Annotated in this window: 49 protein-coding genes, 4 tRNA genes and 1 riboswitch; of the genes, 44 read left to right on the forward strand and 9 right to left on the reverse strand. The window is 46.1% G+C overall.

Annotated elements, in window-relative coordinates; all coding sequences use genetic code 11:
• A partial coding sequence (locus C0033_RS27325; RefSeq protein WP_207656880.1) for a hypothetical protein occupies nt 1-412 on the forward strand: 412 nt, incomplete at its 5' end.
• A 330-nt stretch (nt 413-742) separates the two neighbouring features.
• On the opposite strand, the gene C0033_RS18210 is transcribed toward C0033_RS27325, so the two are convergent.
• Complete coding sequence (locus tag C0033_RS18210; protein WP_180994808.1) at nt 743-1,645, reverse strand: LysR family transcriptional regulator; 903 nt, start codon at nt 1,643-1,645, stop codon at nt 743-745.
• A 187-nt stretch (nt 1,646-1,832) separates the two neighbouring features.
• Between C0033_RS18210 and C0033_RS18215 the strand changes: the two genes are divergently transcribed.
• The 6 genes from C0033_RS18215 (at nt 1,833) to C0033_RS18240 (ending at nt 9,857) form a co-directional block, all read left to right on the forward strand.
• Complete coding sequence (locus C0033_RS18215; RefSeq protein WP_103229335.1) at nt 1,833-2,777, forward strand: ABC transporter permease; 945 nt, start codon at nt 1,833-1,835, stop codon at nt 2,775-2,777.
• Nucleotides 2,778-2,819: 42 nt separating this feature from the next.
• Nucleotides 2,820-3,680 carry an ABC transporter permease gene (locus C0033_RS18220; RefSeq protein ID WP_103229336.1) on the forward strand — a complete coding sequence of 287 codons (861 nt, stop codon included), beginning with the start codon at nt 2,820-2,822 and terminating at the stop codon, nt 3,678-3,680.
• Between the two features lie 49 nt (nt 3,681-3,729).
• A complete protein-coding gene (locus tag C0033_RS27675; protein WP_103229337.1) occupies nt 3,730-5,751 on the forward strand; it encodes an ABC transporter ATP-binding protein in 2,022 nt (673 codons plus the stop codon).
• Between the two features lie 92 nt (nt 5,752-5,843).
• On the forward strand, nt 5,844-7,463 hold the full coding sequence (locus tag C0033_RS18230) for an ABC transporter substrate-binding protein (RefSeq protein WP_103229338.1): 1,620 nt from the start codon (nt 5,844-5,846) through the stop codon (nt 7,461-7,463).
• Between the two features lie 11 nt (nt 7,464-7,474).
• Nucleotides 7,475-8,458: a mannonate dehydratase gene (locus tag C0033_RS18235; RefSeq protein WP_103229339.1), complete on the forward strand. Its 984-nt coding sequence runs from the start codon at nt 7,475-7,477 to the stop codon at nt 8,456-8,458.
• 43 nt (nt 8,459-8,501) lie between these two features.
• Nucleotides 8,502-9,857 (forward strand): FAD-dependent oxidoreductase, encoded by a 1,356-nt coding sequence (locus C0033_RS18240; protein WP_103229340.1) that lies wholly within the window; start codon nt 8,502-8,504, stop codon nt 9,855-9,857.
• A gap of 132 nt (nt 9,858-9,989) precedes the next feature.
• Here the strand turns inward: C0033_RS18240 and C0033_RS18245 are convergent, their stop codons facing one another.
• Entirely contained in the window at nt 9,990-10,916 is a 927-nt protein-coding gene (locus C0033_RS18245) for a LysR family transcriptional regulator (protein ID WP_103229341.1), read from the reverse strand.
• A 295-nt stretch (nt 10,917-11,211) separates the two neighbouring features.
• On the opposite strand from C0033_RS18245, the gene C0033_RS18250 reads away from it, so the two are divergent.
• The 6 genes from C0033_RS18250 (at nt 11,212) to C0033_RS18275 (ending at nt 20,008) form a co-directional block, all read left to right on the forward strand.
• On the forward strand, nt 11,212-12,156 hold the full coding sequence (locus C0033_RS18250) for an ABC transporter permease (RefSeq protein ID WP_103229342.1): 945 nt from the start codon (nt 11,212-11,214) through the stop codon (nt 12,154-12,156).
• Nucleotides 12,157-12,177: 21 nt separating this feature from the next.
• Entirely contained in the window at nt 12,178-13,029 is an 852-nt protein-coding gene (locus tag C0033_RS18255) for an ABC transporter permease (protein WP_103228279.1), read from the forward strand.
• Nucleotides 13,030-13,044: 15 nt separating this feature from the next.
• On the forward strand, nt 13,045-15,072 hold the full coding sequence (locus C0033_RS18260) for an ABC transporter ATP-binding protein (RefSeq protein ID WP_103229343.1): 2,028 nt from the start codon (nt 13,045-13,047) through the stop codon (nt 15,070-15,072).
• A 63-nt stretch (nt 15,073-15,135) separates the two neighbouring features.
• Nucleotides 15,136-16,773, forward strand: a complete 1,638-nt coding sequence (locus tag C0033_RS18265) for an ABC transporter substrate-binding protein (RefSeq protein WP_103229344.1) — start codon at nt 15,136-15,138, stop codon at nt 16,771-16,773.
• A gap of 28 nt (nt 16,774-16,801) precedes the next feature.
• On the forward strand, nt 16,802-17,782 hold the full coding sequence (locus C0033_RS18270; RefSeq protein ID WP_103229345.1) for a mannonate dehydratase: 981 nt from the start codon (nt 16,802-16,804) through the stop codon (nt 17,780-17,782).
• 990 nt (nt 17,783-18,772) lie between these two features.
• On the forward strand, nt 18,773-20,008 hold the full coding sequence (locus C0033_RS18275; RefSeq protein ID WP_103229346.1) for an IS110 family transposase: 1,236 nt from the start codon (nt 18,773-18,775) through the stop codon (nt 20,006-20,008).
• Nucleotides 20,009-20,176: 168 nt separating this feature from the next.
• Here the strand turns inward: C0033_RS18275 and C0033_RS27155 are convergent, their stop codons facing one another.
• Together C0033_RS27155 and C0033_RS18280 are read right to left on the reverse strand one after the other, a co-directional pair.
• Complete coding sequence (locus C0033_RS27155) at nt 20,177-20,317, reverse strand: hypothetical protein (RefSeq protein WP_180994809.1); 141 nt, start codon at nt 20,315-20,317, stop codon at nt 20,177-20,179.
• A 2-nt stretch (nt 20,318-20,319) separates the two neighbouring features.
• Entirely contained in the window at nt 20,320-22,452 is a 2,133-nt protein-coding gene (locus C0033_RS18280) for a DUF3298 domain-containing protein (protein WP_103229347.1), read from the reverse strand.
• 175 nt (nt 22,453-22,627) lie between these two features.
• Here C0033_RS18280 and C0033_RS18285 point away from each other — a divergent pair.
• The 3 genes from C0033_RS18285 (at nt 22,628) to C0033_RS18295 (ending at nt 22,927) form a co-directional block, all read left to right on the forward strand.
• Nucleotides 22,628-22,700, forward strand: a tRNA-Phe gene (locus C0033_RS18285).
• A 42-nt stretch (nt 22,701-22,742) separates the two neighbouring features.
• Nucleotides 22,743-22,813 (forward strand) — tRNA-Gly (locus tag C0033_RS18290).
• Between the two features lie 41 nt (nt 22,814-22,854).
• A tRNA-Gly gene (locus C0033_RS18295) sits at nt 22,855-22,927 on the forward strand.
• Nucleotides 22,928-22,944: 17 nt separating this feature from the next.
• On the opposite strand, the gene C0033_RS18300 is transcribed toward C0033_RS18295, so the two are convergent.
• A complete protein-coding gene (locus C0033_RS18300) occupies nt 22,945-23,241 on the reverse strand; it encodes a tyrosine-type recombinase/integrase (protein WP_242984544.1) in 297 nt (98 codons plus the stop codon).
• 588 nt (nt 23,242-23,829) lie between these two features.
• Between C0033_RS18300 and C0033_RS18310 the strand changes: the two genes are divergently transcribed.
• On the forward strand, nt 23,830-24,666 hold the full coding sequence (locus C0033_RS18310; protein WP_103229349.1) for a peptidoglycan recognition family protein: 837 nt from the start codon (nt 23,830-23,832) through the stop codon (nt 24,664-24,666).
• 138 nt (nt 24,667-24,804) lie between these two features.
• On the opposite strand, the gene C0033_RS26750 is transcribed toward C0033_RS18310, so the two are convergent.
• Nucleotides 24,805-25,719, reverse strand: coding sequence for a hypothetical protein (locus tag C0033_RS26750; protein WP_146043789.1), 915 nt, complete (start codon nt 25,717-25,719; stop codon nt 24,805-24,807).
• 565 nt (nt 25,720-26,284) lie between these two features.
• On the opposite strand from C0033_RS26750, the gene C0033_RS18320 reads away from it, so the two are divergent.
• Complete coding sequence (locus C0033_RS18320) at nt 26,285-26,902, forward strand: Rpn family recombination-promoting nuclease/putative transposase (protein ID WP_103229350.1); 618 nt, start codon at nt 26,285-26,287, stop codon at nt 26,900-26,902.
• Nucleotides 26,903-27,052: 150 nt separating this feature from the next.
• Here C0033_RS18320 and C0033_RS18325 read toward each other — a convergent pair.
• Nucleotides 27,053-27,126: transfer RNA gene (locus C0033_RS18325), tRNA-Val, on the reverse strand.
• A gap of 126 nt (nt 27,127-27,252) precedes the next feature.
• Between C0033_RS18325 and C0033_RS18330 the strand changes: the two genes are divergently transcribed.
• The 8 genes from C0033_RS18330 to C0033_RS27160 all read left to right on the forward strand — a co-directional run bounded on the left by C0033_RS18330 (nt 27,253) and on the right by C0033_RS27160 (nt 35,849).
• Nucleotides 27,253-28,065 carry a hypothetical protein gene (locus C0033_RS18330; protein ID WP_103229351.1) on the forward strand — a complete coding sequence of 271 codons (813 nt, stop codon included), beginning with the start codon at nt 27,253-27,255 and terminating at the stop codon, nt 28,063-28,065.
• Between the two features lie 13 nt (nt 28,066-28,078).
• Nucleotides 28,079-29,113 carry a LacI family DNA-binding transcriptional regulator gene (locus C0033_RS18335; RefSeq protein WP_103229352.1) on the forward strand — a complete coding sequence of 345 codons (1,035 nt, stop codon included), beginning with the start codon at nt 28,079-28,081 and terminating at the stop codon, nt 29,111-29,113.
• A gap of 20 nt (nt 29,114-29,133) precedes the next feature.
• On the forward strand, nt 29,134-30,558 hold the full coding sequence (locus C0033_RS18340; protein ID WP_103229353.1) for a sulfatase-like hydrolase/transferase: 1,425 nt from the start codon (nt 29,134-29,136) through the stop codon (nt 30,556-30,558).
• A 56-nt stretch (nt 30,559-30,614) separates the two neighbouring features.
• Nucleotides 30,615-32,012, forward strand: a complete 1,398-nt coding sequence (locus C0033_RS18345; RefSeq protein WP_146043790.1) for a sulfatase — start codon at nt 30,615-30,617, stop codon at nt 32,010-32,012.
• A gap of 56 nt (nt 32,013-32,068) precedes the next feature.
• Nucleotides 32,069-32,989, forward strand: coding sequence for a LysR family transcriptional regulator (locus C0033_RS18350; protein ID WP_103229355.1), 921 nt, complete (start codon nt 32,069-32,071; stop codon nt 32,987-32,989).
• Between the two features lie 112 nt (nt 32,990-33,101).
• Complete coding sequence (locus tag C0033_RS18355) at nt 33,102-34,502, forward strand: Na+/H+ antiporter NhaC family protein (protein ID WP_242984545.1); 1,401 nt, start codon at nt 33,102-33,104, stop codon at nt 34,500-34,502.
• Between the two features lie 29 nt (nt 34,503-34,531).
• On the forward strand, nt 34,532-35,701 hold the full coding sequence (locus C0033_RS18360; RefSeq protein WP_103229356.1) for a M20 family metallopeptidase: 1,170 nt from the start codon (nt 34,532-34,534) through the stop codon (nt 35,699-35,701).
• Nucleotide 35,702: 1 nt separating this feature from the next.
• Nucleotides 35,703-35,849, forward strand: a complete 147-nt coding sequence (locus C0033_RS27160) for a hypothetical protein (RefSeq protein ID WP_180994810.1) — start codon at nt 35,703-35,705, stop codon at nt 35,847-35,849.
• Between the two features lie 822 nt (nt 35,850-36,671).
• Here the strand turns inward: C0033_RS27160 and C0033_RS18365 are convergent.
• Nucleotides 36,672-37,352 (reverse strand): response regulator transcription factor, encoded by a 681-nt coding sequence (locus C0033_RS18365; protein ID WP_103229357.1) that lies wholly within the window; start codon nt 37,350-37,352, stop codon nt 36,672-36,674.
• Between the two features lie 436 nt (nt 37,353-37,788).
• On the opposite strand from C0033_RS18365, the gene C0033_RS18370 reads away from it, so the two are divergent.
• Nucleotides 37,789-40,026, forward strand: a complete 2,238-nt coding sequence (locus tag C0033_RS18370; protein WP_103229358.1) for an ATP-binding protein — start codon at nt 37,789-37,791, stop codon at nt 40,024-40,026.
• Between the two features lie 97 nt (nt 40,027-40,123).
• Nucleotides 40,124-41,461: a citrate:proton symporter gene (locus C0033_RS18375; protein WP_103229359.1), complete on the forward strand. Its 1,338-nt coding sequence runs from the start codon at nt 40,124-40,126 to the stop codon at nt 41,459-41,461.
• 181 nt (nt 41,462-41,642) lie between these two features.
• Here C0033_RS18375 and C0033_RS18385 read toward each other — a convergent pair whose 3' ends face one another.
• Entirely contained in the window at nt 41,643-43,445 is a 1,803-nt protein-coding gene (locus C0033_RS18385) for a sigma-54-dependent transcriptional regulator (RefSeq protein WP_103229361.1), read from the reverse strand.
• A gap of 174 nt (nt 43,446-43,619) precedes the next feature.
• On the opposite strand from C0033_RS18385, the gene C0033_RS18390 reads away from it, so the two are divergent.
• The 16 genes from C0033_RS18390 (at nt 43,620) to C0033_RS18465 (ending at nt 57,568) form a co-directional block, all read left to right on the forward strand.
• Complete coding sequence (locus tag C0033_RS18390) at nt 43,620-44,888, forward strand: four-carbon acid sugar kinase family protein (RefSeq protein ID WP_103229362.1); 1,269 nt, start codon at nt 43,620-43,622, stop codon at nt 44,886-44,888.
• 32 nt (nt 44,889-44,920) lie between these two features.
• On the forward strand, nt 44,921-45,982 hold the full coding sequence (gene pdxA, locus C0033_RS18395; RefSeq protein WP_347501199.1) for a 4-hydroxythreonine-4-phosphate dehydrogenase PdxA: 1,062 nt from the start codon (nt 44,921-44,923) through the stop codon (nt 45,980-45,982).
• 245 nt (nt 45,983-46,227) lie between these two features.
• Nucleotides 46,228-46,584, forward strand: a complete 357-nt coding sequence (locus tag C0033_RS18400) for an AtpZ/AtpI family protein (RefSeq protein ID WP_103229363.1) — start codon at nt 46,228-46,230, stop codon at nt 46,582-46,584.
• The gene (locus C0033_RS18405; protein WP_103229364.1) at nt 46,568-46,966 is read left to right on the forward strand and encodes an ATP synthase subunit I; all 399 of its coding nucleotides are present in this window, start codon (nt 46,568-46,570) and stop codon (nt 46,964-46,966) included. Before C0033_RS18400 ends, C0033_RS18405 begins: the two co-directional genes overlap by 17 nt.
• Before the next feature lie 30 nt (nt 46,967-46,996).
• Entirely contained in the window at nt 46,997-47,698 is a 702-nt protein-coding gene (gene atpB, locus C0033_RS18410) for a F0F1 ATP synthase subunit A (protein WP_103229365.1), read from the forward strand.
• Between the two features lie 59 nt (nt 47,699-47,757).
• On the forward strand, nt 47,758-48,018 hold the full coding sequence (gene atpE, locus C0033_RS18415; RefSeq protein WP_103229366.1) for an ATP synthase F0 subunit C: 261 nt from the start codon (nt 47,758-47,760) through the stop codon (nt 48,016-48,018).
• A 37-nt stretch (nt 48,019-48,055) separates the two neighbouring features.
• Complete coding sequence (gene atpF / locus C0033_RS18420; RefSeq protein WP_103229367.1) at nt 48,056-48,571, forward strand: F0F1 ATP synthase subunit B; 516 nt, start codon at nt 48,056-48,058, stop codon at nt 48,569-48,571.
• Nucleotides 48,559-49,107, forward strand: coding sequence for an ATP synthase F1 subunit delta (gene atpH, locus C0033_RS18425; protein ID WP_103229368.1), 549 nt, complete (start codon nt 48,559-48,561; stop codon nt 49,105-49,107). Before atpF ends, atpH begins: the two co-directional genes overlap by 13 nt.
• A 30-nt stretch (nt 49,108-49,137) precedes the next feature.
• Entirely contained in the window at nt 49,138-50,640 is a 1,503-nt protein-coding gene (gene atpA / locus C0033_RS18430) for a F0F1 ATP synthase subunit alpha (RefSeq protein ID WP_103229369.1), read from the forward strand.
• Nucleotides 50,641-50,665: 25 nt separating this feature from the next.
• Nucleotides 50,666-51,523, forward strand: a complete 858-nt coding sequence (gene atpG / locus C0033_RS18435; RefSeq protein ID WP_103229370.1) for an ATP synthase F1 subunit gamma — start codon at nt 50,666-50,668, stop codon at nt 51,521-51,523.
• A gap of 35 nt (nt 51,524-51,558) precedes the next feature.
• Nucleotides 51,559-52,950, forward strand: a complete 1,392-nt coding sequence (gene atpD, locus C0033_RS18440) for a F0F1 ATP synthase subunit beta (RefSeq protein WP_103229371.1) — start codon at nt 51,559-51,561, stop codon at nt 52,948-52,950.
• A gap of 11 nt (nt 52,951-52,961) precedes the next feature.
• On the forward strand, nt 52,962-53,360 hold the full coding sequence (gene atpC / locus C0033_RS18445; RefSeq protein ID WP_103229372.1) for an ATP synthase F1 subunit epsilon: 399 nt from the start codon (nt 52,962-52,964) through the stop codon (nt 53,358-53,360).
• Nucleotides 53,361-53,536: 176 nt separating this feature from the next.
• The gene (locus C0033_RS18450) at nt 53,537-54,670 is read left to right on the forward strand and encodes a M20/M25/M40 family metallo-hydrolase (RefSeq protein ID WP_103229373.1); all 1,134 of its coding nucleotides are present in this window, start codon (nt 53,537-53,539) and stop codon (nt 54,668-54,670) included.
• Between the two features lie 501 nt (nt 54,671-55,171).
• Complete coding sequence (locus C0033_RS18455) at nt 55,172-55,987, forward strand: response regulator (RefSeq protein ID WP_103229451.1); 816 nt, start codon at nt 55,172-55,174, stop codon at nt 55,985-55,987.
• 97 nt (nt 55,988-56,084) lie between these two features.
• Nucleotides 56,085-56,170: riboswitch (cyclic di-GMP riboswitch) on the forward strand.
• Nucleotides 56,171-56,313: 143 nt separating this feature from the next.
• Nucleotides 56,314-56,916, forward strand: a complete 603-nt coding sequence (locus C0033_RS18460; protein ID WP_103229374.1) for a signal peptidase I — start codon at nt 56,314-56,316, stop codon at nt 56,914-56,916.
• A 52-nt stretch (nt 56,917-56,968) separates the two neighbouring features.
• Nucleotides 56,969-57,568 carry a hypothetical protein gene (locus C0033_RS18465; protein ID WP_103229375.1) on the forward strand — a complete coding sequence of 200 codons (600 nt, stop codon included), beginning with the start codon at nt 56,969-56,971 and terminating at the stop codon, nt 57,566-57,568.
• Nucleotides 57,569-57,671: the final 103 nt, after the last annotated feature.

The following is a 57,671-nucleotide window of genomic DNA, read 5'->3' on the forward strand; positions in this document are numbered from 1 at the left end:
GGGGCGCTTAGAAACTGATTCGGAATTCAGTTTCTACCTGTCTCTTTCTGTACTTGCGTGTCTAAGAATCACTAAAGGGGTTCCATACGATCCCAATTGTCCTTTTTTCATTCTCCCCCACCCGGGTTCCCGTAAAGACCGCCTCTCCCTTCCTCGCATCTCGATTCCGGGCTGGTTTTCGCTGGCCTGGTTAAAAACAATATTGGTGCGTAGGTATTTATGTAGAATTACATTTACATGGATCATGAAGGGATTTTCTGAAATGCCTTCAGGTTTTACTTTAAACGTCAAGGCATTTCACAAAAAGACCTCACCCTTTACATTAAATCATGAAGGCATTTCTGAAAAAGACTTCACGGTTGATGTAAAAACTTACTCACTACTCCACCAAATCTTTTTTATCCTCAGCTAGCCAAGCAACAGCCGGAAAGAAGGGGAAGCCCAGGCGGGCGGCGAAAGTAATCGGCGAAATGGGATCGTATGGAACCCCTTAGAAGTACTTAGATTCGCAAGGATAAAAAGAGACAGGTAGAAACTGAATTCCGAATCAGGTTCTAAGCGCCCCTTGAGCAGTGAAGTCATAAGGAGTTCACTGCGAATGGGCGCGGTCCTGTCTCTTTTTGTCCTTGCGGGTCTTAGTACATCTTAGGGGCGAATCCCGAATCCCATTTCGCCGATTACTTTCGCCGCCCGCCTGGGCTTCCCCTTCTTTCCGGCGTACCTTAGTCCACTAAATAAAGATTTACGATCGGAACAAGGGATAATTACGGGCCATCTCAATTAGCCTTATCTCCGGTTTGCTGAGCGGCCTGTCATCCCGGTAGATCACTGCGCTCAGCCTGTGGATTCTGGGCGAAAGCGAAAAATAAGTGATGGGCAGTTCCGGCCTCATGCAGGTGCTGGGAATAAATGCCACGCCAACTTGGTTTGCCACCATATTGGTTACTGTGGTCATGTGATTGACCGAGCAGATAGCATCCGTATTAATATTGCATTCTTTTAAAAAGCCGCTGGTCGCATTGCTGACCGTAGAGTTTTTTCGGGGCAGAATAAAATTCTCGCCGGAAAAAGCTTCGGACAGCATGGATGATGTCAGGGCTTTTTTCTTGTTTTCTTCCGTGCAGAAGGGGTGGGAGGAGGGAACTGCGAATAAGATCTCCTCCTGTCCCAGAATTTCGCTGCAGTTTTCAAATTTCTTGACTGAAGTGGTGGCCACAAAAGCGATATCGATGCTTTTTTCTTCCAGCAGCTTTTCCGTGGGAGTCAGGTTTCCTTCAAATAATTCCAGACTCACTTCAGGAAATTCCTTTTTCAGAATAGGAATCAGTTCGGACACCATCTTGAGGGACCAGATGGATGTGGTGGCAACATTGATATGGCCGGAATTGGTGATTTCCGCAATGCTGCGGTACAGTTCGTTTTTCATATCCACCATTTTCTGTGCGCAGTCCACGTACATGTTCCCTGCTTTTGTGGGGATCAGTTCTCCTTTTACACGGGTGAACAGAGGAGTGCCCAATTCCTGCTCCAGTTTGGCCAGGTACTGACTGAGAGAGGGCTGGGATACATAGAGCTTTTCAGCGGCCTTGCGCATGTTTTTTTCATTTGCAATTTCTATGATATAGGATAGATATCGGGTGTCCAATTTAGGAGTCCTTTCTTTCGATGTTTAATAGGCGTGGATTATTAAAACGATAATAATTGCCAATTGGTGAATTTCACGTCGCTATAGTATAATGAGCCTATGAAAGTTGTGCATCTTGTATATAGGTAATTTATATTATATCAATCTGCATAAAAAAAGCAATAGCATAGAAACGGGAGGAGTTAAAATGGGGCATTACATAGTCAAACGCGTGGGCCAGATGGCAGTGATTTTATTGCTGATTTCAATCTTTGTTTTTCTGCTCATGTCATTTATACCAGGAGATCCGGTTTATGCGATGATGGGGGAAGAAGTTTCCCAGGAAGAATACGACCGGGTTTATCATGAACTGGAATTGGACAAACCGGTGATGGTGCGGTACGTCAGCTGGCTGACAAAGGCATTTCGCGGAAATCTGGGCCAGTCCACCCAGTTTCATAAGCCGACGGTGGACGTGCTTTCAGAGCGGGTTCCCGTCACTTTATATCTGTCGTTTATTGCATTCATTATCAGCGTTCCTCTTGGAATCCTGTTTGGGGTTATCAGCGCGGTATTCCGCGGAAAGGCGGCGGATAACGTGGTGACGCTTTTGGCAAATATCACGGCCTGTCTGCCTCAGTTCTGGATCGGAGTGCTGGTGATGTATGTATTTTCCTTAAAGCTGGGCTGGCTTCCTTCCTATGGATTTACATTTCCGTGGGACGATTTTTCGGCCAGCATGCGCCAGACGGCCATGCCGCTGTTCTGCCTGGCATTGGGAGGAATTGCTACCACCACGAGACAGACAAGATCCAGCATGTTGGAAGTGATCCGGCAGGATTATGTGAGAACGGCCAGGTCAAAAGGTCTGACGGAAAAGAAAGTCATCTTCGTTCACGCGCTGAAAAATGGACTGATTCCTGTTATCACCATTCTCGGCATGAGATTGGGCGCTATGCTGGGCGGCTCCATGTTTGTGGAATCCGTATTCTCCATTCCGGGCATGGGCTCTCTGTTCGTAAAAGCCATTACGTCCAGGGATATGCCGGTGGTTCAGGCCTGTGTGCTGATTACCGCGGTAGTTGCCTGTGCGGTGAACCTTTTAACAGACATTTTATATGCGGTGGTAGACCCGCGTATCCGGGTGGAATAGATTGGTGAGGAAAGCCGTGGTGCGGCGGAATGAGAGGAAAAGATGGGCAAAAGCAGATATGATAAACTATTAAAATTTACCAGAACACTTTTTTCCAGAAAAATAGTGTCGTTCAGCGGATTTTTTATCCTGCTGTTCCTTGTGATAGCGGTGTTCGCACCGGTTGTTGCGCCTTATGATCCTGACTTTGCGGATTTTGCGGCTTATCTTCAGGGGCCGTCCAGCCTGCATTTTCTGGGAACGGATTCCTATGGGCGGGATGTTTTAAGCAGAATAATTTACGGAACCAGGGTCAGCCTGATTATCGGCGTGCTGGCGGTTGTGGTCGCCTGTGCGGTAGGCACCTTTTTCGGCATGGTGGCCGGATATTTCGGCGGTCTGGTGGATGATGTGATCAACCGTCTTACCGAGGCCATCCGCGCGATTCCTCAAGTAGTGCTGGCCATGGCGTTAACAGCAGTTTTCGGAGGCGGAATCAGAAACTTGGCATTGATTCTTGGAATTTCATCCATGGCAGGATATGTGAGAATGATGAGGGGACAGGTACTTTCCATAAGAGAGTCCGACTACATTATGGCGGCGAAATTGCAGGGAAATAAGAACTTTCAGCTGATGTTTAAACACATTCTGCCCAACAGCATTTCCCCGATCATTGTAATGATGACCCAGCAGGTAGGCAATACTATCCTGTCTGAGGCGGGCCTTAGCTTTTTAGGACTTGGAATCAGCGCGCCTACCGCATCCTGGGGCAGCATGGTCAGCGAGGGGCGCATGTTCCTTCTCCAGAATCCTGTATTTGCGCTGACTCCCGGCATCTGCGTGGCGGTTTTGGTTATCAGCCTGAATATGTTCGGCGACGGCATAAGAGATGCGCTGGACCCGAGGCTTCGCGGGGAGATTTAAACAGCAGTTTTGGATGAAAAAGCTGCTTATGCGGCAGTAAGGAGTAGAGATGAAACATTTATTAGAGATAAAGGACATCCGCACGTGCTTTCGGACTGATGGGAAGGATGTCCATGCGGTAGACGGTGTTTCCATGTATCTGGATCCGGGGGAGATTATCGGAATCGTAGGAGAGTCGGGCAGCGGCAAATCGGTGACGATGATGAGCATGCTGCAGCTGATTTCTTCTCCGGGCAGGATAACCGGAGGAGAAGTTTACTTAGAGGGCAGCGGCAAAAATATGCTGGACTATGGTGCCAACAGCGAAGAAATGCGCCAGATGCGGGGCGGAAAAGTCAGCATGATCTTTCAGGAGCCGATGACGTCCTTAAATCCGGTTCTGACCATCGGATACCAGATTCAGGAAAATATTATGCTTCATTTAAAAGTATCGAAAGAAGAGGCAAAAGAACGGACGATTAAGATGCTGAAAATGGTCAACATTCCGGATGCAGAGCAGCGGTTTAACTATTATCCGCAGCAGTTTTCCGGCGGCATGCGGCAGAGAATCATGATCGCTATGGCCATGTCGTCGGAACCTACCATATTGGTGGCCGACGAAGCGACCACTGCACTGGATGTTACAACCCAGGCGCAGCTTTTGGAAATGATCCGCGACATTGCGAAAAAGACCAATACGGCTGTCATTATCGTAACTCATAACCTGGGGATTGTGGCCCGGTTTGCGGAAAGAATCTATGTCATGTATTCGGGAAGCGTGGTTGAAACCACCAATACAAAGGAGCTGTTTGCAGAACCGGAACATCCGTATACCAGAGCATTGCTCCGGGCGATTCCAAGGCTGGACGATCCGAAAGACAGAATCCTGATCCCCATCGACGGTCTTCCGCCAAACCCGGCCACCAGGCCGGACTACTGCCCGTTTTACGACAGATGTGAATACCGGGAAGACCGGTGCAAATGCACCTCTAAGCCTCAGCTGACAGAACTTTCAAAAGGTCATTATGCGGCCTGTCTTCTGACTGAGGAAGAAAAATGGCATAAAGCGGCGGAAATAGCGGCAAAAGAGATCAAAAAGGCGCCTCAGAGCGTATGTAAAGATGAAAATTGTCTGGAAGTCAGCGATGTGAAAAAGTATTTTCCGGTATACAAAGGATTGATGAGGAAAAAGGTGGGAGAAGTAAAGGCCATTGAGGACATCACTTTTTCCGTTAAAAAGGGCGAGACGCTGGGAATTGTAGGGGAAAGCGGCTGCGGAAAGACAACTCTGGCCCGGTGTCTGATGAGGGTTTATGAGCCGGAAGACGGTAAGATACTTTTTAATGGTACCGATGTGGCAAAATTGAAGGACAAGGAACTGCAGCCTTTCCGGCCAAAGATATCCATGATCTTTCAGGACCCATTTTCGTCCTTAGATCCGAGGCAGACGGCGGAATCCATTGTGGGAGAGTCATTGAAACTTCACAAGCTGGTGAAGAACAAAGAAGAGTACGATGCCAGGATTGACGAATTATTCCGTATCGTAGGGCTTGATCCGGCGTTAAAATACCGGGTGCCCCATGAGTTTTCCGGCGGACAGAGGCAGAGGATCGGCATCGCCAGGGCATTGTCTTCCAATCCGGATGTGATCATCTGTGATGAGCCGATTTCCGCGCTGGATGTTTCCATTCAGGCGCAGATCATTAACCTGTTGGAAGAACTGCAGGCGAAGCTGGGGCTGACCTATCTGTTTATCGCCCATGATCTTGCCGTGGTAAAACATATTAGTGACCGGATATTAGTGATGTATTTGGGACGGGTGGTGGAAATTGCGGACTGCGGCGAATTGTATGAAAATACGCTTCATCCCTATACGAAAGCCCTTCTTGCGGCGGTGCCGGTGGCTGATCCGGTCATTGAGGAGAGCAGAGAGCGGGTTCCGATCCGGGGCGAGGTGCCAAGTCTTACAAACCGGCCTAAGGGATGTCCGTTCCACGACCGCTGCGATAAGGCGGCGGACCGGTGCCGGCAGGAGGTTCCACAGCTAAAGGATGTGGGAGGGAACCACCAGGTCGCTTGCTTCTATATATAAGTAATAAATGATAACTGTTCAGCGGGTCTGCGCATTTACTGCGTTGACCGTAATAAAACTTAGAACAAATTTAAATAAAGAGGAGGATTATCATGAGAAAGTTAGCAGCAATGGTATTGGCAGGAACAATGCTTTTAGGAAGCATTACAGGGTGTGGAGGTTCGTCGGGCGGCAGCACAGGAAGTACGGCGGCGCCTCAGACGGAACAGGCTCAGACTCAGGCGGAATCAAAGGCAGGGGACAGCCAGGAAACGACGGCAGCGCCGGCGGCAGAGCAGAAAGGCGTTAAGATATCCACCATTGAAGGACCGATCACATTATTTCTTCCCCAGTCATCTTCAACCGGCGACCGCTGGTTTGCTTCACCGGCTGTGGAATCCTTGGGAAGGCTGGCAGAGGACGGAACCACACAGCCGTGGCTGGCAGAAGAATTTATCACCGATCCGGATGCTCTGACATTTACAATTAAGCTGAGAGACGGCATTAAATTCCATGACGGAAGCGTATGCGATGCGGAGGCGGTTGCATGGAACATTGAGCAGTACATAAAAAACGGTAAGAGCGCTGAAATCGACAATCCGAAAGAAGTTACCGTGGATGACAATCTGACGGTAACCGTTCATTATGACGAGTGGGCGAATAACTGGGATACCGTATTGGGCGAGATCTATATTCTCTCCAAAGACGCTTATGAGAAAAATGGAGAAGAGTGGTGCAAAATCAACTGCGTGGGAACCGGACCATTTGTTTTTGACAACTATGTAGCCGGAAGCTCGCTGAAATTTGTCAAGAACCCGGAATACCGGATTGAAGGACAGCCCTATGTGGATTCCGTTGAATTTGTTGTGATTCCGGATACCAACACACAGGTTTCCGCTTTCTTAAACGGTGAAGTCGATATCCTTAATACCATCGACGGTACGGTTATTCAGACGGTTATGGCAGCAGGATTTGAAAATGTAGGCCGTGAGTCGGCTAATATGGCAAACTTAAAATACGTGTTATTTAACAGCAAAAACCCGGAACATCCTACCGGAGATCTGAAAGTGAGACAGGCGATCATGCACTGCATCGACTGGGAAAATGTGGCGAAAGCATTGTCCGGCGGTTTAGGAGAAGCTTCCAACCAGTTTGCAACAAAAGATTCCTGGGCATACAGTCCGGATGCAAAATTCTATGAATACGACGTGGAACTGGCAAAACAGATGCTTACAGAAGCAGGATATCCGGATGGATTTGAAACAAAGATCTATACAATTGCCAGGGACAACGACACCGCAGTTGCACTTCAGGCAGCTTTGGCACAGATCAACATCAAAGCCAGTGTGGAAACTGTGGACAACTCAGTTATGGCCGGAATGCAGAAGGAAGACGATATTGACGGTATTGTAATCGGAAAAGGCGCAGGCCAGATGGATTTCACCAATAACTATATCCGCCTGTATTCTTCCCAGGGAATCAAAAATCACGGCATCATGCTCCGCCCAAAAGAATATGAAGACGCTTTATTCGGAGCAAGAGCGGCTAAAACACTGGAAGAAAAGAAAGAACTGCTTCAGCAGGCGTCCAAAATGCTGGTGGAAGATTATGTGATGCTGTTCCCGATGAGCGTATTATACAACTATTCATTCAGCCAGCACGGCCTTGTGGATACAGGCATGTATTATGTCAGCCTGACACAGTGGACGCCGGAAACAATGCACTGGCAGTAAGGAGAAGAAAAATGCTTGGAAATAAAATTCGCGTACAGCATAAAGTGGAATCAGACTATACGGATGAACAGCTGCTGTTTTTAAAACAGATGGGAATCCAGTACGTTTATGCCATGTTTAAAGATGAACACACGGACTATGATTCTGTGATGTTCTTCATGGACCGCCTCCGCAAATTCGGTTTAACGGCCACAGACGGAGGAAACACCAATATCTATAAAAGCCCCGAAATCCACCTGGGGCTTCCAGGGCGGGATGAGGCCATCGAACGGTATAACAATTTCAACCGCATTCTGGGAAAGGCCGGAATCCCGGTGGTATACATGACTTGGGAACCGAACCAGGTTTTGACCACCTGCTTTGGGGTGGGAGATCACACCAGAGAGGCCATCGGCCGGATTGTGGACATTGAGGAACTGAAAACCCACCCATACAGCCATGGCAGGCTTTATACGAAGGAAGAAATGTGGGAGAACTTCAAATACTGGCTGGACCGGGTTCTGCCGGTATGCGAGGAAGCCAATGTGAAAATTGCCCTCCATCCCAATGATCCGCCGGTAGACTGTCTGTGGGGAATTTCCAATCTGATCACTTCCTCAGAAGACTATAAACACGCGTTTGAACTGGCAGGAAACAGCCCTTATCTGGGAATGAAGATGTGTATGGGCTGCTGGCTGGAAGGCGGAGAGCATTTTGGCAATCTGCTGGAGGATATTGACTATTTTGCAAAAGAAAAGAAGATCCTGATCGTTCATTTCAGAAATGTGAGCGCAACGGTTCCATATTTTGAAGAAACGCTTTTGGAAGACGGCTATATGAATATGTATCATGCGATGAAACAGCTGGTCAAAAATGATTATGACGGAACCATCCATGTTGACCATGTGCCGGTTTATGTGGAATCCTGCGGCGGCGTTTCCTCCTCATTTGCATATTCCAACGGATATATGAAAGCGCTTTTAAACTGTGCCGTTGAAGAGGTAAATAAAGCTTAAAATCATGTTAGGCTGCAGCAGCTTTTGCAGATTGTGAGGAAAGATGAACAAATTATATGATATTGTAGTGGCTGGCGGAGGGCTTGCGGGCACCTTTGCCGCCGTTGCGGCCGCAAGAGAAGGAAAGACGGTGCTTTTGATCGAGCAGAACGGCTATCTCGGAGGCAGTCTGACCGCCTGCGGAGTGGGGCCGATGATGACTGCCCATGCCGGAGAAAAGCAGGTAATTAAAGGCCTGTTTGAAGAAATGGTGGTACGGATGATGCGGGACGGTTATAGCTGCGGCCATATTAAAGATACGACTCAATACGTCAGCTATATCACCCCATTTTCTTCTGAGGGGATGAAGCTTGTGCTGGATGAGATGACTGCGGAAGCGGACTGCCACGTTCTGTTTCATACCTTCGTCGCCCAGGCAGACTGCCGGGACGGAAAGATTACGTCTCTGACAATCTGCAGCAAAGACGGGCTGTCAAAGATCAAAGCAGTGGTTTACATCGATGCTACCGGTGACGGGGATCTGGCCTATATGGCAGGCGCTCCCATGCAGAAAGGCCGCCCCGGAGACGGCCTTTCCCAGCCAATGACAATGAACATGAAGTACGGCAATGTAAACCGGGAAGAGTTGAAAACCTATCTTTTGAACCATTTGGATCAGTTCCCAAGGCTGAAAGAGAACCGCAAACTGATAGAGGAATCAAGCCATTTGGCAGTGGCCGGATTTGCAGACCAGCTTCAAAAAGCAATAAAAGACAAAGAGGTGGGATTTCCAAGAGAAGAGCTTCTCTTTTTCGAAACGGACCGTCCGGGGGAATTTATCGTTAATACGACCAGAATAATAGGAAATGACGGAACCGACGCCCAAAGCCTGAGCGAAAGCGAACGGGAAGGCAGGAAACAATGCGCCCAGCTGGACCGTTTTTTAAGAAGAGAAGTTCCGGGATTTGCCGATGCATATCTGGAATTAACAGGGCCTTCTGTGGGCGTGAGGGGGTCCAGACAGCTGAAGGGAAGATATGAATTACAGACCTCCGATATCCTGTCAGGCACCATGTTCGATACCAGAATAGCCCTGGCTGCCTATCCCGTGGACGTCCATAATCCGGACGGATCAGGCACCTCCAGCTGCTTTGAAATGGGAGAAAAAGGCTGTTACAGCATTCCGTATGAAATCATGTTTTGTGATGAGATCGCCAACCTTTTGGTGACCGGAAGATGCGTATCGGCCAGCTTCGAAGCCCAGGCCGCGATCCGCACAACGCCTACTACAGCAGCTATGGGGCAGGCCGCCGGTCTGGCGGCGGCGTTATCTTTAGAAAGCGGAATCCCGCTGGCGGAAATTGACAGGAAAAAGCTTCAGAAGAAGCTTATGGAACAAAATGTGGTTTTATTGGTATAAGGAAGTTCGAAAGAGGGGACAAAAAAAGAAGACACAGCCATTTTCCGGGCTCGTCTTCCTTTTTTGTCCCATTTTTAAAGATTTTTTCTAAGAATTGGGTTAAAATATTACAATTTATTTTTCCCGAAGCCACTAACTATTCTTCTTTTTGAAAAGCGGATATTCCCTGACTAAATTCATAAAATCCACCTCGGCGTCGCTGAAAGCCAGCGTTTTACTGTGAATCATGGCATTAATCCGCTCTAACCTTGGAGTTATGGAATAGTAGCAGATGTCTAACCCCAGCGTGGCGTCGGCGCAGGAGGACGGGATAAATGCAACGCCCAGATTATGTGATACCATATTTCTGACCGTATTCATGTTGCTGATCTCACAGATAATGCTGGGGGTGAAATTGCAGGCGGCCAGATTCCGGTCGATCATTCCGCGGAAGCTGGAAGTCTGTTTCGTTAATATAAAATTCTCTTTTTCAAACTGCCGCACGAGATCGATCAAATCCATATGTCCAACCCCATCCGGCTTTGGGTGAGTGTCAAAATATGTATTTTGGCCTGATATGGCAAAAAGCAGTTCTTCATATCTTAATATCTCACCATATCCCTGCAGTGCGTCAATGGAATCTGTGGTTATGATGGCAATATCAATTTCTCCGTCTGTGACCAGCTTTTTTAAAACCCGGTGGTTTTCCTCGAAAATCTCAATTGTGATTTCAGGATGTTTGACCCGAAATTGTGTGGTGAGAACCGTCATCATGGTGTTTCCCCAAATGGAGTTAATCCCCACCTTTATGTGAGTTGGGCTGGATAGGCTGGCAATGTCCCGGATCAGCTCATTTTTTAAAGCAATTATTTTTTGAGCACATTCTAAGTACAGCTGTCCGGCCGGAGTCAGCGTCATGTTTCCCTTTTGCCGGTAGAACAAAGGGGTTCCCATCTCGTCTTCTAACCGTGACAGGTATTGGCTTAAAGAGGACTGGGACACGAACAGCTGCTCTGCCGCTTTATTCATATTTCTCTGTTTTGCTATTTCTATAAAATAAGTGAGTTGTTTCGTATTCATCGTATTTTCCCTTTTAATAAGTTTTTTTAAGTATGGTACATAAGAAAAAGTGATCAAAACATCAATTTTAAGTATTTGTATAAAAGATATATAAGAACTATAATGAGTATATGATATTTGTGCAAAACGACATGGATGTATTAAGGAGGAGTGAAAAAAGCTATAAAAATTTATAATGATATGCGGTTTATATACAAATATTTATTCTGATTATTATAGCAGAAGTTGAAAGCGTTGAGAAGCATTATTAAGGAAGAAAGAAGAAAAACGCGGACAGAAGAGAGGAGAAAAGTTTATGGGATCTTATATTGCGAAACGAACGGGACAGATGATCTTAATCATTTTCCTGATATCCATTTTTATCTTTATGCTGGTTTCCCTGATCCCCGGCGACCCGGTATATGCGATGCTGGGTGAGGAGGTTTCACCGGAGGAATACCAGAGAGTGTATCTGGAACTTGGGTTAGATAAGCCGGTTATCGTAAGATATTTCAGCTGGCTGTTCAATGCCCTTCAGGGAAATTTAGGAATGTCCACACAGTTCCATAAAAACACGATCGATGTGCTGGCGGAAAGAATTCCGATCACTTTATTCTTATCCTTTGCAGCATTTTTAATCAGCATTCCGCTGGGAGTATTTTTCGGAGTTGTCAGTGCGGTAAAACGCGGTAAGACAGCGGACGTGGTTGTTACCTTATTAGCCAACATCACCGCCTGCCTTCCTCAGTTCTGGATCGGCCTTTTGGTGATGTACCTGTTTTCCATGAAGCTTGGCTGGCTCCCGTCTTACGGCTTCACATGGCCCTGGGAGGATTTTTCCACCAGTATGAAGCAACTGGTTATGCCGCTGTTCTGCCTGGCTCTTGGCGGTATCGCAACGGTAACAAGGCAGACCCGTTCCAGTATGCTGGAAGTCATCCGACAGGATTATGTTAGAACCGCCCGTTCCAAAGGTCTGACCGAGAAAAAAGTAATCTTTATCCATGCGTTGAAAAATGGCCTGATCCCGGTTATCACCATCCTGGGCATGAGGCTGGGCGCCATGCTTGGCGGTTCCATGTTTGTGGAGTCGGTGTTCTCCATTCCGGGTATGGGTTCCCTGTTTGTAAAAGCCATTACCTCCCGTGATATCCCGGTTGTACAGGCCTGCGTGCTGGTGACTGCGCTGGTTGCATGTACGGTCAATCTGATCACCGATATCCTTTATGCAGTGGTTGACCCGCGGATTCGTTTGGAATAAGGGGCAGAATAGGAGGAAACGATGATGAATACAAAACTCAGGAAGTTTTTTGGAGCCATGTTCTCCAGAAAGATAGTTATTTTCGCATTTGTGGTGGTGGTGTTGTTTATCTTCACCGCACTGTTTGCCCCGTTAATCGCCCCTTATGATCCCAATTTTGCGGACTTTGCAGCATATCTTGCAAAGCCGTCGGGGGCTCATCTGCTGGGTACGGATTCTTACGGGCGTGATGTAATGAGCCGGATTATCTTCGGCGCCCGCGTCAGTCTGATTATCGGCGTGCTGGCGGTTATCATCGCCTGCGCCATCGGAACCTTTCTCGGAATGGTGGCCGGATACTTCGGCGGAATCGTGGATGACGTGATTAACCGTATGACCGAGGCAATCCGTGCGATTCCTCAGGTAGTGCTTGCTATGGCTCTGACGGCAGTGTTCGGAAGCGGAATCAAAAACCTGGCCATTATCCTGGGAGTATCGTCCATGGCCGGTTATGTGCGTATGATGAGGGGGCAGGTGCTTTCCATCAAACAGTCGGACTATATCATGGCCGGAAAGCTGCAGGGAAACAGCAACTTCCAGCTGATGTTTAAACATATCCTGCCCAACAGCATTTCCCCGATCATCGTAATGATGACCCAGCAGGTAGGAACGACGATCCTGTCGGAAGCGGGCCTGAGCTTTTTAGGGCTTGGAATCAGCGCGCCGACGGCATCCTGGGGAAGCATGGTGAGCGAGGGACGTCTGTTCCTGCTCCAGAGCCCGGCCTTTGCGCTGGCGCCCGGAATCTGCGTGGCAATACTTGTTATCTGCCTGAACATGCTTGGTGACGGAGTGCGTGACGCACTGGATCCAAGGCTCAGAGGCGAGATCTAAAAGGAGGAAGAGGGAATGACGAAACATTTGCTGGAATTAAAGGGAATCCGCACCAGCTTCCGTACCGATGGAAAACAGGTTCAGGCGGTGGACGGGGTGTCCATGTATCTGGACCCGGGAGAGATCATAGGAATCGTAGGGGAATCGGGAAGCGGAAAGTCCGTGACGATGATGAGCATGCTCCAGTTAATCAGTTCGCCGGGTAAGGTGAACGGCGGAGAGGTGTACATAGAGGGAAGCGAGAAAAACATGCTGGAATATGACGCGCAGAGCGAAGAGATGCGTCATATGAGAGGCGGAAAGGTGAGCATGATCTTCCAGGAGCCGATGACATCCTTAAATCCGGTGCTGACGATCGGGTACCAGATCCAGGAAAACATCATGCTGCACCTGAAACTGAATAAAGAAGAGGCGAAAGCCAGAACCATCGAGATGTTAAAGATGGTGAACATCCCGGACGCGGAGCAGAGGTTCCACTATTATCCGCAGCAGTTTTCGGGAGGAATGAGACAGAGGATCATGATCGCCATGGCCATGTCCTCCCAGCCGCAGGTGCTGGTGGCGGACGAGGCGACAACTGCATTGGATGTAACCACCCAGGCGCAGCTGCTGGAAATGATCCGAGACATCGCAAAGAAGACCAATACAGCGGTTGTGATTGTAACCCACAACCTTGGAATTGTGGCAAGGTTTGCGGAGCGGATCTATGTCATGTACTCGGGAAGCGTGGTGGAAACCACCTCGGCAGGCGAGCTGTTTGCAGATCCGGAGCATCCGTATACGAGGGCGCTGTTACGTGCGATTCCGAGACTGGATGACCCGAAAGACCGGATACTGATCCCCATAGACGGCCTGCCGCCGAACCCGGCGTCCCGTCCGGAGTACTGTCCGTTCTATGACCGGTGCGAGTACCGGGTGGACCGGTGTAAAGAGGGAAAGAGGCCGGAATTAGCAGAAGTTTCTCCGGGACATTTCAGCGCATGCGTGCTGACGGCAGAGGAGAAGGCGCAGAAGGCAGAAGAGATCGCCAAGAAAGAGATCAAGAAAGCGCCGAAATCCGTAATTCAGGCAGAAAATTGTCTGGAAGTGAAGAATGTAAGGAAATATTTCCCGGTTTACAAGGGAATGATGAGGAAAAAAGTTGGAGAAGTAAAGGCCATTGAGGAGATCACCTTCCACGCAAGGAAAGGCGAGACCCTGGGAATTGTAGGGGAAAGCGGATGCGGAAAAACCACTCTTGCCCGCTGTATTATGAGAGTTTACCAGCCGGAAGAAGGCGAGATTTTATTTAATGGTACGGATATCGCTAACTTTACGGATAAACAGCTGGCGCCCTACCGTTCAAAGATCGCGATGATCTTCCAGGACCCGTTTTCATCCTTAGACCCAAGACAGACGGCAGAGGCCATCGTGGGTGAATCTTTGAAGCTTCATAAGCTTGTTAAGAATAAAGAAGAGTATGACAAACGGGTGGATGAGCTGTTCCGCATCGTAGGCTTAGACCCGGATTTGAAGGGGCGTGTGCCTCATGAGTTTTCCGGCGGCCAGAGACAGAGAATCGGAATCGCCAGAGCGCTGTCCTCGAACCCGGATATGATTATCTGTGATGAACCAATATCGGCGCTGGATGTATCGATTCAGGCGCAGATCATTAACCTGCTGGAAGAATTGCAGGCAAAACTGGGGCTGACCTATCTGTTTATCGCCCATGATCTTGCGGTGGTAAAACACATCAGCGACCGGATACTGGTTATGTATTTGGGGCGTGTTGTGGAGATCGCAGAATGTGAAGAACTGTATGAAAATACCCTTCACCCTTACACCAAAGCATTATTGTCGGCCGTTCCGGTTGCCGATCCGGCGGTAGAGGCGAAGAGGGAACGAGTAGAGATACGCGGAGAGGTGCCGAGCCTTACAAAGCGCCCGACCGGCTGTCCGTTCCATGACAGATGTGACCGCGCTACGGATCGCTGCAGGCAGGAAGTGCCCCAATTGAGGGATGCCGGCAATGGACACCAGGTAGCATGTTTCTTATATGAATAAAATCAGGAGAGGTACGAACTTATGACAGCAAAAGCTGTTATGAAAATATAAAGGAGGATTACTATGAAAAAAACAAAAAAATCATTGGCACTATTAATGGCGGCGGCTATGGCGGTTACCGGATTGGCCGGATGTTCAAAATCCACCCCGGCTCCTACCACAGGAGCTCCTGCAGCTGAGTCTGCAGCAACTACAGCGGCAGGCGGAGAATCTTCAGCAGCAGAATCCGCAGCGCCGGAAACCACGGGAAAACAGACCGGAGGAAGCATTAAAATCTCCACCCCACAGACATTGAACACATTTTTTATGCCTCAGTCTTCTTCTACAGGCGACCGTTTTACGGCTGCTCCTGTTCTGGAATCTTTAGGACGTGTGGATGCAGACGGAAATTATTATCCATGGCTGGCAGAAGAATTTGTAACTGACCCGGATGCACTGACATTTACAATTAAACTGCGTGACGGCGTGAAGTTCCACGATGGTTCCGTATGTGATGCAGACGCGGTTGCATGGAATATTCAGCAGTATATCGACAATGGTAAAGCCAGCGAGATCGGTAGCCCTGAAAAAGTGGAGGTTGTGGACAATCTTACCGTTAAGATCCAGTACAGCGAATGGGCTAATAACTGGGATAATGTTATCAGCGACATTTTCATCTGCTCCAAAGAAGCATATGAGAAGAACGGCGTAGAATGGTGCCAGATTAACTGTGTAGGTACAGGTCCTTTCGAATTCGTATCTTATGTTGCAGACAACTCTGTTAAATACAAAAAGAACGAAAATTATCGTATCGAAGGACAGCCATATGTGGATGAACTGGAAATCGACTTCATTTCCGACTTAAATACACGTGTATCTTCTCTTCTTAATAAAGAAGTGGACGTAGCCATGAAATTTGAGAACAGCGAGATCATCAACACCATTAAAACCGCAGGATTCGAGAGCATCGGCCAGAGAAATGCCAACGTTGCCGATATTAAGCACATCATCTGGAACAGCAAGAGCGACAAACATCCGATGGGTGATTTAAAAGTGCGTCAGGCAGTTATGCACTGCATCGACTGGGAAAATGTAGCTTTGACATTGTCAGGCGGATTAGGCGAGGCAACACCTCTGTTCTGTACCAAGGATTCCTGGTCTTACAGCCCGGATGCAGAATTTTATGAGTACAATGTGGAATTAGGAAAACAGATGCTGGCAGAAGCCGGATATCCGGATGGATTCAGCACCAAGATCTATACAACATCACAGAATAATGATACAGCTACTGCATTCCAGGCATGCCTGAAATTAATCAACATCGATGCTGCAGTAGAGACCATTGACAGTTCCGCACTGGCAGCTATGCAGAAAGAAGACGATATCGACGGATTCATCGCAAACCGCGGCGCCAGCAAGATGGACTTCACAAACAACTATATCCGTTTGTATTCTTCAGAGGGAATTAAGAACCACGGCATCATGCTCCGCCCTGCAGAATTTGAAGATCCGTTATTTGCTGCAAGATCAGCTAAGACAATCGAAGAGAAGAAAGAAAATCTGCAGAAAGCAGCAAAAGCTTTAGTTCAGGACTATGTAATGATTACACCTCTCAGCGTTGTATATTATCAGACATTTGCACAGCCAAATGTAAAAGATATCGGTATCTACAGTGTGAACCTGGAACAGTGGACTCCGGAAGCAATGTATATTGCGGAATAACAATACATAAAGATTGGAGAACAGGATAATGTTAGGAACAAAAATTCGTGTACAGCACAAAGTGGTTTCAGATTATACGGATGAACAGCTCTTATTTTTGACACAGATGGGCGTTAAATATGTATATGTAATGTTTAAAGATGAGCATACGGATTATGATTCAGTTATGCGTTTTATGGAAAGGCTGAATAAATTTGGTTTGGTAGCGACAGATGCGGGCAACACCGCCATTTATAAAAATGCGGCAATGCATCTGGCTCTGCCCGGACGCGATGAAGCGATACAGCGCTACAACGATTTTAACAGAGTTCTGGGAAAAGCGGGAATCCGTATTGTCTATATGACATGGGAACCAAACCAGGTGCTTACCACGCGTTTTGGCGTAGGGGAACATACAAGGGGCGCAATCGGAAGAATTGTGGATATTAAAGAATTGGAAACACATCCATACAGCCATGGAAGATTATTTACAAAAGAAGAGATGTGGGATAACTTCAAATACTTTTTAGACCGCGTTTTACCGGTCTGCGAAGAAGCCAATGTAAAGATTGCCCTTCATCCTAACGATCCACCTGTGGCCTGCCTGAAGGGAATCAGCAACCTGATCACTTCCGCAGCCGACTATAAACACGCATTCGAGCTGGCTGGAAACAGCCCGTATCTGGGAATGAAGATGTGTATCGGATGCTGGCTGGAAGGCGGAGAAGGCTTTGGAAACGTTCTGGAAGACATCAAGTACTTCGTAGAACAGAAAAAAGTTCTGATCGTACATTTCCGCAACGTCAGCGGCACAGTGCCGTATTTCGAGGAAACTCTTTTAGAGGACGGCTATATGGACATGTACAAAGTAATGAAACAGTTCGTATCCTGCGATTACGACGGCCTGATCCACGTAGACCATGTGCCGATCTATGCGCAGTCCTGCGGCGGAGAAGATTCCTCCGTTGCATACAGCCTGGGCTACATGAAGGCACTACTAAACTGCGCAATTGCAGAAGTAAACATGTAAATCTTTATTTAGTTTAGAAAGAAACGCCGGAAAGAAGGGGGAACCTGGGCGGGCGGCGGAAATCATAAGGAATAGGGGATTCGAGTTTCGACCCTAAGAGGTACTAAGGCCGCCAGAAACGGAAAAAGGCAGAGCGGCGCCCATTCGCAGTGAACTCCTGATGACTTCACTGCTCAAGGGGCGCCTCAAATACTGATTCGGTATTCAGTATTTGTCTGCCTTTTTCCGCTTCTGCCGACCAAGTACCTCTAAGGGTCTGCAAACGATCCCCTATTCCTTATGATTTCCGCCGCCCGCCCAGGTTCCCCCTTCTTTCCGGCTGTTGCTTGGCTAGCTGAGGAAAAAAGATTTAGTCGATGGAAGAGTAAATTTTACATCAAGGGTGAAGGTATTTACGGAAATGCCTTCACGATTTAATGTAAAGGGTGAGGTCATTTTGCGAAATGCCTTGACGTTTAAAGTAAAACCTGAAGTCGTTTCTGAAAATCCCTTCATCATCTATGTAAATTTGGCTTTACGTAAGTACCAATGTATAATATTGTTTTTAACCAGGCTAGCGAAAACCAGCACGGAATCGGGAGGCGGAGCCGGGAGAGGCAGGTCGGAGGAGCCGTCCGGGCCGGAGAAGGAAGTATGCCGCCGTATGGGATCGTATGGAACCCCTTTAGAACTACTTAGGCCCGTAAGGGCAGAACGAGGCAGGTAAAAACTGATTTCCGTCTCAGTTTTTAAACCCCCATGCCTTCACACCTGGCACCACCATAAATGAAACTGTTTGACTGTGAGGGATTGATTGTATTATCAGTTATGACTATACTGGACTTAACGGCAAAAATCGCGTTGCTTTTGGGCTGGCAGCCCGTTTTTTAAACTGATTTTAGGTACTCTCATTTGCACCACCATCTGTCTAGCCGCTTGCGGCAGAAGGACGTACAGTAAAATAATAACTGACAGAGTACCGTGCCGTAAATTTATCCTGGAGGTGTCCATATGGAAAAAATTTACGATAATTGTTGTGGGATTGATGTGCACAAAAAACTCATCGTTGCCTGCTTTCGGAAAGGTAGCAAGCAGGAAGTTCATGAGTTCGGTGCCACTACTAGAGAGATTCTTGAAATGACAGACTGGCTCAAAGACGGCGGCTGTGAGATCGTCGCTATGGAGAGTACAGCCTCTTATTGGAAGCCTTTATATAACATCCTTGAATCTTCTGAACTGAAAGCTATGGTGGTTAATGCCCACCATATGAAAGCAGTTCCAGGCAGGAAGACGGATGTAAAAGATGCAGAATGGATTGCTGATCTTCTTCAGCATGGCCTGCTTAAACCAAGCTATATTCCGGATAAGGACCAGCGGGAACTCAGAGAACTGGTCCGTTACCGCAAAAGCCTTGTCGGCGAGCGCAGCAGGGAGCTAAACCGCCTTCAAAAAATGCTGGAAGGTGCCAACATCAAATTATCTGGCACAGTAGCTGACATTAATGGGAAAAGTGCACGCCACATTTTAGAGTTTCTGCTTACCGGAGAATCCATGGATGAGGCGCAGTATGACAGGATGTATAAAAAGAATCTGATTTCTCATAGCCTCAAAGCATCAAAAGAACAAATCATTGATGATCTTAATGGTGTTATGACTCCTCTTCAGCGCCGGATGATGAAAGAACTGCTGATTCATTTGGATGAGCTCAATATCCATATCAAAAATTTGGATGATGAGATTGATAACTTTATGAAGCCGGAAGAAAAACAGGCAGCCGAGGCGATCCAGAGCATAACCGGGATCGGGAATACCAGCGCCCAGGCAACCATTGCGGTTATTGGTGCAGACATGAGCCGGTTCCCTACAGACCGGCATATTTCTTCGTGGGCAGGATTATGTCCTGGAGATAATGAGAGTGCCAAAAAGAGGAAGGCAGGCAAAACCAGAAAGGGGAATGCGCTCTTGCGGACAACCCTGATTACGTGTGCTCATGCCGCGGTAAAAAACAAGAATTCCTACTTCTATGCCCAGTTTATGCGGATCAGCGCACACCGGGGAAAGAAGCGAGCCTATGTGGCAGTCGCCCATTCAATGCTGATAGCCATTTATCATATCCTGAAGGATGGTGTGGTTTTCGAAGATTTAGGAGCCGATTATTACAACCGGTTCAATAAGGAACGCAAGATTAATGCGTACCTAAAAAAATTAAAAGCACTTGGCTGGGAGGCCCCGGCAGCTACCGCCTGATCCATTCAGCTAAGTTCAAAAAGAATGTGAAAAAGCTTGATAGGGGTAGTCTGCGCTTTTTTAGCTCCCCAGAAGGTTATGTTTCACAGTAAAGCGCCGCTGAGCAGCGAAGTCATCAAGAGTTCACTGCGAATGGCGCTGGCCTGCCTCGTTCTGTTCTTACGGGCCTTAGTTGTTCTTAGGGGCGAATCCCGAATCCCATACGGCGGCATACTTCCTTCCCCGGCCCGGACGGCTCCTCCGACCTGCCTCTCCCGGCTCCGCCTCCTGGTTCTGTGCGTACCTTCCGCCAACCCCGTTAAATAACAATTTTACTTTGAAGTGATTGCTTTTCCGTATTGGTTTAGATAGGGTGTGCAGGTTTCGTATGGAACGGTATAGGTGAAGCCTCCTGAAGCGTAGCTGCCCAGTTCATAGGCATTGAATACAAAGGTGAAGCCTGTTTCGTCCAGGAGCCAGTTGGTGTTTAAATCGTAATTCTGGAGAGTTGTCTGGTAATCGGGGAACAATGCTTCCTGGTCATTGTTGGCCCATATCTGGTTGAGGATTTCCTGTTTTAAAAATGATTGAAACTGTGAGGAATCAACTGCGATATCCGAAAGTGACAGGCTTAGTCCGGTGAACATATCAAAGTTATAATAGAGAAGAGCCTCATAGCCGTGAACGCCGCCGTAATAATCATAGCTGTCCACACAAATTCCCAGAACTTTTCCTGTATTAAGGCCGACGGAATAGCTGGAGGACTGTTCATATGGATAGGGGATATCGTATTCGTCATTATCACTGGTTACGGAGGTGATCATGTCATCATTGATCTTCTTGTTTGTGGTTTCAAAAAATTCGTTGATTTTACCGGCGCCATCCAGCCCTTTGGCTGGTGTAATTTGAGGGTAAGAGATATCGATGTAGCAGATATCATTGCCGGCGTCATTTTTAAGGACATTGGTGATTTTACTTTCTGTTATGTATGCGGGGCCTGAGGTGGAGGCCTTCAGGCGGTCTAAACGGCTCTTTTCCAACAGACTGCGAAGGTCGCTGTTATCGTAAACTTTTACAATATAATTAGGATAGGAGGAAACGTCCTCTTTTATGGTGGTATAAGCCCCTAACAGATTGGGGGTATCAGCCATCATATCAGCGTTCATATTATTCCAGTATATCAATGCGCCATACTGCTCCAAAGTCTGTTCTGCATAGCTCATGGCTTCCGTCATGGAGGTATATTCCCCGGTATTGCCTGTATCCGAAGACAAATCCCTTCCATCGCTGTCCACAGTTCCCCAATGGGTGATGAAACGCAGGTTGACCGGTTCACCGGAATCTTTCAGCTCAACCAGGTGCTCGCTTTCGGAATAGTTGTGCCGGAAGCCTGTTTGAAGCTGAAAACGGCTGCCGATTACCTGATAAACCCGGATCTCACTATAGGCATATTCCATATTGGTGTCGGCGCCGGTTTTAATGCAGAGATACCGGTCATCGCCGTTCATATAATTCATGGCGGCGATATAGCCGAAACACTGGTCTTCCAGCGTACCCACATCTTTTACAATGTGTTTTTCAGCAACAGCACCATGTTCCAGCTGGTACAGACAGAGGTCAAAGGATTTATCGCTGTAGGTATAAGTGCCGTCGCCCCCGGTTTTCTCGTCTGCGCGGCTGATCACGACTGCCATATCGAGAGAGGAATCCTTATTCAGATCATCAATTACAATGCTTACAATTCCTGTAAATGGAGAAGGGTCCCACATATTCTCCTGCCATATATAGGAATCGTAAATGCTTTTATCCAATTTCGCTGTTCCATAAGCCGGGATCAGGGTTTCAACAATATATTTCTGGTAAAGTTTCCGTTCATTTTCTGTCAGCGTTTCTTCTTCGGACTCCCAATCACGTTCGGGGAGATATTTTTTACCAATTTCGTATAAATCGCGGGCTTCCGAAAAATCTTTATCTTCCATGCGGATTTCTGCCAGTTTTGTGATAACAGCTCCGCTGTCGCCGATGATATCTTCCCGGTCTTCATATCCGGAAGTGACGATATCTACCGCCCGTTCCAATATCCTGGCGGCTGACTCTGAGTCATCCAGGCCCAAATAGGCGTCGGAGAGCTCTATGTATGCTTCCAAATTCCTAGGATCGATTTTAATGGCGGCCTGATAAGCGATAACAGCCTGCTCATAATCCATCTCATCCAGGTAACGCTGTCCGGCAGCAAGCTTCATATCATACCGTTTTTGGTTGAATTTTTGCATACAAAATGGTGTGATCAGTACCGCAGCCAGTATTACAATCAGAAATGCAGCGGCAATTAAGATTATTTTCAATGTTTTCTTTGGCTTTTTTTCCGGCGGAGGGGCAATAATAAGATCCTCCTGCTGTTGGCCGCAGTGGCGGCAGAATTTTGTGCCGTCCGGCAATTCTTTGCCGCAATTAGAACAGTACATAGTATTTTACATCCTTTCAATCGGAATCATTTTTGCCTGAAGTATAAGGTATACGCATCATTATACCAAATAACGGAAGCACAGGACAGAGCTTTGTATAAAAAAATGATTTTTTTTCAATTTCTATATTGACAAATGCCGCATAATAAAGTAAAATAACCACTGTCGCGGATATGCCTTGGTAGCTCAGTTGGTAGAGCAGAGGACTGAAAATCCTCGTGTCACTGGTTCGATTCCGGTCCAAGGCATTGTACTCTTTTGGAGTGCATTGAATACTTTAAGAGTTCCACGCGGGTGTAGTTCAATGGTAGAACACTAGCCTTCCAAGCTAGATACGTGGGTTCGATTCCCATCACCCGCTTGACGGATTTTAAAATCCGTGTTATATTATATTTTGTGTATGCGCGAGTGGCTCAGTTGGTGGAGTACGACCTTGCCAAGGTCGGGGTCGCGGGTTCGAGTCCCGTCTCGCGCTCTTTTTATGCCCAGTATTTACTGGGCTTTTTTGTTGTTGTGTTGCATCGTATTTTCAAAGTATGTGTCAGTGATGTTATCAACTCTTTTCCGCTCTTCTGAAAAAGTTTGCATATATATTTTTTTCATTACCTTATCAGACTTCCATCCACCACGTTCCTGGGCGTATTTGTCAGGGATCCGGAGCAGTGCCATGATTGAGGCATTCAGATGTCTGAGGTCATGGAAGGTAATGTGTTCCATGCTGTTATCATCCTGCAGCTTGATCCAGCGGTGATATAAAGCCTTGCCGCTGATTGGTACTAAGTCATCCACATCAACACGATCAATCAGATCTTTTATGTAAGAAGGAATCCGATGCCGCCGGTTTCTGGGTCCAGCACAAAAAAGTCTTTCTTCACATCCATAACCAGCTCCATCAGAACAGCGGTGGCAGCTGGTATTTTATATTTAATAAGCAGAGGAGGACTGTAAAATGAGTGAGAAGACTAAAAAGTGGTTAAGAGCTGCGGGGATCCGCGCGGTTAAAACAGTAGCACAAACGGCGGTTGCTACGATCGGTACGGCCGCAGTACCGGGGATGTAAGTTGGGCTATGGTGGCATCTGCCTCTGTATTGGCCGGAATCTTGTCATTATTGACATCTGTGGCCGGCCTTCCGGAATTGGACAAGCCAGCCTGAAAGGAGGTGGTCCCTTATCTCCCGGCCGACAGGGTTAAGCTGGAGCTGTTGCGATGTCGCAACGGTTGTAATGTCACACCTTTTTTGGGCCTGGAGAGATCCGAGCCTTATCAAGTTTCCTAAGCTGTATGTAAAGTAATTGTAATAGTATGAGCAAAGAACTTACAATTATTTATATTCAGTACTATAATGGCAGTAAGTATAATACAAGGAGGAAAAAAGATGGAGATAAAAAAGCTACTTACCCCGTATAACCATAAGGAAGGAACTGCTGACAGGATCAAATATATTGTCATCCATTATGTAGGAGCTACAGGTAGCGCTGAAGCTAACTGTAAATGGTATGCTGGTGGTGATCGCAATGCCTCTGCACACTATTATGTTAATTTTGATGGAAGCATCTGGCAAAGTGTGGAAGATCACAACATTGCCTGGCATTGTGGAGCAAAAACATACGTGCATCCGGAGTGCCGCAATGCGAATAGTCTTGGAATTGAAATGTGTGTTCGGAATAAAGGAAGTCAGGCAGATACGAGCCATGATTGGTACTTTGAGGACGCCACGGTTCAGGCGGCGATTGAACTGACTAAGGAGCTGATGGCAAAGTACAACGTTTCTGCAGACCATGTAATTCGCCATTATGATGTAACGGGTAAAATCTGTCCAAATCCATATGTTTACAATACAACAAGCCATACATGGATGGAGTTTAAAAATGCATTAGGAGTTGGAAATACAAAGAAATCGGGTTGGATGGAAGAAAACGACGGCTGGCGCTTTTATCTAGGGGATACTGGAAATTATGTATCAAATAATTGGTACAAGGATAAGGATAAATGGTATTGGTTTAATGGGGATGGAATCATGGTGTCGGATACATGGTATCAATACAAAGGAGACTGGTATTATCTTGGCACAGATGGAGCAATGGTAAAAGGTTTACGCGAGAGCGAGGGAAAATGGTATTACCTGGATCAGGAGGGTAAGATGACAACGGAGCCAGTGACATTGACACCAGATGAGGATGGAGCATTGCAGTATCCGGGACTGGTAGAGTAAAAAAAGGAGCGAGGCTATAAACCTCGCTCTTTAATGCAAATAAAGTAGTTTAGCATACTATTACAGTTGTGTATTTGATAATTTCATTATGTGCTGGCATAAGCGGTGAAGAAATATTTTTATAATATGGAGACAATGCTAAATATAGGTATATCCGAAATCATGTGAAATAGTATTTGTCATTCCATTAAAAATTTCTATGGTTTCTGTATAAAAACTATCAAAACCAAGCATTGTTTTAAAAGTTTCAAGTTCATCATCTGTCAAAATATTTCCGAATAGCGCATCAATCCGTTCTTCCCAAGCTGCCTCATCCTTAAACCTTTTGGAACCTGTAGTATTATCTGATATTATAAAGATCCGATACTTTCCACAAGGTACGTTATCAAATATATATTGTCCAAATCCATCAACTTTTGCATAATATACGCCGTTGGCGCCTTTGGTGTTCATACACATGGATAAGTTTTCATTATTCCCGCCTTTTATACTATAATCTAAAGGTATTAAATATACGAGGGCTCCTACATCTGCCTTAGTGCCAATATATTTATTATATTGCCATGTAACATTTCCCTTAACAGTACCATAGCCTGTAGGTTCAGGTATTTGTATATCAACAAAAGCATTAGTAGTTTGAGAAGAATTTGCATGTTGAGGAATGCTTTGATCCCATACCCCATGCTGGTCAACGGTATACCCATCGGGAGTTGTAGTAGATATTAAAAATGCTCCATCAGGACCAGCATAATAATATTTGTTATCATCAGACAGTACCCATTGATTTGTCACCATAATCCCGTCAGAATTGGTGTAATAAAAATTTCCATCTGTTTCAATAATTGCATTTACAGCAATATTGCCGTTCTCATCCATAAAGAACCAATCATTACCTGATTGCTTCCATTCATTAGTAACAATTGAACCATCTTCAGAACTATAATACTTCCAGGAGCCATTCTCTGATTGTTCCCATCCTGCCAATGCGGTGAATGAACAAACACTACTTAATAATAGAGTTGCTAACATGATTTTGAAACTTGTTTTTTTCATACCCACTTCTCCTTATATATAATAATATTTAATTACAGATACATGTTTATTATATCACAATAATACGAAAATGTAACTATCAGAAAAAAATAAAGAAAGATATCAAATTGTGACAAAATTAAGAATATACCTGTTAAGACATTAAAGCAGAACAATAATGAGAGCAGGTCTGTGGTGACCTCGCCTTTATCTGTACAATGAATTTCGTGTTGCATTTCCGTGTTGCATACCCATATAAATATGCATATTTCTTCTTATATTAATATGAAAGTTTAGACATATACAAGATCAAGAATGTCGTATTTACAAGGAATATCGGTATTATGCAGTTTGTGCTCATAGATAAGACCGGGTTCGAGTCCCGTCTCGCGCTCTTTTTATGCCCAGTATTTACTGGGCTTTTTTGTTGCGTAAAAGACAGTAATGATTCAGCCTTATGATGTCTGAACAGCTGTAAAAGCTGTATAGGATTTTGAAAACCACATATTGCAATATTTTCTGTAAAACCATATAATCAAATTATAAGCGGAATGCCCTGAGTGCCATATAAAAATCAGGAGGAATTATGGCACAGAAGAAAACATTTCAGGACCGGGGAGATTTAGCAAAACGAAGCCGGTATCATCAGGCGGAGATGGATATTGTTTCACTGAAACCGGGTGAAAGTTTTGGTGATTTAAAGCCTTGTTATGTAATTTTTATCTGCACATTCGATCCATTTGCAGATGGAAAATATTGTTATACATTTGAAAATCGCTGTATAGAAACTGGGAAGCCCCTAGGAGACCAAGTTACGAAGATTTTTCTGAATACCAAAGGAAAAGATTCGGATGGAGTTTCACAAGCTTTGATTCATTTCCTTCATTATGTGGAGGAGAGCACGGATTCTTATGCAAATGAAACCAAAGATGAAACAATTATAAAAATCCATGATAAAATCAGCCGAATGAAGGCGGATCGGAATTTGGAGGTGAAGTATATGACCATAGCGGAATATATGGAAGATGAGATGGCAGAACTCCGGACCGAAATACTGGAAGAGGGACGGGAAGAAGGCGGGGAAGCCATGCTTACCCTGATAACCAGAATGATGGCAGATGGGATCGAAAACCCGGTAGAACGCCTTCTGGCAGATGAAGCCTACCGGAAAGAAATGCTGGACAAATACAATTTAACTCTTTAAATCTATAATATCAATTCATAGGAGCCCCGCCTTTTCGGGCGGGACTCATGTCTGGCAGACGGTTATCTGCCAATCAAATGATTTCCCAAAACATTTATAAAAATATGATGGCATAAAGGGGCATTTTGCTTATATTTACGCAATAAAAAATGGAAGTAATGGGGCTCGAACCCATGACCTCTCGCGTGTGAGGCGAACGCTCATCCCGGCTGAGCTATACTTCCATACAACAATTATAGCACTGTGATTCAGAAATTCAATAGGAAGTTTTAATTGAAATATATTCTTGAATGTGATATGCTGACACTATAAAACTGTGTACGTACACAGTCTGGATATAGGGGGAGTTTATGATGGATAAGATTGAAAATGAATGTTTGATTCTGGAAGCGGACAGACGGGGAGCGGAACTGAAGAAGATACTTGTAAAAGGGGACCCAGAGAGATCCGTATTATGGGACTGTGATCCTGAGATATGGCCCTGGACGGCCCCGGTGTGCTCGCCGTGGTGCGGGAAGATCAACGACGGTTACTTTGAAGCGGAGGGGAGACGATATTCCGCAAGAGAACATGGTTTTGTAAGAGAGTATGGGCACGAGCTGGCGGAACAGTCAGATCATATGCTGAGATATCTGTTTCATTGGAAGAAGAATGAGGAACGGTGGCCATGGGATTTTTCCTTTGAGACGGTTCATAAACTGGAGGGCAGTCAGATAATTACTACCTGCACGATTACCAATGAAGATCAGAGGGATATGCCCGCACAGTTGGGATTCCATACAGGGTATGCATGTCCGTTAATTCCGGGGGAAGATATTACCCAATATCAGTTCCGCTGTCAGAAGGCGGGAGAGCTGCGGGGCAGCGATGTGATGCCGGTCACGAAGAATTTATTTGACAACAAGAGGATTCTGTTTGAACAGCTGGAATCAGAGTGGATTCAGCTGGAGCGATGCGATGGGAGCTGCCGTGTCAGAGTGGAGTGCAAAGGATTTCCTTATGTACTGCTTTGGAGCATGCCTGGAATCCCCGGGTTTGTCTGCATTGAGCCGTGGAGCGGATATAACGGCTCCGGAAACCGCCTGACAGACCGTCCGGGCACAAGAATGCTGGGATATAAGGAATCGCTGAGCTGCACCCAGGTGATAACCGTGGAATTTTAGATGGAGGCAGAGGATGTCTGATATTACGATTAGGGAGATTGCAAAGATGGCGGACGTGTCCATCGGCACCGTGGACCGGGTTTTACACAACCGCGGCAATGTTAAAAAGGAAAAGGCCGACCGGATTCTGGAGATCTGCCGCCAGATGAACTATGAACCCAATATGCTGGCCCGTGCGATGATGCTGAGAAAAAAGAATCTTAAAGTGGCAGTAATCATGGAGGAACCGGGAGAAAACGTATTTCAGCTCAGCTTAAAAAAGGGCCTGGACCAGATTTGTGAAGAGTGGAAGGATTATAATATTTCCATGGAGTATTTTTATCTGAAGGAGCAGACATGGAACGGGCAGGCGGCATATATAAAGCAGGTATCGGAAGGACGGTATGACGGCCTGATTATCAAGCCGGTGAATCATCCGCAGATAAGGGAACTTCTGAGCGAGATGACAAAATCGGGTATTCCGGTGGTGACCTGCACCTCGGAGCTGGAAGATTTTACCCCACTCTGTTATGTGGGGCAGAACCATGAGAAAGAAGGCCGCATGGCCGCCAATATGCTGTTAAAATGCGTTCCGGACCTGGAATCCGTTTTAATTCTGACAATAGAAAAGAATGTTTTGGCCCGTGTGCAGAAGATCAAAGGATTTCAGGAGTATCTTACTGAGTACAGGAAACATTTTCCGGTGCAGGAAGTGATCGAGTACAGAGAAGACGCCAAAGATGTGTACAAAAAAACGCTGGATGCGCTGAAAAAGTATCCGGATGTCCAGGCGCTGTACGCTCATACAAGGTATCTGGATGCCGTTTATCAGGCGGCGGAGGAGACCGGAAGGGGACAGGATCTGGCTATATTTTCCTTTGGTTACCGCGAAAATGTGGGGAGGTATTTAAGAGAAGGAAAGATCACATTTGCCATTGAAGAAAATCCTTATCGCCATGGATATCTGGCAGGAAAAGAGATATTCAACTACCTGATCAGCAATAAGATGCCGGAGAGGGAAAGGCGCTATGTGGATTCACAGATTTTGATAGAAGAATCTGTTATGTAATTTATCGGAAGGAGATAAGAATGAAGGATATATTAGTGTTTATCAGTGACCAGCACAGCCCGTTATGGTCTGCTTTTGGAGGGGGGAAGGCGGAAACCCCTGTTTTGAATGAGGTCTGCGCATCCGGCACCAGTTTCAGCCAGTGCTACACTTCCTGCCCGCTCTGCGTTCCGGCCAGAATGTCTATGCTGACTGGGAAACTGCCGTCTAAGAACGGGGTTATGACTAATTTAGATACGATTCCGGATATTATGCCGACATTTCTGCATCCGTTTGTGGAGGCCGGATATGAGACGGTTTTGATCGGCCGCATGCATTTTGTGGGAAAAGATCAGAGGCATGGGTTTACCAAACGGCTTGCTAAAGATATGACTCCCGTTTCCTGGAACCGGCCGGTGGAGAAGCTGAAGGAGGAGCGGGGCGTGTTTAACGGGACTTATGATGCCCGGGGATGCGTTAAGGTGATTGGAGGAGGGGAAACTCCTGTTGTGAATTACGATGAGACGGTGATACAGACGGCCTTGGATTATCTGAACCAGGATCACGAAAAGCCTCAGCTGATTGTGGTGGGGACGTATGCGCCTCATTTTCCTTATGTGGCTCCTGCGGCGCTCTATGAAAAATATAGAAAACGTGTTTCGCTTCCTTCTATGTTCCACGAAACCCCGGATTATTTTAATGCGGTTCTGGAAAACAGGAAGAATATAGTGGATGAAGAAACTGCGCTGAAGGCTCAGGCCGCCTATCTGGCTCTGATTGAATATACGGATCAGAAGATCGGTCAAGTGCGGGAGGCGTTCCGGGAATTTACGAAAAAGAGAGGGAGTAAGCCGTTGTTCTGTTATCTTTCCGATCATGGAGATCAGGTGGGTGAGCGCGACATTTTTGGTAAATGTACATTTTTCGAGGCATCGGCTAAGATTCCGATGATGTTTGAAGGGGACGGTATTCCTCAGGGAAAACAGATTGAAGAGCTGGCGGGTATTATGGATTTGGGGCCGACGCTGTGCAGCTGGGCAGGCGTTTCGCAGGTGCCGGGCCAGGATGGGGAAAGTTTGATTCCGGTTATGAACGGTCAGAGCTCTGACCGCATGATTGTGAGTGAAATGTTGGAAAAAACCGGCGGAAGGTCCCATTACGGTCTGATGCTCCGAAGAGGCAAGTGGAAATACATGGTATACAGCGGATATGAAGACCGGGATATCTTATTTGATTTGGAACAGGATCCGAAGGAGACGGAGAATGTAATTCACGATTATCCGGAAGAGGCAAAAAAGTTCAGGGATTATTACAGAGCCGGCTTTAATGCTTCCGCAATCGAGCGGGAACAGGCCGACCGTGCACAGGCGGCAAAGTGGATGGCTGCCTGGGAAAAGCAGGTGGGGGTCGATGATTCGGAGCGGTGGAGCGGGAATACCGCCAAAGAGTATCCGAAAATTGGGTAAGGAGATAAAAGCTCCGTGAATAGAGTGCCGCTGTGGGCGGCGGAAAAGAGGAAGGTATGAATGTATTATATTTGAATACACACGATATAGGCAGATATCTTGAAACATATGGTTATCCGGTGAAAACCCCTAACCTTTTGGAGCTTTCTAAGGATGGGATGGCATTTACCAACATGTATTGTGCCAGCCCCACCTGTTCGCCCAGCCGGGGAGCTATGCTGACGGGACAGTATCCTCATAACAACGGGCTGATCGGATTGTCGCACCGGGGATTTCAGATCGATGGCAGTCATCATATGGCGTCTTATTTTAAAGAACGCGGCTTTGAAACGGTTATTTCCGGCGTTCAGCATGAGGTCAAGCTTCATGAAGAGGAGAAGCTGGGATATGAGAGATGCCTGAATCCGCAGGAGTATTACAGAAAAGATATGCCTCAATGCGATCTTTACACATGGCAGGATGAGATGGCGGCGGAGAATGCGGTTTCCTACTTAAAGGCGAGAAAAGAAGGGGACAGGCCGTTTTTTATGGCGGTTGGTTTTGGATGTACGCATAGGGAGTATCCAAGGGTGCCTGATGATTATGAAGTTGATTATGTGCAGGTGCCGAAAGCGCTTCCCAATAACCCGGAGATCAGGCGGGATATGGCTGCCATGATGATTTCCGTCAATACCATAGACCGCCTTTGCGGAGATATTGTCAGTGCGCTTAAAGAAGCCGGTGAATATGAAAATACGGTTATTTTCTTCACCACAGACCATGGGCTTCCGTTTCCAATGATGAAATGCAACCTGTATGACGATGGAACCGGAGTGTCATTTCTCATCAGATATCCGGGAATGACGCGCAGGCATTGTGTCAGCGATGCCCTGCTTTCCCATGTGGATGTATTTCCGACCATTTGTGATATTATGGGCATGGAAAAGCCTGATTGGCTCCAGGGAAAGTCATTTTTGACGATTTTGGACGGTGAGGAGGCTGAGATCAATGAGCAGGTGGCTTCAGAGATCAATTATCATGTGGCTTATGAACCGGTCAGATGTATAAGAACCCACCAATACAAATATATCTTCAGAGGTGATAACGCATACGATTTTCCGCCGCCTGTACATATCGACGACAGTGCGTCAAAGGAGGTGTTCCATAGGTATGGATATTTTGAGCGGGCCAATGCAAAGGAGGAGCTGTATGACCTGATGCTGGATGCCCAGGAGAGGCATAATCTGGCTGGAAAAGAAGAGTACCGGAGCGTATTGGAAGAGATGAGAGGGCGGCTGTCCCGGTGGCAGGAGGAAACCCGGGATCCTCTCTTACAGGGAAAGGTAAAACTTCCGGAAGGAGCGATCTGCTGTACAACAGATTCATACAGCACAGGTTCCCAAGTGATGCTTCCCGAATGTAAAAAATATGTGGCGGCATTGGCCGGTGTGCTTCAGAATAAAATTGACGTATAGATTTCTTTGATTCTCCTGTCATTTATGGTAAGATAACAGGAGAAGGAGGGAGTTCCATGAACTTGAAAGAACAATTATATGTCTGCACGCTGGCCAGGTGTCAGACGATCTCCAAGGCTTCAGAGGAACTTTATATTTCCCAGCCGGCTCTCAGCGTGTATATCAGCAATCTGGAAAAATATTTAGGGATGAAGTTATTTGAACGGACCGGCAAATGTTTCATACTCACGCCCATCGGGGAAGAGTATGTAAAAAGAGCGGAAAAAATGCTGGAGATGAAAGCGGAATTTGACGAGCTGGTGGAATTGGCATCGGGAAAACGGAACGGCCAGATCCGAGTAGGAATACAGATGCGCAGGGCGATCACCACAGTGCCCTACGTTCTGGAGCGTTTTATAAAGGAATATCCTGATATTGAACTCACGTTCCGGGAAGGCAGGCATGCGGAACTGGTTAAGATGTATATGGATAATTCGATTGATATGATGGTTGGCGTCTATAAGGATGAGCTTCCCGGCTCTGATTATATTGAGATCGGGCAGGAACAGGTTCTGGCGGCGCTTCCGGCCGGACACAGTGCAAATCAGAGCGCTTATGAGATACCGGGAAGCCGCTTTAAGCACCTGAATGTTTCCTGCCTGGACCGGGAGACATTTATTCTTCCTCAAAGAGGACAGAGCCTGAGGACTACCGCGGAGCGCATCATGGAACAGGCCCAGATAAAACCGGGGCGCATTATAGAGATCAGCAATTTTGAGACGATTATGTCCATGGTGGAAAAGGGACTGGGCATAGGATTTAACAGGCTCGGATATATCGGCAATATGGACAGATTTAAACACATCAATTATTACCTGATAGGGGATGAACCCTATTGTTCCAGATTGGTAATAGCTTACAGAAAGGGGTTTGTATTTCACCCTTATACAGAGCGTTTAGTAGAACTGCTGAAAGAATACTGCGGCTGTAATTATTAAAAATGCATAAAATGTATAAAGAAAAACTAATAATTGATTAAAAATTATCTAATGGTGCTGGAATTAAATCTTTTGTATACTTAGAACATCAAACTATTTTAGGAGGGTTCTTATGAAGCAAAAGAAAAAAGGATTTAAAATGCCGCACAGCTTTGTCATTGTATTTTCAATTATTGTTGCTGCGGTTCTGATGACATGGATTATTCCTGCGGGTGAATATGTTCGTGTGGAAAACGCTCAGGGAATTAAAGTCATTGATCCGACACAGTTTAATTATTTACCAAGAAGCGCGGTTAATATTTTCCTGATTCCTCTCTATATCGTAAAAGCATTTATCAAGAGAGTGGATTTGCTGTTGGTTATTCTGTTCTCAGGCGGCGCGTTCCATATGCTGACAGAGTCAGGCGCACTGCAGGCGGTAATCGCAAAGGCAGCGAAGAAATTTTCTAACAATCTTTATGTATTTATTCCAATTCTGACATTAATTTTCGGTCTTGTATGTACGACACAGGGTGTTAATATCTTTATCGCATTTGCACCGGTTATGGTTATGATGTCTCTCGCTATGGGACTGGATTCCATCACTGGCGCTGCGATCATCCTGTTGGGCGGAGCGATCGGTTTCTCAACCGGTACATTAAACCCAAGTACCACGGTTGTTGCTCAGAAGATTGCTGAACTTCCGTTGTATTCCGGTATTGTGTACAGAGCAGTCTGCTTCGCAGTTTACTACGTTATCACCAATATTTATCTGATCCGTTATGCATTAAAAGTGAAGAAAGATCCTACCGTCAGCCCGATGTATGACCTGGACAAGGACAATGAGCTGAACACGGGAAGTGATTTGGATTCTTTTGGAACCATCGATCTGAGAAAGATTCTTATCATCCTCACACTGGTTGCATCTTTAGTTGCCATCGTTTACGGAAGCGTACAGATGGGATGGGATATGCCTGAAACGGCTGCTATCTTCATCGGAATGGCAATTGTGGTAGGTGTGATTGCAGGATTTGATGGAAACACCATTTCTAAGAATTTCTTAGAGGGATGTAAAAAGATGCTTTCCGCAGCTATTATTATTGGTCTGGCACAGGCTATCAGCGGAATCATGACAGATGGAAAGATTATCGATACTGTTGTACATACTCTCGCAGGCGGCTTAAATATTGTTCCGGCCGTACTTCAGGCGCCGGCTATGCTGATTGCCAATACCATTATTAATGTGTTCCTGACATCCGGTTCAGGACAAGCGGCAGCAGTTATGCCGATCATCACACCTTTGGCAGACTTAATCGGTATGACACGTCAGACTGCAATCCTTGCTTTTAACTTTGGTGATGGTTTCTGTAACTATATTCTTCCTACTTCAACAGCCCTTATGGGAATTATCAGTGCGTCCAACATTCCTTATGACCGCTGGATGAAATTCATGTGGAAGATGTTCTTAATCTGGCTGGCTGTCGGAGCAGTGCTTTTGATGATTGCCCAGGCAATGAAATTTGGTCCTATGTAAGTAATCGCAGTCTGAAGGGAGAAAATTAAGTGAAAGAAAAATTATTTAGTATCGTTGATGAACAGAAAGACAGATTGGTTTCCATGGCGGATACCATATTTGACAATCCGGAATACGAAGGCGAAGAGGTAATGGCTGCCGGTTTATTGACCGATTATCTGAAGGAGCAGGGTTTTGCTGTTGAGATGGGAGTCGGCGGATTTAAAACGGCATTCCGCGCGACTTACAGTCATGGAGAAGGCGGTCCGGTGATCGGTATTCTCTGTGAATACGATGCGCTGAGAGGTTTGGGACACGGATGCGGCCATCATATGCAGGGCCCTTCCTGTCTGGGCGCAGCAGTGGCGTTAAAGGATATGGAAACCGACCGTCCATTTCAGCTGATCGTCTATGGCACGCCGGCAGAAGAGACATTCGGTTCCAAATGCGCGATGATAGAGAACGGCTGTTTCAAAGAACTGGATGTGGCATTCATGATGCATGGCGCTCCAAATACATGTACCGATGTGAAATGTCTGGCTCAGAACAGCTTTACGATCACATTTAAGGGCAAAAGAGCTCATGCAGCTTTAGCACCGGAAAAGGGAAGAAGTGCTTTGGACGCGCTGCTGATCGCATTCCAGGGAATCGAGTTTTTGAGAGAGCATGTGCCGGATGACGTGAGAATGCATTATACCATAGGAGAGCTTCCCGGACCGGCCAACGTGGTTCCGGCCAAAGCTGTTGGAGAGTTTTCGATCCGTTCCTTCTCCAAAAAGACATTGGAAGAAGTAACCGTCCGTTTCCACGATATCATTAAGGGAGCCGCTTTAATCGGCGGAGTGGAGTATGATTCAGTGGAAGGCACCACGTTCTTTAACAAGATCCCCGTTCTCCTTTTAAATGACCTGTTGATGGAAAATGCAAAACTGGCCGGTGCAGTTCAGCTGGCACCGCCAAGAGAAAAAACAGGTTCCACAGATTTTGGAAATGTAATGTACGAAATTCCAGGTTCCTGCATCCGCGTGGCTTTTGTCCCGGAAGGAACCGCGTCTCATTCCCAGGAATATGTGGACGCAGGCAAGACGGAAGCTGCTCATAACTGTATCATTCATGGTGCCAAAGCGATTGCCGGAGCGGCATATGATCTGATTATGACAGACGGACTTATGGATAAAGTAAAAGAAGAATTCGCCGAGAGCAAGAAGAAAAACCAATAGGATGTATTGTTATTTAACGGGGAGGACGAAAGGGGTACGCCCGGAATCGGGAGGCGGAGCCGGGAGACGAAGGTCGGAGGGGCCATCCGGGCCGGGGAAGGAAGATGCAGCCAGATCGGATTCGGGATTCGCCCCTAAGAACAACTAAGGCCCGTAAGGACAGAACAAGGCAGGCCGGCGCCATTCGCAGTTAACTCTTTATGACTTCGCTGCTCAAGGGCGCCTTAGAAACTGACACGGAAATCAGTTTCTACCTGCCTCGTTCTGCCCTTACGGGCCTAAGATGTTCTAAAGGGGTTCCATACGATCCGATCTGTCTGCATCTTACTTCCCCGGCCCGGACGGCCCCTCCGACCTTCGTCTCCCGGCTCCGCCTCCCGATTCCGGGCTGGTTTTTGCTGGCCTGGTTAAAAACAATATTGGTGCGTAGGTGTTTATGTAGCACTACATTTATATAGATCGTGAAGGGATTTTCAGAAATGCCTTCAGGTTTTACTTTAAACGTCAAGTCATTTCATGAAAAGACCTCACCCTTTACATTAAATCATGAAGGCATTTCTGAAAAAGACTTCACGGTTGATGTAAAAAATTACTTTCCCATCCCCAAAATCTTTTTTATCCTCAGCTAGTCAAGCAACAGCCGGAAAGAAGGGGGAACCTGGGCGGGCGGCGGAAATAATAAGGAATAGGGGATCGTTTGCAGACCCTTAGAGGTACTTGGCCGGCAGAAACGGAAAAAGGCAGACAAACACTGAATTCCGAATCAGTAGTTGAGGCGCCCTTGAACGATGAAGTCATCAGGAGTTCATCGTGAATGGCGCCGCGCTGCCTTTTTCCGTTTCTGCCGGCCTTAGTACCTCTTAGGGTCGAAACTCGAATCCTCTATTCCTTATGATTTCCGCCGCCCGCCCAGGTTCCCCCTTCTTTCCGGCGTTTCTTAGTCCACTAAATAAAGATTTTCCAATCTTATTTATTTGACCACAAACCGGTATCCGAGGCCTCTTACAGTCACAATGTAGGCTGGTTTTGCCGGGTTTTCTTCGATCTTATTCCTGACGCGGTTTACATAAACCATAATTGTATTGTCGTCCACCGCAATGGTGTCTCCCCACACGTGTTCATAGATCGCCTCTTTTGTAAAAATCTGGTTTGGATTCTGTAAAAACAGAAGGAGCAGGCTGCTTTCCTTGGAAGAGAGAACCAGTTCTTCCCCGTTTTTATAAAATCGCATAGTTGAAGTATCATAAGTAAATGGGCCGCAGGTGATCATATTCATCATCTGGCCTTTATCCCGTCTGATCAGCGCTTTTACTTTGGCTCCTACAATCAAAGGGCGGAAAGGTTTCGTGATATAGTCGTCAGCGCCCAGAGAAAGACCATATAAAGCATCATAATCCTCATCACGTCCGCTGATTATGATCACAGGAGTCTGAATCCCCTGCTTCCGAATGAGCTTGATCACTTCGAATCCTTCCATATCTCCCAGCATGATGTCCATCAGAATGACATCATAAGAATTGTTCTTCAACAGATCCAGTGCTTCCTGACCGCTGGACGCGCTGGCTGTCTCCAAATCATTGCTTTTCATAACCTTTTCCAAAAGAGTTCTGATCGCTGAATCATCGTCTACAATTAAAACTTTATCCGCCATAATATAATATCCCTTGCATTATATGAATTTCGTTTCTACAATAGTAATTACATTATAATAGTTACTGATAGACAAGTCAAACAAATAGCCCCTAAATACGAAAATGGAGGTAACAGTTCATCCTTCCCATACCTGCACCGGGTCCGGCCGTTTCCATAGCCGTTCCTATTCCGGTTTCGGGCATAAGCGATTCTAAATGTGCAGGATTTTTCTAAAAACCAAGAAAAATGTCCAAACTCGCTCCGCTCAAACAGATGGACATTTCCCTTGAACGAAAAATTCTGCGCATTAAGAATCGCTAATACCCTGCAAAGTCATAGGAACGGCTATGGAAACGGCCGGACCCGGTGCAGGTATGGGAAGGATGAACTGTTACAAACAGAGGTATCCGCAAAATGACAAAATGCTACAAATGCAGGAACGGGCAAGGTGATATATGAAAATAGAAAAAATCAAAACAGAAAAGAACAAAATAGAAAAGAAAGAGATAAAAAAGAAAGTATCCATAATGGCAAAGAAAAAAGCCGTATGGGCGATCGTTTTGCTCTGGATATTGATGAATGCCGGTTTGGTTGTGATTGGAATCAGCATTTGGGATGATTATAAGATGACTGTAATCAACCAGCAGAAGAATCAGATGCTGCTGACCTCCGAATCAGTTGCCAAAACCATGGAAATCTCATTGGAGAGAAATGCCGCCGATCTGAACCAGCTCTGCATGGTGGCGGAAGAAACTTCCAAACACCCGGAGATGAAGCATTTTAAAGATCAAATGTTCCAAAAATATATTGATGAGCAGGAAAACTTTGTGACAGGCATCATAGTCAGCAAAAAAGACGGGACAGTGACCAGAAATACCCTTGGGATTGAGATTGAAAAGAAGTTTGCCATAACAGATATGGGAAATGGAATCCAGATGACCCAGTGCAGGGGAAATGACGGCAATATCTATTTCCTGTTGGGAAAGGAGCTGGAATCCGGAGACAGAATCAGCCAGGTTATCGACGCTGACCGTTATTTTAATACCTTGATTTCCGATATTAAGCTGGGAACCAATGGATATATTATGGTTAAAAATTCGGCCGGAATCATTTTGATGCATCCGGTGCCGGAGCAGAGGGGAATAGATGCTGTCGGGGACAGAAAGGCCATGTACAATGTTCAGGACTTAAAAAGCCTGGAACATATGCTTCAAAATCAGTATCAGGGAAAAAGCGGGGTTTCCGAGTACATATCCTATTGGTGGGCTGACAGCAGTCTGCCGAGGGTTAAGAAAATTTCCGCGTATACACCGGCGATGATCGGCAGTGATTTCCTGATTATCAGCGCAGTTATGGACTACAATGACATCTATGTGCCGATCGCAAACGGATATATCAGGATCATCGCACTGCTCCTCGTGATGTTCCTGGCCATTTTGGCGGCGGCGGGGTATTTTGTAAGGCTGCTGTTTCAGCGTCAGAAGGATTCGGAAGAGATCGCATATCTGAAAGAATTAAATGGAATTCTGGAAGAAACCCAGCGAAGCGAGGAAATCATCGCCCACCAGCAGAGACTGCAGATTATGGGCACCATGACCGGGGGAATTGCGCATGAATTTAACAACCTTTTGACCCCGATTATGGGGTATGCGGATCTGATGATGGCCGAGCTGCCGGAAGATTCGGAGTATTTTGAGGATGTGGCGGAGATTTATGATGCGGCTGTCAAGGCCAAAGAGATTATCCGGCAGATTTCTTCCCTGAGCCGCAAGAACATGGAAACGGCCTATAAAGCCATTTCCGTGAAACAGATGATGAAACGGGCTCTTAAAATGGTTCATTCCGTCTGTCCGTCCAATGTAAGCCTGCTGGATGAGACAAAATTCGATACCGAGTGGATTTTAGGCAATGAAACCCAGATGAATCAGGTTATTTTAAATATCTGCGTAAATGCGATTCATGCTATCGGCCATGAAGACGGGCAGATTACTGTGAGCGGGGAAAAAGTGCCGAGAGAAGACCTGCTGAATCTGCCCTTGGGCAGCACGGTTTCCGATATGTGGAAATATTTTGTTCAGATTGATTTTAAAGACACGGGATGCGGAATGAATCAGGATGTACTGGAACAGATCTTTGACCCATTTTTTACCACGAAGAAAAATGGTAAGGGCACGGGCCTTGGTTTGTCTTTAGTGGAGCAGATTATCCATTCCCATAAAGGCTACATCTATGCGGAAAGCGAGCAGGGAAAGGGAAGCATTTTCCACATATTCCTTCCGGTTAATGAAAATGCCCTCAGTGAGACGGAACAGGAGATTCCATCGGTTCAGGGACGGAAAAAGATTCTGATTGTGGACGACAATGCCAAAGTGCTGAAGCTTCTGGAAAAGAACTTTAAGAAGATCAATCTTTCCATGACCGGAGCGGTAAACAGCCGGGAAGCATTGGAAGCTTTGGAAACGGAATATTACGATGTGATGGCCATAGATGATTATCTGGCAGATACCAGCGCCATCGATTTCTGCATGTCCGTCCGCATGAAATATCCTCATATGATAAAGCTGGTGATGACTGATAAGATCAGAAAAGAGATTTTAGAGGCAAAACAGAAAGGAATTATAGAAGCTTACGTTGAAAAGCCGGTGTCTGTTGCTTCTATATTAGAGGTGCTCAGAAACCTTAACGTATTTTAAGGCTAACGTTAATAAATATTAAGATGGTAAAAGTGCTGTTTTAAGGTTCCCTTGTTATACTTCATTTAAGAAAATAACAAAGGGGAGAGAACAAGAAATGAATGAAACAATGCTTGCACTTTTAGGGTTTGCAACAATTATTATGATCATCGTTCTGTTACTTAAAAACGTAACCGTACCGTCACTGGCATTTATAGGCGTTACAACTGTTACCGGAATTGTATTAATCCTTACAGGAACTTACAGCGTAAAAGAAGTAGGGGACTTCATTGGAGCTGGTGTTAAGGGCGTACATTCGACCGCGTCTTTATTTATCTTTTCCGTGCTATTCTTCGGAATTATGACCGACGTAGGCATGTTTGACCGTATTATCAATGTGCTGATGAAACGGGTAGGACACAATGTAGTCGGCGTTGCAGTTATGACATGTTTAATCGCTATGATCGGACACTTAGACGGCGGCGGAGCTTCCACCTTCCTGATTACGATCCCGGCAATGCTTCCTGTTTACAAGAAGTTAAAAATGAGACCGACCACCCTGCTGATGATCTGCGTTACAGCAATGGGCGTTATGAACCTGCTTCCATGGGGCGGACCTACCATGAGAACCGCATCTGTTCTGGGAATTGAAGCAAATGCTCTTTGGGTATCATTGATCCCAATGCAGATTGTTGGAATTATTATCTCTTTTGCAACAGCAATCTTCTGGGGTATTGTAGAGAAAAAAGCGGGTGCAGGTTTAAACAGCACACGTGTGGTAGACTATGGTGAAGGCGATGAAGAAAGCCTGAGTGAAGAGCAGAAAAATGAACTTGCAAGACCGAAATTATTTGCATTCAACGTTATTTTAACATTAGCAATTGTAATTACACTGATTTTTGCTCCAATGCCGGCTTATTACATTTTCATGATCGGCTGCGTACTGGCATTGCTTGTTAACTATCCTGGCTCCAAAATGCAGAAAAAGATCATTAACTCACATGCGGCTCCGGCCCTTATGATGGCATCCACAATCCTTGCAGCCGGCGTATTCTTAGGAATCCTGGAAGACAGCGGAATTATGGATCAGATGGCAATCGTGCTGGCATCCTTTATCCCTCACTCACTGGGAAGATTCCTGCCGCTCATCATCGGTGTGCTTTCCGTACCATGTGCGCTTATTTTCAACACAGACTCTTACTTCTACGGCCTTCTGCCAATCCTGATCGAAGTAGGCAGCCAGTTTGGAGTTGATCCTCTTCAGACAGGTATCGCAATGGTTGTTTGTAAGAACTTCGCAACCTTTATCAGCCCGGTTGTACCGGCAACCTTCCTGGGTGTCGGCCTTGCGGGAGTTGAGATCAAAGATCATATTAAGAACTGCTTCTTCTGGATTTGGGGAGTTAGTATTATCTGCTTGATCTGCGGAATTTTGTTCGGAATTATTAGTATCTAATATGTATATTTTAGCTAGAAAGAAGGGATCACCCAGGCCGTAGTGCCTAGGTGGTTCCTTCTTTCTAAGCTGTTGTTTTTTATCAGGTCAGCGAAAACCAGCATGGAATCGGGAGGCGGAGCCGGATTCCCCCTCAGACCGTTCTCTTCCGGCTCCGCCTCCCGATTCCGTGCGTACCCCCCTATTTCTTCAGCAGCCTCCAAAGCGTAGTCCTGCTGATCCCCAGCCGCTTCGCCGCCGCACTCTGATTCCCCCCGGTCTCCCTGAGCGCAATCTGAATCACATCCTGATTAATCTCATCCAACGTTTTCCCCATATCGATCCCAACGCTGCCTATCTCAGCCGTACCCTCGCCGGTATCAGCCATTTCCCGCTTTAAAACCTCCTCCACATCAGCCGTCTGTATATAGGGTTTCACCGTAATCACAACCAATTCTCTTAAAATACGTTCCAACTGCGCATAATTGAAAGGCCAGTGATACGACTTCATCAGCTCCATCGCCCTGTCCTCCAGTCCGATTACCTGCTTTGCCATCTCCATATTCAGCGCTCCGAGATAAAGGCTTATCATATCGGGAAGTTCCGGCAGCCGTTTGCGGAGCGGCAAAAGCGTGACGCTTAAACAGGACAATGTTTTAATATATTCCATAGCCACAGCCGGAACCTCCCCGCCGGGCCCGCAGATGCAGGTGAGGAACAAACGATTTCTGCGGTATAGAGAAGTGTCCCTGACAGCGGATAAAAGCTGCTGTTGTTTGGATTCCTGAAGTACCTGGATATTTTTCAGGACGATGGTATTGTTGTTGTCGGTAAATGGCGAATTATAGCGGTGCATCAGGAAATCCCAGCCCTTATCATCGCAGAGGGCAAAGTCGATGGAGATGATCGGATTATTGCTCAGCGGACTTTGACAGTACAGGCTGCGGATTACATAGGAATGCTCCGTCCCTTCTTCCCCGATTACCACAACAGGCTGGCTGCTCAGGCTCATCTGCTGAATCCTGGACGCCAGTTCGCCGCCGATCCCTGTGATGCCGCAGAAGCTGCCGGCCAGCTTTTCTTCCTCCTCTATTTTGCCGGAAATCGTGATGCCGCGCCGTTTAGAGGCCGGAGAAACGGTGCTTTCACGGACATAAAAAGCGGTGTATTCAGCGGACATGGTATGGATATTCCGGCTGACTATCGAATAGGAGATTCCATTTATTGTTTTGACAATTTTCCGTTCATCCACAGTTTTAGACAGGGATAATTCCTTTTTCAGAAAACGAAGTAGTTTTCCGCTGTCCGCCATATTCAGGCCGCTTTTTTCAAATGTAGAGAAACGAAGCGCATCAGTGGAATCGAAAACGGCAGTAACCGTATCGTTGCCTTGTATAACTGCATTGAGGAAAATATTTTCTTCCCGCATGCCCGCATAACTTTGACTCAATTTCACCGCCATATCAAAAGAAGCTTGTATGCTTTCCTCCCCGGATGTGATCAGGATTGCGTTGAGTCCCAGCTTCTTGGCTGTAGTATTGGTAATCATATCGCAGACAACCATACGGCATCCTTTTTTCTTCAATGATTTCAGTACGGCTTGTACATCATCGCCGCTGTGAAGCGTGATGATATCCATATCATACTGCAGAAGGTCACAGAGCAGATGGGCGCTGTCGGTGATAGAAGAAAATCCAACAATGGCATACTGGTCGGAATAATTTTCCGCCAATTTCAGCGCCCTTAACATGTCGTAAACGGAAAGGGAGATTTCCACAACCGGTATGGAGGTGGTGGTTTCGATCAGTTCCGCGGTTCCTCCCCTGGATATGATCACATCATAATTGGTGTTAAAATACTGCTTTGCAATTTCAACCCCTTCATTCAGGTTTCCTGTATAGACATCCAGTTCCAGATCCTCACGTCCGGCCGCCAGTTTCTGCATGGTGGTTTTCATTCCCTCATAAGGAGCAATTCCTAAGATCCTGATTTTTCTATTGTTCATAGCTGATCCCCTTTTTTAAACGAATGTTTCAATATAAAACTATTTTACTATACCGAATATAAAAAATAAAGTTTAATAAAAAATATGTTGCAAAATAAAACGAATATGCGTGTTTGGTTTATTGAGGAAAACACGGCAATTTAGTAAAATGAGATCATATAAAGGGGGTACTATATGATTAAATTGCTGATCATAGCTGATGATTTTACCGGCGCGCTGGATACCGGAGTGAAACTGGCAGAAAAAGGGGCTGTTACGAATGTTGTAACTGGAGATAAACAGGATTTTGACTATATGGGGAAATGCAAAGAAGAGGTTTTGGTTGTCAATGCAGAAAGCAGGCATATGACTGCAGCAGAGGCATACAAGGCCGTTTATGAGATCGTTCGGAAAGCAAAAGCGGCGGGGGTGGAATGTATCATCAAAAAAACGGATTCCGGCCTGAGGGGAAATATCGGAAGCGAGCTGGCGGCTGCGTTGGACGCATCGGGCGAACAGGCGCTTCATTTTATCCCGGCTTTCCCTAAGATGCATCGGATCACAAAAAAAGGAATTCATTACATAGATGGCGTTCCGGTTCATGAAAGCGTATTTGGGAAGGACCCATTTGAGCCTGTAATCACTTCGGATGTGACTGGGATTATCGGGATGCAGAGCGGTGTTCCGGTGCTTTTGTCCGATGCACATCATGAACTTTTGTCACCTGCGGTTCCATCCATCATACTGTATGATGCGGAGCAGGACGAGGAACTGGAAGCGATTGGCAGAAAATTGACGGAAAATGGAAAACTGCATGTGGCGGCAGGCTGCGCGGGGCTGGCCTCGGCTCTTCCGTCCCTTCTAAAACTCGGAGGCAAGGAGCCGGTGATGCCATGTCTGAATGAAAACTTTCTGGTAATGTGCGGGAGCGTGAACCCGGTGACACAAAAACAGCTGGATTATGCACAAACATGCGGATTTACCAGAATCCGCATGACGCCGGAACAAAAGTTGAAGGAAGGATATCTGAAGACGCCGGAAGGAGAAGCGGCAATCGAAAATTGGATGAAGATATTGAAAGATACCGGACGCTGCATCATCGATACCAATGATTTGGCCGACGGCGGAGAAACTTCATCATATGCCCAAATGAAGAATATGAGCAGTGAGATGATGAGAAAAGAGATCGCCTCCAATCTGGGCTATGTTCTGAAACGCTTTATGGAGAAGGGCGTGGAATGCACGGTGATGATTACCGGAGGCGATTCGCTGATGGGATTCATGAAACAGATTGAGGTTAACGAAATCACTCCGGTCTGCGAACTGGCTCCCGGAATCGTCCTGTCCTCCTATAAAATGGATGGAGAATTTCACAACATCATCACAAAATCCGGTGGTTTTGGCAATGAGACATTACTGGCTGACCTGGCGGATCAGATTGCTCGGAAGAAAGCTAAAAACTGAAAGAAAAGAATAAAAAGCGAGGTATAAGAATGATGGAATTTACGGATGAAAGACCAGTAATTGGAATCACCATGGGAGATCCGGCCGGGATTGGGCCGGAGATTACGGTAAAAGCCCTGGCCGATCCCGGGATATATAAAATGTGCAGGCCGCTGGTGATCGGGGATGCGGCGGTGATGGAGCAGGCGGCGGCCATTGTACAAAAAAAGGAGATCAGAATCCATCCGGTCCAGGAGCTGTCGGAAGCGTGTTATGAGTACGGCGCAATCGATGTATACGACAAAAACCTGGCCGATTTAAAGGGACTGGAACTTGGTAAGGTTTCGGCAGCGGCCGGTGAGGCCGCGTTTCAATATGTGAAAGAAGTGATCCGCCTGGCGATGGAAGGCAAAGTGGATGCCACGGTGACCAATGCCCTGAACAAAGAGGCCATCAACTTGGCAGGCCATCACTTCTCAGGCCATACGGAAATCTATGCGGATTTTACGGGAACGAAAAAATACACCATGATGCTGGCTCATGAAAATCTCCGCGTGGTTCACGTATCCACCCATGTTTCCCTCAGAGAAGCCTGTGACCGCGTGAAAAAAGACCGGGTGCTGGAGGTTATCAGAATTGCGGATCAGGCGGTGAGAAATCTTGGAATTGAAAATCCCAGAATAGGGGTGGCCGGGCTGAATCCCCACAGCGGAGAAAACGGAATGTTTGGAAGGGAAGAGATTGAAGAGATCATTCCCGCAATCGAAGCGGCAAAGGAAGAGGGCATCTGCGCAGAAGGGCCGGTTCCGCCGGATACCGTATTTTCAAAGGCCAGAGGCGGCTGGTATGATATTGTAGTTGCAATGTACCACGATCAGGGCCACATTCCGCTGAAACTGGTAGGATTTGTATATGACCAGCAGCAGGGAAAATGGGAAGCTGTTGCAGGGGTCAACATCACACTGGGACTGCCGATCATACGGACTTCCGTGGACCATGGAACCGCATTTGACCAGGCGGGGCTCGGAACGGCCAATGAGCTGAGCCTGGTAAATGCCATTGATTACGCGGTAAAACTGGCCGCGTCAAAAAAGGCGGACCGGATTCCGGACTAACCAGGATGAATAAAAAAGGAAATTTAACGGAAAATAATCCCGTCAGGTTTCCTTTTTTTATTCCATAATTTCCATACAACGGTAAGTTCGTTATAAATTTATCATAAAAATAATATACAAAGAAATCGTAATTGTACACCTTTCCTAAAAGAATATGGAAATTATCATGAATAATGGACAAAATGAAAAACATTGGTTATAATAAGACGTATATGCGCGGAAGTATAGAAAGAGGAGGAGTCCGGATGTATAAAAAAAGTGTGTTCCGAAGCCTGGCTATGGTAACCCAGTTGGGGCTCAGCGTGCTTACTCCTATCTTTTTGTGTACTTTGGCGGGTTACTATATTGATTCCTGGTTTGGCACCAAGTCCATGGTTTTTTTGATTATCATTGGAGCCATGGCAGGCGGCAGATGCGCTTATGTACTTGCGGTTAAAACTCTGGAGGCGGAGAAGCGGGATGACGAAAGGGAACGTCAGAACCGGCCTGAAAGAACAAACCGTGTGGAAGTAAGTAAGCCTAAGCAGCCAAGCCGTGTCAGAAAGGAAGCACAGATGGCGGAAAAGACGGACAGGGAGGAAGAAGATGAGCAGGGAAACTAAAAATCTGATTCTGGAGATGTCGGTTGGAGTTGTGATTTATGAGGTGATATTGGGAATTGGGGCGGCAGTGATTGGTCCTGGATTGGGCGCACCGTTATTTACGGTGATTCTGGGATTGTTCTGCGGCTTAATTATTGATATCGCCATGCTGATTCACATGGCCGTCATCACAGAACGTGTTTTGGATACGGGAGACGAAAGTTATGCAAACAAGACTACGGTTGTGCACTCCATGCTGAGAAAGCTGGTAATTGTAGTCTTAATCTTTGTTTTTTGGCGGATTCCCCAGATCAATATAGTGGCATTCATCATCGGGGCTTTGGGCCTCAAAGCTGGAGCCTATCTTCAGCCGTTCATTCATAAAGCCTTTGATAAGCATTGAGGGCACAACTAAAAGAAAGGAGGACGGTGTATGGGAATGATGATCTCCAATGAAGCAGATTTCATGATTCATGGAGTAGTCCAGTATGAATTATTTGGACAGGAATTGTGGCTGTCTACGACAACCGTTGGGTTGACAATAATTACTATCACATTGCTGGTATTTGCATTATTTGCAAGACGGACGATGAAAAACGCCACCGACGTCCCGGGCACATTCCAAAATATGTTGGAATATGCATTAGAGATGCTGGAAGGCATGACAAAAGGAATTCTGGGAACAAACGCAAAACGGTTTATGAATTATATAGGTACCATTTTCTTGTTCATACTGTTTTGCAACCTGAGCGGATTGTTTGGGCTGCGGGCGCCGACGGGAGATTTTGCCGTAACATTTCTGTTAGGTATGTTTACATTCTTCATTGTAAACTACCAGGGTATTAAGAACAGAAAATTCAGGCATTTCACCAGCTTATTTGAGCCGATACCGATTTTATTCCCGATCAACCTGATCGGTGAATTTGCAAACCCGATATCTATATCACTTCGTTTGTTTGCAAACCTGTTGTCAGGTATTATCATTATGGGATTATGGTACGGCATGATGCCGATTTTTGTTAAGATCGGTATTCCGGCAGCACTTCATGTATACTGTGATTTATTCTCAGGATGTATTCAGACATACGTATTCTGTATGCTGACTATGGTTTATGTCAATGATAAGATGGAATAAAGAACATCTTACAAGGAAAACAACTTATTTAAAAAATTATTATTCAGGAGGAAATTAATATGAATGGTATTTCAGGACAGGATTTTATCTTTGGATGTTCAGCAATTGGTGCAGGCTTAGCAATGATCGCCGGTATCGGACCTGGTGTAGGTCAGGGTATCGCAGCCGGACAGGGTGCAGCAGCAGTAGGACGTAACCCGGGAGCAAAATCCGATATCACATCTACCATGTTACTTGGTCAGGCCGTTGCCGAGACTACAGGTCTGTATGGTCTTGTCGTTGCTATTATTTTAATGTTTGTTAAGCCTTTCGGCGCTTAATCAGACAATAATATAACCAGCAAAAGGAGGCGAGACCTTGGATAGATTAATAGGATTTGATCCGCAGTTGTTGGCCGATGCGGTCATCACAGGAATAAATATCTTTATCCTGTTTTTTGCGTTGTCCTATTTACTGTTTAATCCGGTACGTGATGTGCTGGAAAAACGTAGACAGAAGATTGCCGGCGAGCTGGCAGACGCTGCTACGGATAAGAAAACAGCAGCTGAGATGAAGGCTGAGTATGAGGCGAAGTTAAAAGACATCAATAAAGAAGCAGAGGCAATCCTGGAAGAAGCGCGGAAGAAAGCGAAGAAACGGGAAGCTGAGATCATTGATGAAGCCAAGGGTGAAGCTGTCAGAATCATTGAACGGGCAAACCGCGAGATCGAGATGGAGAAGAAGAAAGCAGTAGACGATATGAAACAGGAAGTAATTGACCTTGCTTCCCTGATTGCAGGCAAAGTGGTTGCCGCATCCATTGACACTACTGTTCAGGATGCTTTAGTGGAAGAGACATTAAGGGAGATGGGTGAGACTACATGGCAAAGCTAGTATCAAAAGTATACGGCGATGCATTGTTTGAAGCAGCCATGGAAAAGCAGATGATAGATACTGTTTATGAAGAAGTGTCTGCTCTGCAGGTCATTTTTCAGGAAAATCCGGATCTTGTACGGACTTTGAATCATCCTAAGATTGTCAAGGAAGAGAAGATATCCATCCTGGAGAATATATTTTCCGGTAAAGTATCAAATGAACTCATGGGCTTCTTAACAATCATTGTTGAAAAAGGAAGACAGAATGACATTCCTGCTATTTTCCAGTATTTTATTGGCAGAGTGAAGGAATATAAAAAGATCGGCACCGCTTACATTACCAGTGCCGTGGAGCTGAAGGAAAGCCAGAAAGCTCAGATTAAAGAAAAACTGCTGGCCACAACCGTTTATACGGAGTTTGAGATGATCTATTCCGTAGACCCGTCCCTGCTTGGCGGACTTGTTATCCGCATCGGCGACAGAGTGGTTGACAGCAGTATTAAAACCCAGCTTTACGAGCTGAAGAGAGATTTGTCAAAACTTCAGCTTGCCTAATTAAAACAGAAAGAAGGTGCGAACCTTAATATGAATTTGAGACCAGAAGAAATCAGTTCTGTTATTAAAGAACAAATTGGTAAGTATTCTACGAAGCTCGAAGTGTCGGACGTAGGCACTGTAATCCAGGTTTCTGATGGTATCGCCCGTATTCATGGTCTGGAGAAAGCTATGCAGGGTGAACTTCTGGAGTTTCCGGGAGAAGTTTACGGCATGGTGCTCAACCTGGAGGAAGACAACGTTGGTGTCGTTCTCTTAGGTGATACATCCAGCATCAGTGAAGGTGATATCGTTAAAACTACCGGCCGAGTAGTTGAGGTTCCTGTAGGCGATGCCCTGACAGGACGAGTTGTAAACGCACTGGGACAGCCGATTGACGGCAAGGGACCGATCCAGACAGATAAGTTCCGCCGTATCGAACGTGTTGCCCATGGTGTTATTGACAGAAAATCCGTTGATACTCCGTTACAGACCGGTATCAAGGCTATCGACGCCATGATCCCCATCGGAAGAGGACAGCGTGAACTTATTATCGGTGACCGCCAGACAGGTAAGACTGCTATTGCGATTGATACAATCATCAATCAAAAAGGCCAGGGCGTTCACTGTATTTATGTTGCAATCGGCCAGAAGGCATCTACGGTTGCTCAGATTGTTAAAACATTGGAAGAATTCGGCGCTATGGATTATACAACCGTAGTTGTGTCCACGGCATCCGATTTGGCTCCGCTTCAGTATATTGCACCTTACTCAGGATGTGCAATCGGTGAAGAGTGGATGGAGAACGGCGGAGACGTTTTAGTTGTTTACGATGATTTAAGTAAACATGCGGCTGCTTACCGTACCCTGTCCCTGCTTCTCAAGAGACCGCCGGGCCGTGAAGCTTATCCTGGTGACGTTTTCTACTTACATTCCAGACTTCTGGAACGTGCTTCTAAATTATCCGATGAACTTGGCGGCGGTTCCTTAACTGCTCTGCCAATCATTGAGACACAGGCGGGCGACGTTTCCGCTTATATTCCTACCAACGTAATTTCGATTACGGACGGCCAGATTTACCTGGAAACAGAGATGTTTAACTCCGGTTTCCGCCCTGCTATCAACGCAGGTCTTTCCGTATCCCGAGTTGGTGGTGCGGCTCAGATCAAGGCGATTAAGAAGATCGCTGCTCCTATCCGTGTGGAACTTGCGCAGTACCGCGAGCTGGCATCCTTTGCCCAGTTCGGTTCTGAACTGGACGCCAGTACAACGGAACAGCTGGCACAGGGCGAGCGTATTAAGGAAGTTTTAAAACAGCCTCAGTACCAGCCAATGCCTGTAGAATACCAGGTAATCATCATCTATGCGGTAACCAAGAAGTTCCTGTTAGATGTGCCTACCACAGATATTCAGGCATTTGAAAAAGACTTATTCCGTTTCATCGACGCCAAATATCCGGAGATTCCGGAGAAGATCCGCGAGAGCAAACAGCTGGAAGCTGATGTGGAAGAGTTATTAGTTAAAGCGATCAATGAGTGTAAAGCACAGCGCTAGAACCTAGACAAGGCAGGTGACAATCATGGCATCCATGAGAGATATAAAACGTAGACGGGCAAGTATTCAGAGCACGGAACAGATTACGAAAGCGATGAAACTGGTATCTACGGTTAAACTGCAAAAGTCCAGGACAAAAGCTGAAGGTTCCAAACCATATTTTGATTTGATGTATCAGACCATCAGCACCATGTTGTCCAAATCAGGCAACATTGAGCACAAATATCTAAAGGCAGGAAATTCACCGAAAAAAGCGGTTATTGCCATCACCTCCAACAGAGGTCTGGCAGGAGGCTATAACAACAATATCGTTAAGCTGATAACCTCAAGCGAGGAGCTTCCTGCTGAAAATACTCTCGTTTACGCCATCGGGCGTAAGGGAAGAGACGGTCTGTCACGCAAAGGATATGGAATAAAAGCCGACTATTCAGATGTAATCAATGAACCGATCTACCGCGACGCGGCGGATATCACATTGGAACTTCTGGATGCGTTCGGACAGAACCAGATCGGCGAGATCTATCTGGCATATACTTCATTTAAGAATACGGTAACTCACATTCCGAAACTGGTGAAGCTTCTTCCGATTGAGATGGAAGAAGGGGATGCCCAGAGCGGACCTCAGGCGCTCATGAATTATGAGCCGGACGAGGATGAGGTATTGGATTCCATTATTCCAAAGTATATGAGCAGTTTAATCTATGGTGCTCTGCTCGAAGCAGTTGCCAGTGAGAACGGCGCCCGTATGACGGCTATGGACTCGGCAACTAATAATGCAGAAGAGATGATAGAAGATTTAGGATTGCAGTACAACCGCGCCCGTCAGGGTTCCATTACTCAGGAACTGACGGAGATCATTGCCGGCGCCAATGCAATCTCATAATGGTAAAGTAAAAATTTAAGACAAGGAGAAACAAGATGGCAGAACAAAACATTGGTAAAATCACGCAGATCATCGGTGCGGTTCTTGATATCAAGTTCTCCCAGGGAAAGATTCCGGAAATCAACGAAGCGATTAAAGTTCCGACTGATGATGGAACCACTCTGGTAGTAGAAGTTGCACAGGATCTGGGTGACGATACGGTAAGATGTATCGCCATGGGATCGACCGATGGTTTAAGACGTGATATGGATGCGATTGCAACCGGCGCGCCAATTACTGTACCTGTCGGCGAGAACACTCTTGGACGTATCTTTAACGTTCTCGGTGAGCCGATCGACAACAAACCGGCTCCAACGGTACAGGAATATCTTCCGATTCATAGAAAAGCTCCGACTTTCGAAGAACAGTCGACTGAAGCAGAGATCCTGGAGACAGGTATCAAAGTCGTTGACCTTCTCTGCCCATATCAGAAGGGTGGTAAGATCGGTCTGTTCGGCGGTGCCGGTGTTGGTAAAACAGTACTCATTCAGGAGCTGATCCGTAACATCGCTACAGAGCATGGCGGATACTCCGTATTTACAGGTGTAGGCGAGCGTACACGTGAAGGAAATGACCTTTACTACGAGATGACGGAATCAGGGGTTATCAATAAGACGACCATGGTATTCGGTCAGATGAACGAGCCGCCGGGCGCACGTATGAGAGTTGGTTTAACAGGACTTACCATGGCTGAGTATTTCCGTGATAAAGGCGGTAAGGACGTGCTGTTATTCATCGATAACATTTTCCGTTTCACTCAGGCCGGTTCTGAGGTTTCCGCGCTGCTTGGACGTATGCCTTCAGCCGTTGGTTACCAGCCGACCCTGCAGACCGAGATGGGTGCTCTCCAGGAGCGTATCACCTCAACAAAAGACGGTTCCATCACATCCGTACAGGCTGTATATGTGCCGGCCGATGACTTAACTGACCCGGCTCCCGCTAATACATTCGCCCATCTGGATGCGACTACGGTTCTTAGCCGTTCAATCGTTGAGTTGGGTATCTATCCTGCAGTTGATCCGCTGGAGTCTACCTCCCGTATTCTGGACCCGCGTATCGTAGGTGAAGAACACTATAAAGTAGCCCGCGGCGTACAGGAAGTACTGCAGAAATACAAAGAGTTACAGGATATTATCGCCATGTTAGGTATGGACGAACTTTCTGAAGAAGATAAGCTGACCGTATCACGTGCAAGAAAGATCCAGAGATTCTTATCTCAGCCTTTCTTCGTTGCAGGACAGTTTACAGGTTTGGAAGGACGTTACGTTCCTCTTAGCGAAACAGTACAGGGCTTCAAAGAGATTCTGGAAGGTAAACACGATGATGTTCCGGAAAGCTATTTCTTGAATGCCGGTAATATTGATGACGTTCTTGCCCGTGTGAAATAGGGGGTAAGTATATGGCTGATATGTTTAAATTGCAGGTTATCACACCTGATAAGAAATTTTATGAAGGCGAAGTCAGTATGGTGGAACTGACCACTACTGAGGGACAGATTGGTGTGTACAAGAATCACATTCCGATGACCGCCATCGTGGCTCCCGGAGTTTTGACCATTCACGAAGAAAATGACGTGAAACGGGCTGCTCTGCATGCCGGATTCATTCAGATCCTTCCGGAGTTGATAACCGTTATGGCTGAGACTGTGGAATGGCCGGATGAAATTGATATTAACCGTGCGGAAGAAGCACGCGTGAGGGCAGAACGCCGCATTAAGGAAACCAATGGTGAGGTTGACGTTATGCGTGCGGAACTGGCTTATAAACGTGCGCTCGTTCGTTTGACGGTAGCCAAATGAAGAGAAAAGTAAGTTAAACAAATATCCATGGATTTTGCCCGTTTGCCGGAGCTTCCGGTAAGATGGGCGGAGTTTGTGGGTATTTTTGTTTCATTATAAGGAAAAATGCGGTACAATATACAGAGAAATATGCGCGCGCAAGCCGTGTTTAAAACGCATAGGAATGGAGGAAGAAGATGAAAAAAGAAGTAATCGATTATATTGACCAGCATAAGCAGGAGGCATATGACCTTTTGTTAACCATGGCAAGAATCCCGTCCCCATCAAACCACGAGGAGAAACGGGCCGAATTCTGTAAAAAATGGCTGGAAGACCATGGAGCGGATCACGTATACATAGATGAGGCTCTGAATGTGATCTACCCGGTGGGCTGCGAAGAGGGCAAGCCGATTGTGGTGTTTATGGCCCATACCGATGTAGTGTTCCCGGATATGGAGGAACTTCCTCTGAAAGTGGAGGACGGAAAGATATTGGCTCCTGGAATCGGCGACGATACCGCCAATCTGGCCGCGCTGATGATGACCGCCGAATATGTGGCAAAGAATCATCTGGTTCCTAAGGATGCCGGAATCTTATTCGTTGCCAATTCCGGAGAAGAAGGGCTTGGAAACTTAAAGGGTTCCAGAAAGATCTGTGAGACTTTTGGAAGCAGAATTAAGGAGCTCTATTCATTTGACGGGACTACGGACAATGTTACCAACCGGGCTGTGGGTTCAAAGCGTTACAGAGTGGAGGTTTTAACAGAGGGCGGACATTCTTACGGGGCATTCGGCAACCGCAATGCTATCGCTTACCTGGCTTCCATGATCGATGATTTATACTGCATGAAGGTGCCGGACAAGGGACGGACCACTTATAACGTGGGACAGATTTCCGGCGGTACTTCCATCAATACAATCGCCCAGCAGGCGGAGATGCTCTATGAATTCCGGTCCGACGAGGCGGAGGATCTGGCATTTATGGAACGCCATTTTAATGCCGTTGTGGAAGCATACCGGGCTAAAGGAGTTGCAGTAAATGTGGAACTTCTGGGTGAGCGCCCATGTATGGGAGACGTGGACCCTGAGAAGCATGAAAATCTTCTTCAAAAGGCCAGAAAAGTGGTTTTGGAGCACAGCGGCATCGATCCTGAATTCAAATCCGGCTCCACAGACTGCAACATTCCATTGTCTTTGGGGATTCCAAGCGTATGCCTGGGAACTTATGAGGGGGGAAAGGCCCATACGAGAGAAGAATGGGTTTCTGCCGACAGTCTGTATGCAGGATATAAGATCGCTTTTGATCTGATTCTGAGTTATTTTAATGATTAATGGCAGATGTTGAAAAACGGCGTGTATAGTTTTATTAATTAAATCGAACTGTTCAGAATAGTTACAATTAAATAATGTTGTATGTCAAACGCACACAGAGGTATAAGTCTTCTTCTGTGTGCGTTCTTGCGTATTAAATTTAAAGGAAAAAAGATGTTAGAAAGCAAGGAATAAGGAGTTTCACTTTATGGTATAAATGGGAGATTTGCAATATGCGTTAAAACATTAACGTTTTTTAGCTGCTAAAATACGCTCTAAATCAGGTGTTTTTGAATTTAGGGGAGTTCTGCGTTTATGGGATCTTTAAAACGCATAAAGAGAATACAAATACCAGAAAATACCATTGTCGTATAAATACGTAATATGGCTTTTGAAATGTATTTATAATGATGTGTATGGTAAAATGAAATGGAATTGCTGGCGTGCCGCAGGGAGTCCGGCACGCATCATGCAAATAAATATTTCGGTAAAAATGCCGGAATTATAGGTGGAGAAATGGGTATGGAAACAATTATAGTAGATTGTGACAGGCAGGCTGCAAAACAGCTGGAAGAGGAATGCCGGCAAATGGATGGAATTCATCTGGCCGGAAGCTTTACGGAACCTGCTGAGGCGCTGGAATATGCGCTTCATTATACGGTGGATTTTGCATTATTAGAAGTGGATTTAGGTTCTATGAATGGAATTGAGCTGGCTCAGAAGTTGAGGGCAGTTAATCCGGAGATGATCATAATTTTTGTCACCGGCAGCAGTGAATGGACATTGGAAGCGCTGCGGATCAAGGCGGATTATTTTGTGATTAAACCATATAAAGAAGAGGATATTGTAGACGCGTTGAACCGGGCAAAGCTTTTATCTAAAAGGCAGCACAAGCGGATATTTATCCGCACGTTTGGGCGGTTTGACGTTTTTATCGATGGAAAATTGGTGATTTTCCCCAATGCTAAGAGCAAAGAACTGCTGGCTCTCTGTGTGGAACATATGGGAGGCGAAGTCGGAATGGACGAAGCCGTGGATAAACTGTGGCCGGACCGGGATTATGACAACCGGGTCAAAGCTCTTTATCGAAAAGCGGTGATCGGAATCCGAAGCGTGCTGGAAAAATACGGAATGCAGGATGTATTTTATAACCGGAGAGGCGTGTGTTGTGTGATGCCGGATCGGGTGCTTTGTGACTGTTATGAGTATTTGCGTGACCGTTCCAATAAGGAGTTCGTATATGCCAATGAATATATGTTTGAGTACAGTTGGGCGGAGGAGACGAATGCCTGGCTGCAGAAGTTGAATAAATTAGATAATTTGGAAATAACAGAATAACGTAAAAATATGATGAAATAGCGTATAAATACGATGAAAATGAGCGGAATAGTTGCGGATCGGTTGCACATAAGAAGTTAAACTTAGAATATGATAATTACATATTTGGCAAAGCTGATGAAAGTCAGTGACGCAAAGCTAAAGGGTCTAAATCAGAAATTGATATGACAGCCAGTTGCTCGTATGTGGGTGCTCCAATGGAGGACTTATATTCGGTTCGTAGATAAAACGCATGGTAGCAGTGCGTTTATTTGCAGACGCTGCAGGCAGTTCTGATTAGGTCGGAACTGTCTTTTTTTGCGTGCCAAAGAAAGGAGAATGAAGGTATGAAGGAAAAGGGTGCCTTGCTGCAGAAGATTATCACTGCTGTCAGCATACTGCTGTGCGTGATATTTATTCCGCTGCTTCTGGTCAATGTGACTTTGATTGCCAAGTCTTACATCCATCCGGATCAGGTGCCGGACTTTATGGGATACAAACCATTTATCGTGCTGTCCGGTTCCATGGAGCCTGGAATCATGACCGGTGACATGGTATTTGTGAAGAATACGGATGCCGGTAACCTGCAGAAAGGTGATGTGATCGCTTACAAAAGCGGAGATGCAGTCATCACCCACCGCATCATAGACGTGACATCGGAAAATGGGGAAGTGCGCTATATCACCCAGGGTGATGCCAACGACAGCCCGGATCAGACTTCGGTAAAGCCTTCCGATGTGGAAGGAATTTACCAGACGAGAATTGCCGGGGCAGGCAAAGCGGCAATGTTCATGCAGACCACTTCGGGTATGATTATCTTTGTGGTATGTCCGCTGATCTTGTTTATCCTTTGGGATATCGTTCGAAGGAAAATGATAGATCGAAAAGAATTGTCCAGGACAAAAGAACTGGAACAGGAATTGGAACGGCTTAGAGCTGAGAAAAGTTGAGAAAGTTTTAGGTAAGTATTAAAAATAAAAAAAAGAAAGAAGGATATGAATTATGAAGAAGAGTATTTTTGGGAAAATCGGAGCGGCAGCAGTGGTGTTGACATTGGTTACTGGTAGTTTGGTTGGTGGGACGTTTGCGAAGTATACCAGTACTGCAATTGGTACGGGAACGGCTCAGGTTGCTGCATGGAAAATTGCTATGAAGGAAGGAACTAATCCTATTGCGGGAGACGCTTTTTCTTTTAACTTGATAAATATGAATGATAAAGCGGCTACAACTGACGGTAAAATAGCGCCAGGTTCATTCGGAGAAATTAAATTGAGTATTGATGGTACGGGTTCAGATGTTGGCTATAGCTATAAGATTGAGGCTGATACTTCAGCGTTAACTGGTGTGCCAATTAAGTTTTATTCAGATGCCGAGAAGAAGACAGAACTTACACCTGTGAGTGGCAAAATAACAGTGAGTTCGGCTGATGTAGCCTTGGATGCTGTAGGTACACCGGTAGCAGCTGATATATATTGGGAGTGGAATAAAGATTCCATAGATACAGCTGATACAACATTAGGCGTGAACGGAAGTTCAGGTACAATTACTGTTACTATGACAGCAGATCAGTTAATAAAGACAGAAGGAACACCTGCATCATAAAGAATCATATAGTTTATTTTCGAGGGAGCCCTGAACCGCCTACCCGGCGGTTCAGCCCCCAGCAGAGCACAGCACCCACCACGGCTGTTCCCTGCCGGAGGCT

Origin of the sequence: Clostridium sp. chh4-2 (assembly GCF_002899675.1) — a bacterium.
Taxonomy (GTDB): domain Bacteria; phylum Bacillota; class Clostridia; order Lachnospirales; family Lachnospiraceae; genus CHH4-2.

What these genes read in the sequence shown, in the direction of transcription:
- C0033_RS18215 (WP_103229335.1), top strand. Translation starts at nt 1,833, where the DNA reads ATGGGGCATTACATAGTCAAACGCGTGGGCCAGATGGCAGTGATTTTA.
- C0033_RS18220 (WP_103229336.1), top strand. Translation starts at nt 2,820, where the DNA reads ATGGGCAAAAGCAGATATGATAAACTATTAAAATTTACCAGAACACTT.
- C0033_RS27675 (WP_103229337.1), top strand. Translation starts at nt 3,730, where the DNA reads ATGAAACATTTATTAGAGATAAAGGACATCCGCACGTGCTTTCGGACT.
- C0033_RS18230 (WP_103229338.1), top strand. Translation starts at nt 5,844, where the DNA reads ATGAGAAAGTTAGCAGCAATGGTATTGGCAGGAACAATGCTTTTAGGA.
- C0033_RS18235 (WP_103229339.1), top strand. Translation starts at nt 7,475, where the DNA reads ATGCTTGGAAATAAAATTCGCGTACAGCATAAAGTGGAATCAGACTAT.
- C0033_RS18240 (WP_103229340.1), top strand. Translation starts at nt 8,502, where the DNA reads ATGAACAAATTATATGATATTGTAGTGGCTGGCGGAGGGCTTGCGGGC.
- C0033_RS18245 (WP_103229341.1), bottom strand. Translation starts at nt 10,916, where the DNA reads ATGAATACGAAACAACTCACTTATTTTATAGAAATAGCAAAACAGAGA.
- C0033_RS18250 (WP_103229342.1), top strand. Translation starts at nt 11,212, where the DNA reads ATGGGATCTTATATTGCGAAACGAACGGGACAGATGATCTTAATCATT.
- C0033_RS18255 (WP_103228279.1), top strand. Translation starts at nt 12,178, where the DNA reads ATGATGAATACAAAACTCAGGAAGTTTTTTGGAGCCATGTTCTCCAGA.
- C0033_RS18260 (WP_103229343.1), top strand. Translation starts at nt 13,045, where the DNA reads ATGACGAAACATTTGCTGGAATTAAAGGGAATCCGCACCAGCTTCCGT.
- C0033_RS18265 (WP_103229344.1), top strand. Translation starts at nt 15,136, where the DNA reads ATGAAAAAAACAAAAAAATCATTGGCACTATTAATGGCGGCGGCTATG.
- C0033_RS18270 (WP_103229345.1), top strand. Translation starts at nt 16,802, where the DNA reads ATGTTAGGAACAAAAATTCGTGTACAGCACAAAGTGGTTTCAGATTAT.
- C0033_RS18275 (WP_103229346.1), top strand. Translation starts at nt 18,773, where the DNA reads ATGGAAAAAATTTACGATAATTGTTGTGGGATTGATGTGCACAAAAAA.
- C0033_RS18280 (WP_103229347.1), bottom strand. Translation starts at nt 22,452, where the DNA reads ATGTACTGTTCTAATTGCGGCAAAGAATTGCCGGACGGCACAAAATTC.
- C0033_RS18310 (WP_103229349.1), top strand. Translation starts at nt 23,830, where the DNA reads ATGGAGATAAAAAAGCTACTTACCCCGTATAACCATAAGGAAGGAACT.
- C0033_RS26750 (WP_146043789.1), bottom strand. Translation starts at nt 25,719, where the DNA reads ATGAAAAAAACAAGTTTCAAAATCATGTTAGCAACTCTATTATTAAGT.
- C0033_RS18320 (WP_103229350.1), top strand. Translation starts at nt 26,285, where the DNA reads ATGGCACAGAAGAAAACATTTCAGGACCGGGGAGATTTAGCAAAACGA.
- C0033_RS18330 (WP_103229351.1), top strand. Translation starts at nt 27,253, where the DNA reads ATGATGGATAAGATTGAAAATGAATGTTTGATTCTGGAAGCGGACAGA.
- C0033_RS18335 (WP_103229352.1), top strand. Translation starts at nt 28,079, where the DNA reads ATGTCTGATATTACGATTAGGGAGATTGCAAAGATGGCGGACGTGTCC.
- C0033_RS18340 (WP_103229353.1), top strand. Translation starts at nt 29,134, where the DNA reads ATGAAGGATATATTAGTGTTTATCAGTGACCAGCACAGCCCGTTATGG.
- C0033_RS18345 (WP_146043790.1), top strand. Translation starts at nt 30,615, where the DNA reads ATGAATGTATTATATTTGAATACACACGATATAGGCAGATATCTTGAA.
- C0033_RS18350 (WP_103229355.1), top strand. Translation starts at nt 32,069, where the DNA reads ATGAACTTGAAAGAACAATTATATGTCTGCACGCTGGCCAGGTGTCAG.
- C0033_RS18355 (WP_242984545.1), top strand. Translation starts at nt 33,102, where the DNA reads ATGAAGCAAAAGAAAAAAGGATTTAAAATGCCGCACAGCTTTGTCATT.
- C0033_RS27160 (WP_180994810.1), top strand. Translation starts at nt 35,703, where the DNA reads ATGTATTGTTATTTAACGGGGAGGACGAAAGGGGTACGCCCGGAATCG.
- C0033_RS18365 (WP_103229357.1), bottom strand. Translation starts at nt 37,352, where the DNA reads ATGGCGGATAAAGTTTTAATTGTAGACGATGATTCAGCGATCAGAACT.
- C0033_RS18370 (WP_103229358.1), top strand. Translation starts at nt 37,789, where the DNA reads ATGAAAATAGAAAAAATCAAAACAGAAAAGAACAAAATAGAAAAGAAA.
- C0033_RS18375 (WP_103229359.1), top strand. Translation starts at nt 40,124, where the DNA reads ATGAATGAAACAATGCTTGCACTTTTAGGGTTTGCAACAATTATTATG.
- C0033_RS18385 (WP_103229361.1), bottom strand. Translation starts at nt 43,445, where the DNA reads ATGAACAATAGAAAAATCAGGATCTTAGGAATTGCTCCTTATGAGGGA.
- C0033_RS18390 (WP_103229362.1), top strand. Translation starts at nt 43,620, where the DNA reads ATGATTAAATTGCTGATCATAGCTGATGATTTTACCGGCGCGCTGGAT.
- pdxA (WP_347501199.1), top strand. Translation starts at nt 44,921, where the DNA reads ATGGAATTTACGGATGAAAGACCAGTAATTGGAATCACCATGGGAGAT.
- C0033_RS18400 (WP_103229363.1), top strand. Translation starts at nt 46,228, where the DNA reads ATGTATAAAAAAAGTGTGTTCCGAAGCCTGGCTATGGTAACCCAGTTG.
- C0033_RS18405 (WP_103229364.1), top strand. Translation starts at nt 46,568, where the DNA reads ATGAGCAGGGAAACTAAAAATCTGATTCTGGAGATGTCGGTTGGAGTT.
- atpB (WP_103229365.1), top strand. Translation starts at nt 46,997, where the DNA reads ATGGGAATGATGATCTCCAATGAAGCAGATTTCATGATTCATGGAGTA.
- atpE (WP_103229366.1), top strand. Translation starts at nt 47,758, where the DNA reads ATGAATGGTATTTCAGGACAGGATTTTATCTTTGGATGTTCAGCAATT.
- atpH (WP_103229368.1), top strand. Translation starts at nt 48,559, where the DNA reads ATGGCAAAGCTAGTATCAAAAGTATACGGCGATGCATTGTTTGAAGCA.
- atpA (WP_103229369.1), top strand. Translation starts at nt 49,138, where the DNA reads ATGAATTTGAGACCAGAAGAAATCAGTTCTGTTATTAAAGAACAAATT.
- atpG (WP_103229370.1), top strand. Translation starts at nt 50,666, where the DNA reads ATGGCATCCATGAGAGATATAAAACGTAGACGGGCAAGTATTCAGAGC.
- atpD (WP_103229371.1), top strand. Translation starts at nt 51,559, where the DNA reads ATGGCAGAACAAAACATTGGTAAAATCACGCAGATCATCGGTGCGGTT.
- atpC (WP_103229372.1), top strand. Translation starts at nt 52,962, where the DNA reads ATGGCTGATATGTTTAAATTGCAGGTTATCACACCTGATAAGAAATTT.
- C0033_RS18450 (WP_103229373.1), top strand. Translation starts at nt 53,537, where the DNA reads ATGAAAAAAGAAGTAATCGATTATATTGACCAGCATAAGCAGGAGGCA.
- C0033_RS18455 (WP_103229451.1), top strand. Translation starts at nt 55,172, where the DNA reads ATGGAAACAATTATAGTAGATTGTGACAGGCAGGCTGCAAAACAGCTG.
- C0033_RS18460 (WP_103229374.1), top strand. Translation starts at nt 56,314, where the DNA reads ATGAAGGAAAAGGGTGCCTTGCTGCAGAAGATTATCACTGCTGTCAGC.
- C0033_RS18465 (WP_103229375.1), top strand. Translation starts at nt 56,969, where the DNA reads ATGAAGAAGAGTATTTTTGGGAAAATCGGAGCGGCAGCAGTGGTGTTG.